This window comes from Streptomyces sp. NPDC026246 (genome assembly GCF_055567995.1).
In genome coordinates this window covers 13174-67431 of sequence record NZ_JBVHPJ010000015.1, presented here as the reverse complement: position 1 = coordinate 67431, position 54258 = coordinate 13174, and the positions used below count along the sequence as shown (strand labels likewise).

Sequence of the window (54258 nt, the reverse complement as noted above, 5' to 3'; positions counted from 1 at the left end):
GCCGTGTACCAGGCAGTGCCCCGGCCGAAGGTGTGCCGGGTGACGGCGGGGCCGCCGCGTGCCGGGCCGCCGTCGGCGGTGTCCGCGAACCGGAGCACCGCACGGCAGCCGCGGGGCTGGACCCGTTCGGTCCATTGCCGGACGGCCGTTCCGTCCTCGAGCAGGGCGGTGTCCCCGGTGCGCAGGGGCAGGTACTCGTCGACGACGAGACCGAGGACGTCGCGCAGCGCACCGGGATGGGCTCCCGGGCGCATCCGGTCGTGTTCGTCGACGACGCCGCTGAAGCAGCCGACGGCGAGGTGCCCTCCCTGGTCGACGTAGCGGGCGAGGTTGTCGGCGTCGTGGTCGGTGAGCAGGTAGAGGCCGGGCGCGAACACCGCGCGGTAGTCGCTGAGGTCGGCTCCGGGCTGGACGATGTCGCAGGTGACGTTCAGCGTCCACAGCGCCTCGTACCAGTCACGCACCGCGTCCAGGTAGCGCATCCGGTCGGAGGGGCGGGCCTGCAGTTCCAGCGCCCACCAGGAGTGCCAGTCGAAGAGGAGCGCCACCTCGCCGCGCACCCGGCTGCCGGTCACCTCGCTCAGCGCGGACAGTTCGGCGCCCAGCGCCTTGACCTCCCGGTGGATGCGGCTGTCGGCGCCCGCGTGCGGGAGCATCGCGGAGTGCCACTTCTCGGCACCGGCGCGGGACTGGCGCCACTGGAAGAACATCAGACCGTCCGCGCCGCGGGCCAGGTGCGTCAGACTGTTGCGGCGCAGCTCGCCGGGTTGTTTGGCCACGTTGAGGCCCTGCCAGTTGACGGCGGACGTCGAGTGCTCCATGAGCAGCCAGGGCCGGCCGTCCGCCATGCCGCGGGCGAGGTCGGCGTTGAGCGCCAGGTCGATGTGGCCGTCGGGGTCGGCGGCGGGCAGGTAGTGATCGACGGAGACGAGGTCGCATTCGGCGGCGAAGGCGAAGCCGTCGATCTTCTTCTCCAGGGTGCCCATCAGGTTGGTGGTGATGGGCGTGCCCGGTGCCGTCCGGCGCAGGATGGCGGTCTCGGCCATGTGCCGGGTCAGCAGCGCGTCGGAGGAGAAGCGGCGGTAGTCGAGTTCCTGCCCCGGGTTGCGGAAGGCCGTGGTGTCCCGGGGCGGGTCGATCTCGTCCCAGTCGCCGTAGCGCTGGCTCCAGAAGTCGGTGCCCCAGGCGTCGTTGAGCGCCTCGACCGTCTTGTACCGCTCCTTCAGCCAGGCACGGAAGGCGTGTGCGCTGGTCTCGCAGTGGCACAGCGCGTTGTGGTTGCCCCACTCGTTGTGGACGTGCCACATGACCACGGCGGGGTGGTCGCGGTAGCGGGTCGCCAGTTCGGTGGTGAGGGCGTCGGCTGCCTGCGCGTAGGCGGGGCTGCTGGGGCAGAAGACCTGCCGGCTGCCGTGCGCGAGGCGGTTGCCGGAGGCGGTGACCGGGCGGGAGTCGGGGTGCTGCCGGGTGAACCAGGGGGGCGGGGCGGCGGTGGCGGTGGCGAGGTCCACCGCGATGCCGCCGGTGTGCAGCAGGTCGAGCACCTCGTCGAGGAGGCCGAAGTCGTAGACGCCTGGGCGCGGTTGGAGGCGGGACCAGGAGAAGACGCCGACGGTGACGAGGTTGACGCCCGCCTCGCGCATGAGGCGCACGTCGTCCTGCCACACGTCCCGCGGCCACTGCTCCGGGTTGTAGTCGCCGCCGTAGGCGATCCCTCCCAGGGCGCGGGTCACGTCGGTGAGGGGGTGGTTCACGATTTCACGGCTCCAGCGGCGAGTCCGGCGCGCCAGTAGCGCTGCAGGAGAAGGAAGGTGAGCACGATGGGGACGACGGAGACCAGGGCTCCCACGATGGTCAGGGTCTGCAGCTCGGGCAGCCGGCTGGTCTGCGACTGCCAGGTGAACAGGCCGAGCGTCACCGGGTAGAGACGCTCGTCCTGCAGCATGATCAGGGGCAGCAGGAAGTTGTTCCAGATGACGACGAACTGGAACAGGAAGATCGTCACCAGGGCGGGAGCCATCAGGCGCAGCGCGATGGTCCGGAAGATGCGGAACTCGCTCGCTCCGTCCACGCGGGCGGCCTCCATCACCTCGTCCGGGACGCTGGCCGCGGCGAAGATGCGGGAGAGGTAGACGCCGAACGGGCTGACGATGCTCGGCAGGAACACCGACCAGAAGGTGTTGGTGGCGTCGAGTTCGGCGAACATCAGGAAGAGCGGCAGCGCGAGTGCGGTGGCGGGGACGAGGACGCCGCCGAGGACGACGGAGAAGACCGCCTCCCGTCCGCGGAAGGCGTACTTGGCCAGCGCGTAGCCGGCTGCCGCGGCCAGCAGGGTGGCGACGGCCGCTCCCGCTCCGGCGTACAGCAGGCTGTTGAGCAGCCAGCGGGCGTAGACGCCGTCCTGCTGGGCGAAGAGCGAGGACAGGTTGTCACCGAAGTGCCAGTCGGCGGGGAGGAAGCCGGGTGTGGTGACGAGGTCGCTCTGGCTCTTGGTCGACGAGACCAGCAGCCAGTAGACCGGCAGCAGCATGTAGCAGGCGACGGCGGCCAGGAACGTCACGGCGACGACCGTGGACATGCCGGCGCGGGGCCGTCGTGTCGCGCCGGCCCGGACGGCGTGGGCGCCTTCGGTGCGGGTGAGCAGGCTCATCCCTGCCTCCTGGAGGTGAAGCGCAGGAACGCGAAGGACAGGACGAAGGTCACCAGTGCGAGGACGACCGACAGGGCGGCTGCCTCGCTGTAGCTGTCGCCGGAGGCGAGCGAGTAGGCGGCGATGTTGGGTGTGTAGGTGCTGGTGACGCTGGTGGAGATGGACCGGAAGACCTGCGGCTCGGTGAAGAGCTGGAAGGTGCCGATGATGGAGAAGACACCGGTGAGGATCAGAGCCGGGCGGATGATGGGGACCTTGATGCGCCAGGCGATGGTCCAGCCGCTCGCCCCGTCCATGCGGGCCGCCTCACCGATGTCGGAGGGCACGGCCTGCAGGGCGGCGTAGATGATCAGCATGTTGTAGCCGGTGTAGGTCCAGGTGACGACATTGGCGATGGACCACAGGATGGCGTCCGGACCGAGCAGGTCGGCGTGCACGCCGGCCGACCTCAGCAGGTCCACGACGGGCGACAGCCGCGGGTCGTACAGGAACGCCCACATCAGGGCGGCGACGACACCGGGGATGCCGTACGGCACGAAGTACACGAGCCGGAAGAACCTCTTGGCGCGTGCGACGGCGGAGTCCAGCAGCAGGGCGAGGACCAGAGCCAGGAGCAGCATCACGGGTATCTGCACGAGGGCGAAGCCGAGGACCCGCAGCAGGCTCTCGGTGAAGTAGTCCTCTTTCAGGACCCGTCCGTACTGCTCGAAGCCGGCGAAGACCGTCCGGGTCCTGCCGAAGGTCCCGCCGGTGCGTTCGGTCCTGTGCAGGCTCTGCCAGAAGGCGTAGCCGACGGGGACGAGGGTGAACAGCACGAACGGGATGAGGAAGGGGGTGAGGAAGGCCAGGGGCGCGAGGGTCCGGCGCGGTCGGCGACGTGCCGGGGCTTGTGCGGTGGTGGATGTCACGGGCAGCCTTAACGGTGCTGACCCCGCCGCCGGCCGGCGGCAGGGAGGGCAGGGAGGGACCGATCACTCAGTCACGTCGAGCGACTGCTTGCGCAGGGAGTCGGCGCTCTGGGCACCGGTGTCCTTGAGCACGTCACCGAAGGTCGTCTTGCCCGCGACGGTGTTGGCCGTGCCGTCGCTGAGGAAGCGGTAGGTGTCCGTCATCGTCGGGCCCCAGGTGAAGTCGGTGTCGACCTCGGCGGAGGCCTGCGCGAAGACGTCGAAGATCTTCTGCTTGCCGTAGAAGTCCACCGGCTGCTTGAGCACGGGCAGGTCGAGTCCTGCCTTGGCCGCGGGGTACAGGCCGCCCTCGCGGTTGAGGATCTCCAGCGCCTCGGCGTCGGTGTTCAGCCACAGGGCGAACTTCGCGGCCTCTGCGGGGTGCTTGCTGCCGGCCATGACCGTGGTCGTGGAGCCGCCCCAGTTGCCCGCCTGCTGCTCGCCCTCCCGCCACTGCGGCATGGGGGCGACCGCCCACTTGCCCGCCGTGGACTTGGCGTTGTCGCGGATGGTGCTGTAGCCCCAGGCGGCGCTGACCCAGGTGACCACCTCTCCGCTGTTCCAGGCCTTGTACAGCGCGGGGGAAAAGCCCTGCAGGTCGGTCGCGACGAGCTTGTCGTCGATCAGCTTCTGCCAGTAGTCGGCCACCTGGCGGCTCTCGGGCCGGTCGACGGTGACCTTCCAGGCGTCCCCGTCGCGTTCGAACATGGTGGCCTTGTTCTGCCACAGCAGCCCGGTGAACCAGTTGGGGTCGGTCTGGGAGAAGTGAGTGATGTACTTGCCCTCCTTCTTCAGGGTGCGCGCCTGCCGTGCGTACTCGTCCCACGTGGTGGGCGCCTTGAGGCCGAGCTTGTCGTAGACGTCCTTGCGGTAGAACAGCGCCATGGGACCGGTGTCCTGCGGAACGGCCCACACCCCGTCCTTGCCGTCGGCGCCGAACTCCACCTGCGACCATGTCCAGTCGACGAACTTGTCGCCCGCCTCCTCGACTCCGGGGCAGGAGGAGATGTCGGTGAGTCCCTCCTTGAGGCGGAAGCTGGCCAGGGAGTCGTACTCGACCTGGCCCAGATCGGGGGCCTTGTCGGCCTTCAGAGCGTTGGAGAGGTTCTGGTAGGTGCCTGCGTTGCCCGACGGGGTCGTCTTGAGCTTGACCTGTATGTCGGGGTTCTCGGTGTTCCACAGGTCCACGGCCTTCTGCATGCCGGGCACCCAGGACCAGTAGTCGAGCGTGACCTTGCCCGAGGACGGTGTGCAGGCGGCTCCGGCTCCGCCGTCGGCGTTCGCGCCACCGTCGTCGCCCGCGCCGCAGGCGGTCAGAGCCGTGAGAGCCAGGACCGTTCCTCCGATCACACAGCGTCTGGCCAGGGATTTGCGATCACGCACTGCCATGGGTAGCTCCTTGTCCCGAGTCCGCTCCGGCGAAGCGGTGGGCACACGAGATAACAAGAACCCCCACAAGTCAACAGGTTCGAAGAGATTCGCTGTGCCCTCAGCGCTATCGTTACCGCACCGACATGTTGCAGAGAGCGACATAAGCGCCTCTGAACAGGGCTTTTAGCGACCTGCTGCAGCCCCGCCCGTCGATCACATCTCTTGCGGAATCGATTACGGATGACCCCGTATTCGTGGACGCTCGGGATCGCTGTCGGCCGGCTGGAGCTACGTTTTCCGGGGTTTGCGTGACCGACCCCAGCTGCCGTGTGGCCGGTCGCGCTCGGGAACCCGCCTCGCGGCGTCGAACTGAGTCCTGCTGGTCACTGCCCGCGGTACGGGAACGAGTGTCGTCGCCGTCGACTGCCACGGGACGGCCGAGGCCCAGCCGACGAGAGGCATGGTCTCGTCGTGGTGCGGGGCTAACTGCGCGACGTCGATCGAGGGCATCCGGTGGCGCCTTCCATGACGTCGAGGAGGACATGGCCTGCGTCCAGGTAGGCCACCAGGTCCTTCTCATCCGGCTCGCCGGCAGGCTGGACGGCATCACGGATCGATCCGTTCGGCCGGCCGGAGCAGTCGTCCAACTCGTCGTAGAAACCCGGCAGTCCGAGCACGGCGCCCCCTACGACGAGCCTCTCCATCCCCTCGACGGCAACGCGCCTGCCTACTGCCTTCTGGTGAGCTTCGGCTCTCCGGCGGGGAACTCTCCTGTGCCTCCCAGGAAGAGCAGAAGGCCGTCCGGCGTCTCGGCCACCACATCCGTGCACCCGTCGCCGTCGACATCCAGCAGCGGCACCGTGGCGCTGATCGATGTCCCACCGTAGGTCGTCGCGTCGAAGGCGGTGGCTCGGGACGGGTCGGGACCGGAGCCGTCGATCGCGCCGGGCAGCAGGGTGAAGCGGCCCGCCTTGTCCTCGCCCGGCGTGTTGATCACCAGGTCCGGATGGCCGTCGTCGTTCACGTCCCCGGTGCCGGAGACCGCGCCGAACATGTCCTTGCCCTGCGAATCGCCGGGGATGCCCGGGGTCTCTTGGCTCAACACCGTGTTGCGGCGCCCGGTGCCGAGGCCACCCGGCGCCCCGTGGACGAGGGTGAGCCGTCCCGGGTCGAGCCCTGCGGCCGGCGACGCAACGCCGCCCCCTCCGACGAGGAGGTCGGTGACGCCGTCGCCGTTCACGTCGCCGGCCAGGGGTGTCAGGACTCCGTCCTCGATGCCGTTGTCCAGGCCCTGGGGCGGGTCGGCCGGGACAGGCCCGTCAGGGCTGCCGCGGAAGTAGGCGGCTGCGGGGATCGGGTCCGAACCGGGCTCCTCGTCTTCCGCGTAGGGCGGGCTGCCGGTGAACAGCAGGTCGTCGAAGCCGTCGGCGTCGAAGTCACCGGAGGTGGCCCCGCCTCCAGCTGCCTCCCAGTCCTGCTCCACGAGCCGGGCCGGGGCGCCGTCTCGTTCGATCGGGCCGTACGCGATCCGCCCCGGAATGCGCTCCGGGTCCTTCTCCTGCGCACCTTTGCCCCGGTCGATCAGGTCGAGGGCCCCGTCACCGTCGACATCGGCGACGGCCACAGCGAGGAACTGGCGCGGGGCGGCCACCGCCACCGGCGTGCCGAGGCCGTTCATCCCACCGAAGATGACCACCGCCTGGTAGGAGGCGCCCGGCTCGGCCTTCCGGCCCGGTCGGGTGGGTGCGCGCGTGGCGACCAGGTCCGTGAATCCGTCGCCGTCGAGGTCGCCGCGGAGCAGCGGGGCGCTGTACACGTCGTCGTACCGCGTGGCCCTAGCTGCGTCCAGTCCGCTCTTCGAGCCCGGGATGACGACTAGCTGCCCCCCTGACTCACCGGACCGGGCGCGGTTCGCTGCGACGGCGGCGAAGTCGTCGTAACCGTCCTTGTCGAAGTCGCCGGTGCCCGACTCGCTGCGACCGTCGCGATCCCGAGGGGCCGGTCGGCTCTCCCCCGAACCACCGGCGTTTCCGTCCCGGCTCCCGCTGCTGCCGGTGCAACCCGTGAGCAGGAGGACTGCGCAGCCCAGCAGGGCGAACAGGAACCGAGGGGCACCCACATAGGCTCCTGACGCGCAGTGTTGCTCGAGTCGACGGCACAAACCTAGTGATCAGCATCGCTGGATGGCAATGCTCGGCTCCCCCGGGCAGAGGGACCCAGCCGTCCATCCATGACCATAAGCTGTGAATATAAAACTGTTATGCTTCGGCCATGAGCCGTCACGACACCGCTCCTGACGCGTCCGCCGCCATCGGAGCAGCCCTCTACGGCCTGGCCACCAGGACCGCGAGACGCCTGCCCCGGGACATGAGCCTGACGTCCGCCGCCACCCTGGCCACGTTGGACCGGACGGGCCCGCGGCGTATCACCGATCTGGCCGCGGTCGAGGGCGTCACCCAGCCGGCGATGACCGCCCTGGTCCGGGTGTTGGAGGAGTCCGGTCTGGTCGAGCGGCGAGGCGACGCGTCCGACAAGCGGGTCACGCTGGTGTGCCTGACCGAGGCGGGTGCCGGTTACGTCCGGAGTCGGCGCCGAGCGGGCGTCGAGGCGTTCGAGCGGTTGATCGGCAAACTCACCGGCGACGAGGTCGAGGCGCTGGTGGCGGCCCTTCCGGCGCTGAGGCACCTGGCGGAGCTCGAGAGCCAGGACCGCGAAGGGCCCAGGCAGTGACCGGGCAGCCGGTCGGCGGGGCCGCGGTGAAGGCGGTTCCAGGAGCGCGTTCCGAGGCGCGGCTGCTGGTCCCCGCCCTGATGTTCATCGCCCTGGTCGTGGCTGCGGTCGGCAGCCTCGGGGCTCCGCTCATCACCAGCGTGGCGACCTCGTTCCGCGTGTCGCTCGGCAGCGCGCAGTGGACGCTGACCGTCGCACTGCTCAGCGGCGCCGTCGCCACGCCGGTCCTGGGCCGGCTCGGAGCCGGTCCGCACCGCCGGGCCACGATCCTCGTCACCCTGGCGGTCGTCGTCACCGGCAGCGCGCTCACCGTGCTGCCGCTGCCCTTCGCGTGGCTGCTGGCCGGCCGGGCGGCCCAGGGCGTCGGGCTCGGGCTGACGGCGCTGATGATGGGCGTGGCCCGGGACCACCTCCCCGAGGAGCGAAGCGGTGGCGTGATCGCCCTGATCTCGGTGGTCTCGATCATCGGGGCCGGCGTCGGCTATCCGCTGGCCGCACTGCTCGCCGAGCTCGGCGGGGTACGAGCCGCCTACGGCCTCGGTCTGGCCGTCACCGCCGCCGCCCTCCTGACGGCGTGGCGCTCCATGCCCGAAGCCCCCGAAGGCCGCTCCGCACGCGTGGACCTGGCAGGCGCGGTCGTCCTGGCCGCGGCACTGCTCCTGGTGCTGTTCCTCGCCGGTGAACGGAGTCTGTGGAGCCGGCACCTCGTCGTGGCGGCGGGCCTCGCCGTCGTCGCGGTGGTGTTGCTCTGCCTCTGGGTCGTCATCGAGCTGCGCAGCACGACGCCTCTGGTCGATGTGCGGGCCGTGCGGCACCCGGCGGTCGCCGGGGCGAACCTCGCCATGTTCGTCGGCGGGATCGGCATGTACCTCCTGCTCACGCTCATCACCCGGTACGCGCAGACGCCGCACGGCGCCGGCTACGGCTTCGGGCTGACGACCTTCGTCGCCGGGCTGGTCCTCATCCCGTTCTCGGTGCTGGGTTTCGTCGCCGGCAAGCTGACGCCGCGGGTCCGGACGCGGGTCGCCGACCCCCTGCTCCTGGCCGGCAGCGCCGTCGTGGTCGGCGGCGGGTTCGCCCTGTTCGCCGCGGCCCGGTCGGACCTGGCCGAGCTGTTCGCGGCGATGGGCGTGCTCGGCTTGGGCGTCGGCGGATTCTCGGCCGCGATGCCCGGCGTCATCCTGGCCGTCACTCCCAAGAGCGAGACGTCGAGCGCCATGAGCGTCAACTACGTCGTCCGCAGTGTCGGGTACTCCCTGGGCAGTGCCCTCGGCGGCCTGATCCTCGCCGCGGGCACCGGTCCCGGCCGCCTCTTCCCCGACGACAGCGCCTACACCACCGCGGCGCTGGCCGGCATCGGTGCCATGGCGGTCACGACGCTGACGAGCCTCGCCCTCGCCCGCCGACGCTCGTCCCCGACCAACCCGTGAATCGGATGCACTCACCCCACACTGGAGGTTCCATGCCCAAGGGTTACTGGGTCAGCGTCTACCGCACCATCGCGGACCCGGAGAAGCTGGCTGCCTACAACAAGCTGGCCCGTCCGGCCGTGGAGGCCGGGGGCGGCCGGACCCTCGTCCGAGGCGGTCGGGTCGTGGCGCATGGCGCCGGAATCGCCGAGCGCACCGTCCTGGTCGAGTTCGACAGCTTCGAGCACGCCGTCGCGGCGTACGAGAGCGCGGCGTACCAGGAGGCGCTGGCCGCCCTCTCCGACGGCGTCGAGCGCGACTTCCGCATCGTCGAGGGCATCGACTGACGGACGTGGTCCGGTCGGACCTTCCTTGAAGCACGCCGCGGCGCAGCCCGAACCCTGCGACAGCTCTTTGCGGCGCAGCCAGAACCCTGCGACCTGGTCGGGCAGCGCGATCTCGGCAGCGTGGCCGGCGCAAGGACCCCGGGTGCCGGCGAAGGAGCCGGCACCCGGGCAGGAGCCCGCTCAGGGCGCGGCCGGTTCCGCGTAGCTCCGGCCGTCCCCGGTGGACGAGACGCCGGTCCCGCGAGGGCCGGGGATCCGGCCGGCGCGGCCGACCGGATCCCGCAGGGTCGGTCGATCAGCGGGCGATTCGCTGTCCGAACAGCGCCTCCTTCTGCGGCACGCCGAGCGAACCGGGGCTGAACGAGGTGATGTTGCTGGTCGTGGCGCCCGTTTTCGAGCCGCGCAGCACCCAGACCGCCCCGGAGTCCTTGTAGGTGCCGTCCTCCAGCGGGGCGGCCGCGACGAGGTCGGCCCGGTTGTTGGCGTTGACGTCGGCGAGCAGGACCGTACGGCCGAAGTTGTCGCTCGCCTCCGACACACCGGGAACACCGGACGTGGACTGGTGGAAGGCCTGGGCGCCCGAGCCGGTCAGGCCGGACGGGCCGCCCTTGAGCAGGACGACCGCGCCCGCCTCGCGGACCGAGCCGATGTCCTCACCGGGCACGCCGACCGCGATGTCCGGGTACCCGTCGCCGGTCACGTCGCCGGCGGCCAGCGCGTAGCCGAACTGGTCGCCGAAGTTGCGGTAGTCGTCGCCCGCCTCGTCCGTGCCGGGGACGCCCGCCGTGTTCTGCGTGATCTTGGCCGTGCGGGTGGAGGGCCCGTTCGCCGAGCCGTACACGACGCGGACCGCGCCCGCGTCGTAGTCCATCATCTCCGACACGTGGTCGACCTGGCGGGCCACGAAGTCCCCGTAGCCGTCCTTGTTCACATCGGCCACGACACCGCCGACGGTGTAGTAGCCGGTGCTCTTGAAGGTCGAACTGAGCCCCGTCGAGGTCCCCTTGTAGTAGCGGGAGTGGAACTGCATCTCCTCGAAGCCGTTCGTGGTGACGACGTCGTCCTTGCCGTCCCCGTTCATGTCCCCGACGGCCATGTCCTGGGGGCCGGACTCGTCGGCTATCTCCAGCGTGTCCGTCCGGGCGGGAGCCCCGGCCCGGGTGAAGGGGCCGAACCGGACCTCCAGGTTGCCGTTGCCGTTGGCGATGACGTCGGCGTGGCCGTCGCCGTCGATGTCGCCGGCGGCCACCCGGTAGGCGGCGTCGCCGAGCGGGGCGCCCTTGCCCAGACCCTGCGCGGAGCCCCAGAGCACCATCGGGGTGTAGTAGCTGCCGACGATCAGGTCGGTGTACCCGTCACCGTCCAGGTCGCGGGCAGCGGTGCTGGTGCCGAAGGTCCCGTACTCCATGACGTCGCCCGGTACGCCTTCGGTCGCCTGCGTGATCAACTGCGGGTGGGCGGTGTCGGTGCCGGCCGAGGAGCCGTACAGGACCGACACGTAGCCGGCCTGCTGGACGCCCGACACGGTGGCGAAGGGGGCGCTGACCGCGAGGTCGGCGAAGCCGTCGCCGTTGAAGTCCACCACGGGGGTCTTCGGCCCGGCGGCGGCGGCCGGACCGGCGGACAGAACGAACGGCGCGGTGAGCAGGGCGGCGAGCGCCGCGCACCGTGCGACGCTGCGACGGCTCTTGGGGTGAGGCACGGATGACTCCGAAAGTTGGGTCCGGATAGGTCTGTCGTTCATCTGGGACCCGCGAGGGACCGAAACGGTTGTGTTGCAGGTGACTGATTTTCGCCTGCTCCGATGTGTTCCGCTCGAGGACTCCGGTGCCGCCGGAGTGCAGCAGGACGTCCGCGGCCGAAGACACGGGACGCTGCTGGAGGGCGGCCCCCCGGCGACGCCGCGAGCCGGCGGGTCGGCGCGTGGGCGCGTGGGGCGCAGTCGAGGCGAGGGCCGGGAGACCGGTCAGCCCGCTCGAGCCTTCCCTACGGGACCGCTCCCGTGCGCCGCCCCTGCAGACTGCTCACGGGCGGCCGCGATTCGCTTCGCCGAGGCCGTCTCGGCAGGATGGGACCATGACCGAGATCCGCACCCCCCGCCTCGTCCTGCGTCGATGGTTCGACGACGACCTCGTCCCTCTGTCCGAGATCCACGCCGATCCGGTGGTGATGCGGAACATCGGCGACGGCGAGACGCGCTCCCTCGAACAGACGGCCCAGGACATCGAGACGTGGGAGGAGGAGTGGGACGAGGAAGGCTTCGGGATGTTCGCCGTCGAGCTGCTGGGCTCCGGTGAACTGGCCGGTGCCGTCGGTCTCTTCGTGGCGGAGACACCGGCCGAGATCGCAGATCAAGTGGCGATCGGCTGGCGACTGGGACGGGTGTTCTGGGGGCAGGGCTACGCCTCCGAAGCGGCTCAGGCGACCCTGGAGTTCGCCCTGCAGGACCGGGGTCTCGACCGCGTGGTCGCGGCCTGCCGGGTGGAGGACCGAAGCTCCGCGAACGTACTCGGGAAACTCGGTATGCAGACGGAAGGCACGGCACGGCACCCGGTCCACGGCCATGACCTGACGCTGTACGGCATCGACCTGACGCAGTATCAGCACTAGTGACAGTGCCGACTGCCTTTAGGGGTGTGTGTCGGTGAGGGCGATGACCTCGTCGAGGCGGTCCCGGACGGCCTGCAGTTCGTCGATCTTGGCTTGGATGCGCTCGCGCTCGACACGCAGCATGGCGCGCTGCTCGGCGTCGGTGTGCCCCGCGTCCCAGCACGGGAGGAGTTCGGTGATCCTGCGGCTGGTCAGGCCGGCGGCGAACATCTCCTGGAAGAACCGGACCCGCGCGATGGCGTCCTGCCGGTACAAACGCTGGCCGGACGGGCTGCGCTCCGCGGTGAGCAGCCCCTGCTGCTCGTAGTAGCGCACGGCGCGCACCGAGACCCCGGCACCACGTGCCACCTCGCCGATACGGATCAACCGCTCGGCCGCGTCCACCGCGCTGGTCATGGTGACCCCTCTCCCCCGGCTCCGGACGGTCGTCCGGCTCTGGAAATCAGCACTTGCCTCTGACGTTGGCGTCAGGTTTTAGCGTAACGGGCATGGACATCAACAACTCCGTCGCCCTTGTCACAGGGGCCAACCGCGGCCTGGGCCGCGCTTTCGCCCAGCGCCTGGTAGCGCGAGGCGCCCGCAAGGTCTACGCGACGGCCCGCCGGCCCGAGACCGTGGATCTGCCCGGGGTCGAGGTGCTGCCCCTCGACATCACCGATCCCGCATCCGTCAGGGCCGCCGCCGAGGCCGCCCCGGACGTCTCGCTGCTCGTCAACAACGCAGGAGTCAGTACGGGAACCGACCTGCTGACCGGTTCGCTGCAGACGGTGCGGCACGAACTGGAGACCAACATGTTCGGTCATCTGACAGTGATCCGGGAGTTCGCCCCGGCGCTCGCCAAGAGCGGCGGGGGCGCGATCGTCAACGTACTCTCCGCCATGTCCTGGTTCGGGGGCCGGGGCGCGAACGCCTACCACCTGTCCAAGGCCGCCGCCTGGGCCATGACCAACGGCGTCCGCCTGGAGCTCGCCGAGCAGGGCACGCTCGTGACGGCGGTGCACCTCGGCCTGGCCGACACCGACATGGCGGCAGGCTGGCCCGTGGCCAAGATCGCTCCGTCCGACCTGGCCGACGCGGCCCTCGACGGGGTGGAGTCGGGCTCCGCCGAAGTCCTGGCCGACCAGTGGAGCAGGGACGTGAAGTCCCGCCTGCCGTTGGCCCCGGAGGAGTTCAACGCCGCGATGGATCGCGCCCTGGCTGCGCTGTCCGCGGCCTGAGGCCCATCAGGCCGCGGGTCGGGCGACGAGGAGGTGGGGAGCGGCTCCCCCGTGGGTCGACGGCCCTCCGGCCCTCTGGCCGGTCCGGGGTCAGCCGCTCTTGCGCCTGAAGGACCGCTGCTGCGCAGCCGGTCCGTGTGCGCCTCGGACCTTTGCGGCGTGTGTGTTGCTTGCCACGTCAGCGGCGTCCGCCTGCATGCTCCGCTTGCGCGCCAGAGCTTCCCGGAATTTGCGCTTCAGGTCGTACTGGCCGTCAGCGTCGGGCGAGAGAGCAGGGCTTTCGGTGTCAGCCGATTCGACGTCGGCCGGCTCGGCATCGGCCGGTTCCGGACTTCGCGGCGTTGGAGATTCTGCAGCCAAGGTGACCTCCAGGGTGCGGGGGTGGAGATCACAGCTTGTCATGCCGGGCGTCGTGTTCGCCGCCGACGGCCGACAAAGTCCGTGGACGGGCTCGGACAACCCTCACCAGCGCAAGCGGACAGACGGCGGAGAGGTGCATATTGGAAGCAGCACTACTTCACACCGGAGGCCGTCATGCTCCTCCTCGGCATCATCTTGCTGGTCGTCGGTTTCATCACCGGTATCTCGGTCCTGTGGACGATCGGGATCATCCTCGCGGTCATCGGCGCAGCGCTGTGGATCATGGGCTCCATGGGGCACGCAGTCGGCGGCCGCCGGCACTACTGGTAGTCCGTGTACGGGCAGAGCGGCGTCGCCGGCGGCGCACAACGGCGGCTGTGATGGTTGCCGGTGTCTGCCCGGCGGCCTGGCGACCGCGTGTCCGCCGGATGGCTCCCGGCCGAGGGCAGCCGCGCCGGCTGGTGACCTCGGCCACCAGCCGGCGCGGGCACGGGTGCGGAACTCAGCACTTGGTGTCGACGCCGTCGATCTTCTTGCCGAATCCGGTGTCGTAGCGGGCGGCATAGTCACCCTTGCTGACCGGGCGGCACACCTTGACACCGCCGCTCCAGTCGATGAAGCCGCCGGCCCGGTTCGCGATGAACGAGTACGAGTGATCGCGCCAGGCCGGGGGAAGGTCCACGTAGCCTCCTGTCCAGTTGTACTGGACGCCGGTGTAGGCCACCCCCGTCCACAGGCAGATCGCGTTGGACGGGCAGGTGGCGTTCGCGCTGCTCGGAGAGGCATGTGCGGCCTGCGTGGGGACGAGTGCCGCCACCATCAAGGCACCGGCGACAAGGACGGAGCGCATGGGCGTGCTTGCCATCAACTCAGGACTCCTCACTGACGGACTGCGGACGCCCGGGGCTTCCCGGGCACCAGGCATGCTCCTGGCCCGCCGGCGCGGGCGGCCAGGGCCTGAAGCCACGGCTTAAAAGGCCCCGCGACCACACCTACCGGGGCTGTCGGTCCCCGTCCGCCAATTGCCGACCCAGGTCGGTGACCACGTGCAGGACGGAACCACCGCGCCGAGTGGTCGTGATCAGGCCTGCCTCCCGCAACACCCTGGTGTGCTGGCTGACGGCGGCGGCGGAGACACCGAGACGCGCGGCCAGGGCGGTGGTGCTGCAGCCGTCGGCGGTCATGCGCAGAGCGGCGGCCCGGGTGCGTCCGAGCAGGGAGGCCAGAGGATCGTCGGCCCCGGCATCCCGGGGCTGCCACAGCGCGGCGCCGGTGGCCGGGTCGGTCACCGCGGGGACGGTGAGCCGCGGCACCGAGGCGTCGTCGTACGGGTCGTACAGCAGGCTGCACTGGCGCCAGGAGAACAGGGTCGGCGCCAGGATCAGCCCCCTGCCGCCCAGGTGGACCTCGACCGGGCGGGGGTGGCGGATCTCCAGCACGGGCGGGTGCCAGCGCACCAGCGGTGGGCTCAGCGCAGTCAGCAGAGCGTCGATGCCCCCCTCCAGGAACGTGCGGGCGTACTGTGCCCGCACGACGTCCAGCCGGGACCGGCCCGCCGCCCAGTACGGTGCGACGGCCACCCGGTGACACGCCACGAGCCCGGCCGCCAGGAGGCGACGGGCCTCGGCGTGCCCGTCGGCGACGGCGCGTGCCCACCCTGTGTGGGCGGTGCCGACGGTGACCGGTTCCAGCTCGCGGCGCACTCGGAGGCGGGGGGCCCGCAGCAAAGCCTCCACGGCGTGGTCGATGTCCGGCGAGTCACCGGCCAGCGCCAGCAGGTCGAGGCCGGGGCCTGCGGCGGGGAGCAGTGCGGTGAGTGGCCTCGCGTCGTCGCTCAGCCTGTCGGTCACGGTGGCGCGCCACCGCCGGAAGGGCAGCGGGAGGGTGCGCGAGCACAGCATCTCGAGGCCGTAGTACGTCTCGGCGGCGGCTCCGATGGTGTCGGCCACCCGGGTGCGGGCGAGATCCTCGGCGGTGAAATGGATGCGCAGCAAGGGCGGGCTCCCGTCACGGGACGGGCACACGCGCGGTGCCGTCCCGTCCACCGCCGCCGTGGCGGCCACAGGCATTGTCGGACGGGACGAGCGGCACCGGCTACGTCATTTCGGGACCTCGGACACGTGGTCCCGGTCAGGCGTCGATGATCACCGGGATGATCAGCGGCCTGCGGCGGTGCGTGCGGAACGCCCAGTTGCCCACGGCGCGGGCGAGGAGCTGTTCGAGCTGGCGGGCATCGCCGACGCCTTCCTGAGCGGCGTTGGCCAGCGTCTTCTCGATGACGGGGATGACCGGCTCGAAGGTGGTCTCGTCGTGGACGAACCCGCGGGCCAGGAAGTCGGGCGGCTCGGTCAGTGCTCCGGTGTCGGCGTCGACGATGGCCACGACGGTGACGACGCCTTCCTCGGCCAGGGTGACGCGGTCCTTGAGCGAGGCTTCCGTCGCGCCGCCGACTTCCATGCCGTCCACGTAGACGTTGCCCGCGGCCACCTTGCCGGTGATGGAGGCGCGGCCGTCCACCAGGTCGACGACGACACCGTCCTCGGCGATGACGACCCGCTCGGGGTCGACGCCGGTGCGGATGGCGAGGTCGGCGTTGGCCCGCAGGTGGCGGAACTCGCCGTGCACGGGCATGACGTTGCGGGGGCGGACGATGTTGTAGCAGTAGACGAGTTCGCCGGCGCTGGCGTGGCCGGAGACGTGCACCTTGGCGTTGCCCTTGTGGACGACGTTGGCGCCCCACCGGGTCAGGCCGTTGATCACCCGGTAGATGGCGTTCTCGTTGCCGGGGATGAGGGAGCTGGCGAGCAGGACGGTGTCGCCCTTGCCGATGCGGATCTGGTGGTCGCGGTTGGCCATCCGGGACAGGGCGGCCATCGGTTCGCCCTGCGATCCGGTGCACACCAGGGTGATCTTGTGGTCGGGGAGTTTCTCCAGCTCCTTCGTGCTCACGACGAGGCCGGAGGGGACCTTCAGATAGCCCAGTTCCCGGGCGATGCCCATGTTGCGGACCATGGAGCGGCCCACGAAGGCCACCTTGCGGCCGTGCTGGTGTGCGGCGTCCAGGACTTGCTGGATGCGGTGCACGTGGCTGGCGAAGCTGGAGACGATGACCCGCCGCGGCGCGGTGCGCATCACCTGCTCGATCGCGGGGTTCAGTTCGCGTTCGGAGGTGGTGAAGCCGGGGACCTCGGCGTTGGTGGAGTCCGTGAGGAACAGGTCCACGCCCTCTTCACCGAGGCGGGCGAAGGCACGCAGGTCGGTGATCCGGTCGTCCAGCGGGAACTGGTCCATCTTGAAGTCGCCGGTGTGCAGCACCATCCCCGCCGGGGTGCGCAGGGCCACCGCGAGGCTGTCCGGGATGGAGTGGTTGACGGCCACGAACTCGCAGTCGAAGGGTCCGAAGCCGCGCCGGTCGCCCTCGCGGACGCGTACCGTGCGCGGCCTGATGCCGTGCTCCTTGAGCTTGGCCTCGATGAAGGCGAGAGTGAGCTTGGAGCCGACGAGGGGGATGTCCCTCCGCTCGCGCAGCAGGTAGGGCACGCCGCCGATGTGGTCTTCGTGGCCGTGGGTGAGGACGACGGCGACGATGTCGTCGAGCCGGTCCCGGATGGAGGTGAAGTCGGGCAGGATCACGTCGACGCCGGGCTGGTTCTCCTCCGGGAACAACACCCCGCAGTCCACGATCAGCAGCTTGCCCGCGTGCTCGAAGACGGTCATGTTCCGGCCGATCTCGCCCAGACCGCCCAGAGCGGTGACCCTCAGCCCTCCCTTGGGCAGTGGCGGAGCGGCTTTGAGTTCGGGGTGCGGATGGCTCATACCCTCACGCTACCGAAAAGTTCGCGCCGGGACGATCATCGGCATCGGAACGACCGGGGGGCTGGTCCGGGGTGCCAGGGTTGCGCCCGGGGTCACGCATGGGTTCGGCGGCTGTGCGACATCGCTCGACGCCCTTCGGCGGACGCACACCTGCCGGGTGCGGGCCGCGCCGCCGCTCGGCTGCGGAGGGCCGGCGATCGTCGCCCGGTGCGCGCCGCCGGCGATCCCGCCCCGATGCGTGCCGCCCGTCACCCCGGCCGTTCGGACGCCGCGTCCACCCCTGCCGCCGCCACCCTCCGGTACACGCTGGGGCTCATGCCCTTGTGGCGTTTGAACGCGGCGCTGAAGCCGAACGCGTCCGCGTAGCCGACGGACCTGGCGATCTGGGCGAGAGCGAGGTCGGTGTCGGTCAGGAGGGTCGCGGCCTCGTCCAGGCGGCACTCGGTGAGGTAGGCGAGGGGCGGGCGGCCCATCAGCCGGGTGAAGCGCTTGGCGAACAGTGCGCGGGAGACGCCGGAGCGGGCGGCCAGGGAGGCCACCGTCCACGCTTCGGCCGGCCGGTCGTGGAAGGACTGCAGGGCCGGGGCGAGGACCGGGTCGGCGAGGCCCCGGTACCAACTGGGCGCATCGGCACCCGCCGTGTCGAGCCAGCTGCGCAGCGTGCACACCAGGGCCCAGTCGAGGAGCCGGTCCATCAACGCCTGTGACCCGGCCGTGTGCCGGGCGGCGTCGGCGGCGGCCGTCTCCAGCCAGGCGCACACCTCGGCGTCCTCCTCGACCACCAGGACGGGCGGCAAGGCACGCAGGAGCCGCTCGTGGCGGTGGCCCGACGCCCGGTAGGCGCCCACGATCAGCGCCGTGGCCTCTGACGAGTCGGCGCCCCAGTGGATGCCGCCGAGTTCCTGGGCGGCGCAGTCGGTGTCCGTGGTGAAGCAGGCGATCTCATAGGCGGTGTGCGGGCGGTGCACGGTGGCGGGACGATCCGCCAGGTGGAACGGCTCGGGGCCCCGCACGACGGCGGTGTCACCCGGACCGACGACGCGTTCCGTTCCGTCGGGCAGCAGCAGCGTGCCGCCACCGCGCAGCACATTGATCATGGTGAGGGGTGCGGCGTCGGCGAAGCGGATGGTCCAGGGCCGACCCAGTACGGCGCGGGTGACGACCGAGCCCTCGGCCCGGATGCCGCTCAGGAGCGAACTCAGGGGATCCACGGATACACCGTAGACGCTCTCGTATGTTCCGGAGCGCTTCTCCCATGGATCATCCACGACACGGCGGATGTACTGGCCTCGTCGCACTGATCGAGACCAGCCGGGAGACACCGTGCCGCAGCAGGACACCCATGCCGGGACAGCCCTCGTCGTCGTCGCGCACCACCGCGCCGATTCCCTCACCGCGCACACGGCCCGCCGTGCCGTCGCGCGGCTCGAAGCCGCCGGCTACCGCGTCGACCTGCTCGACCTGCACGCCGAGGGGTTCGACCCCCGCATGAACGAGGCCGACCAGCCGGACTGGGGCGACAGGGACAAGAGGTACTCCGACGAGGCGCACCGTCACATGCGGCGCGTCCTGCACGCCGATGCCGTCGTCGCCGTCTTCCCGGTCTACTGGCAGAACGTGCCCGCCCTCCTGAAGGGCTGGATCGACCGCGTGTGGAACTACGGGTTCGCCTACGGCCGCAGCAGGCCCCGCCTCGCCGGCAAGCGCATCCTGTGGCTGGGCCTCGCCGGTGCCACCGGCGACGATCCGGTCGTGGAGGGGATGAGGAACGTGCTCGAGACCAACCTCAGCGAGGGCATCGCCTACTACTGCGGCTTCGCCCACTCCACCGTCGGCCTCCTCACCGATGCGGAGGAGCGCCCGCAGCGCGTCGACTCCGAGGGCACCCTCCTGATCGGTGAGGCGGTCGCCGGCGCCGAACGGGCGGCGCAGTACGCGGACTTCGACCGGCGTGCACAGGAGTTCGTGGAGAAGTTCCTCGCCGAGGGTCTCGTCACGACGTGACGACGTACGGCCGGTGTGAAGGCGCGGCGCCCCCCTGTCAGCCTGCCGGGTGCCCCGGCCCCGGTGTCGAGGTCGAGGATGCCGGGGCGCCGGCGGGCGCGACGAACAGCTCCCCGCGTACCCGCGCCGCGTCCGGGCCGTAGGCGATGCGGCGGGTGATGCGGGCTCCGGCCGCGGAGCCGCTCACCCAGGAGGCCGCCCGTGCCCGCAGCCGCGCGGTGAGCGGGCCGCTGTGTCCCAGCAGCGCCTTGGCCTGGATGCGCTGCATCCGGTGCACCGCCGCCGCCACCGGCCGACGCCGCAGCTCGTAGGGCAGCAGCCGTTCCCGGCTCGCATCACCCGCGCGTACCGCCTCCACCAGCACCGGGTGGGCGGCCGCCGCGTCCTGCAACGCGAGGTTGATGCCCTGGGCGCCGATCGGGCCGTGGGTGTGGGCGCTGTCGCCGACCAGCATCAGCCCTTCGCGCACCCACTCGCCGGCCTGCGCGGCGAACACGTCCAGCAGGTGCACGTCCCGCAGGGAACGCAGGTGATCGTGGATGAGGTCGGCGAAGGGAGGCAACGCGGTGGCGAGTTCACCCCGCACCTCCTCGATACCGCGGGCCGCCACCCGGCTCCAGGTGCGGTGCGGCAGCGTCAGGCCCACCCGCAGCCGGTCGGGGTGGGTGTCGTGGACGAGCACGGCCCCGGCCGGCGTGCGGTAGATGCGTACCGCGCCGATCGCGCGGCCCGGCGCGGGCAGCGAGAACCAGGCGATGTCCTGGTCGAAGGACTCCCGGCGGCCGGCGCCGATCCCGGCGAGCATCCGGATCTGCGAGTAGCGGCCGTCGGCACCGACCACGACCCGTGCCCGCACCGTGGCCGAGGCCGCACCCCGCCGATGTGCCACCACCCCCGCGACACGCCCGCCCTCACGGACCAGAGCCCCCGCCCGGTACCCCTGGAGCAGCGTGAAGCCGGGCAGCGCCCGGCAGGCGTCGAGAAGTTCACCCAGCAGATGCTGCTGAGGCAACGCCAGCAGATGGTCGTAAGGGGCCGGCAGGCGCCCGTAGTCGATGTCGAGGAGCACCCGCCGGTCCTGCACCACCTGGAAGGCGCCCAGCTGCCGCGCGCCGCGGGCACGAGCGGCCTGCAGCACACCCAGGTCGTCCAGGACCTGCTGGCCACCGGGCTGCAGGATCTCCCCGTGGAAGTCACGGCGCATCGCGGTGGAGCGCTCCACCAGGGCGACCTCGACACCCGAGCGCAACAGCATCAACGCGAGCGCCAGCCCGGCAGGGCCCGCGCCCACCACACACACGTCGGCACGCACGTCTTCAGCGCGGTTCATCGCGGGTACACGCAGCGACGTCATGACCGTCCACCGCCCCTCACGCCGCGCCGCGCACGGCCGGCGGACGGCTCGCACACCCGCACGCCGTGTCGTCGAGTCGCTCCAGATCCAACCGGTTCACGATGTGCCTCTTCTCCTGTTGACGCGGGCGAGTCGATGACAAGTGACGGGTGGTCGAGGGGAGTTCGGGTGGGGTGGTGCGAGCGTCTCACCCTGCGGTGGCCGCTCCGACGAGAGGCGCGCCCGCCGTGCGCCCCACGACCCGGCAGGCCCGGCCCAGCAACCCGGGCAGTGCGGGCTCCCGCAGGAAGAAGTGGTCACCGGTCACGGTGCGCCGTACCACCGGCCCCGCGCTGAAGCGTTCCCAGCCCGCCATCGTGCCGGGCGGTGCCAGCGGGTCGGCGTCGCCCGCGACGACCAGCAGCGGCACGGCGAACGGGCCGCCCGCCACCGGTGTACGGGCCTCCCGGCGCAGGCTGTCGGCGAGCGTCAGGTCATCGCGCAGCACGGGCAGCACCGCGCGGTGCCACAGCCCCCCGGGACGGGCCCCCTCGGGCACCACCTCCAGGCGGTCGAGCAGGTCGAGCAGGCCGTCGGGGGAGCGACGGCAGGCGTCGGCCAGCTCGGACGGCGCGTCCGGCGGGGGGCAGGCACCCACGGCGAGCAGGGCGGGTGTGGGCAGGCCCGCCTCGTGCAGCGCACGCGCCAGGGTGTAGGCGACCATCGCCCCAAGGCTGTGCCCGTAGAGCACAAAGGGTCCGCTCGGTGCCCGGAAGCCGTCGAGCAGGTCGGCCAGCAGCGCCCGTCGTGTGGTCACGCGGGGCTCGCGGCGCCGGCGGTCGCGCCCGGGCAGCAGGTGTGCCACCGGCACCGCGCCCGGGCCCAGCCGGGTCTGCCAGCCGTGGAACGCCGAGACCCCGGCCCCGGCGTGCGCGAAGCAGTGGAGTACCACCGGCGGTGCATCAGGCATGGCTCATCCCTTCGGACACATCTGCGGCGACCGGCGTCCCGCGGGGCGGCCGGGAGGCGGTTCACGCGTGCGGCACAGCCTTGCCGGGCCGGCTAGAGCGGCACTCGGGCCCTGCGTCCGGGTTCTGTAGCGGCGTGCGAGCGAGTCTCCGCACTCACGCCCGCCACCGGTGCCCGCGCTTCTGGAGAACGCTCGCACGACCACTCGAAGCCGGCTCGCACGCCGGGGCCCCACCCACCGGCGCCGGTTATGGTCCCCGGCAGGGACCGGCACCTCCTCCGCAACCGACGTCAACGCCCGGCCCGTGCCGGCATCAGGGAGCCCTCGTCATGGAACTGCGCTTGTTCGTGTTCCACCACGCCGGTGGTTCCCACCTGACCTACCGCGACTGGCCGGGCCGCTTCCCCGCCCACTGGCAGGTGCGCCTGCTCGACGCCCCCGGTCGCGGCATGCTCGCCGATCTCCCCGCCATCGCCGACGCACAGGATCTGGTCACCTGGTTCCACACCGAACTGAAGGGTCAACTCGACGCGCCCTTCGCCCTGTTCGGGCACAGCATGGGTGCCCTGATCGCCTACGAGCTCACCCGCCTGCTGCACGCCCAGGGCCGCCCGCCGCGCTGGCTGGGCCTGTCCGCCCGCAGCGCTCCCCACTCCGGACCCCGCCGGAGCGGCACCGATCGACACCTGCTGTCCGACAAGGCCCTGCGCGACGAACTCGCCGCGATGGGCGGCACACCCGCCGACGTCCTCGACGACCCCGAGCTGTGGGAGATCTTCTCCCCCGTCATCCGCGGCGACCTGCGCCTGGTCGACACCTGGCGCCCCGAGCCGCAACCCGCGCCGCTGCCCGTGCCCCTGTCGGTGTACGGCGGCACCCAGGACGCCCTCGCACCGCCGCAACACCTGCGGGAGTGGGCCACCTACAGCACACGCCACCTCGGGCTGCGCCTGTTCCACGGCGGCCACTTCTACTTCCGGCCGGACGCCACCGAACTGACCACGCACATCGCCACCGACATCCGCACCGCGCTCACCCTGCCCACCCCGGCCCCGCGGTCATGACCGCCCCGACCTCACCCGCGCCCCCGGCTCCGTCCCGGGCTGCGACCCCGGGCGAACGGGCGGCCGGGTCGGACGCGTACGAGTTCCGGCTGCTGGGACCGGTGGAGTTGCTCGACGGCGCCACCGGCGCCCCCATCGTCCCGCCCGGCGCCAAGCAGCGTGCCCTGCTGGCCGTGCTCGTCCTGCACGCCGGCCGGCTCCTGACCGTCGACCAGCTGGCCGAGGAGCTGTGGGACCGGCGACCACCGGCCAACCCCGCGAACGCCCTGCACGCCCACATCGCCCGCCTGCGGCGCCTCCTCCCCCAGGCCGGACAGCGGCCCCGGCCCGGGCAGGAACCGGGGCACGCGTGGATCCACACCCAGCCCACCGGCTACGTCCTCCACCTGGACGGCGCCACCACCGACGTGCAGCGCTTCGCCCGCCTGTCCGCCCAAGGCCGCGCCGCACTCACCGGCGACCCCGCGCACGCCGCCGAGCTGCTCCACCACGCGCTGTCCCTGTGGCGCGGCCCCGCCCTGGCCGACAGCCGCCACGGCCCCCTCACGACCGGCGAAGCCGACCGCCTCGAGGAGAACCGCCTCACCGCGCTGGAGTCCCTCTACGAGGCGCACCTGCACTGCGCGCGCCACCACGACATCACCGGCGAGCTGGAGAAGCTCACCGCCGACCATCCCCTGCACGAGCGCTTCTACGACCAGCTGATGACCGCCCTGTACCACAGCGGCCGCCAGGCGGAAGCCCTCGGCGTCTACGATCGCGCCCGCCACCACCTCACCACGACCCTCGGTGTGGAGCCCGGCCCCGCCCTGCGCGCCCGTGTCCAGGCCATCCTCCACCACACCCCCCGCCGCACCGCTCCACCACCGGCCGACACCCACGACCTGCAGCACGAGATCAGTCACCTCAAGCGGCGCGTCGACGAGCTGATGCGCAGCCATCAGCACCTGCAGCACCGCCTCGACACGCTCGCCACCCACCGATCCGCGCCCATCACCTAGCGCGGGGTCGACGGGAGCCGCCAGTCGACGACTTCGGGAAGCGGGGGCCGGTGTTCAGGACCCGCCGCCCACCCCGGACGGCACCGGTCCACCCACCAGCTCCGCGAGAGCGGCCCGCGACTTCACCCGCACCTTGCGGTACACGTTGGTCAAGTGCTGTTCCACCGTGCTGGGCGTCACGTGCAGCCGCGCCGCGATGGCCCGGTTGGTGCAGCCGGCCGCCGCCAGAACGGCCACGCGACGCTCCGAACGCGTCAGCCTCTGCAACGGACTTCCGCCGAGAGCGCCGCTCCCGGCCGCCGGAGCGGGCGCGTCGCCCAGTACCCGCAACGCCTGCGCCGTCGGCCCGCGCCAGTCGGCCACCTCCCCCACCAGCGGGCCCCAACGCGCCGTCAGGTCGCGGCAGGCTCGAAAGTCCGCCAGCGCGGCCCGCGCCCGCCCCACCGCCAGCCGGTGACGTCCACGGGCCAGCAGGTAGTGCACACCCACCCGCGAGTCGAACATCGCCTCCGGTGCCGGTACCCGCAGCAACCGCTCCGCCTCCTCGTGCGCACCCAGCGCCGTCGCCGCGCACACCCCGGCGGACAGCGGCATACCCACCGCCACTCCCCAGGCCGCCGGCGACAGCAACTCCAACGCCTGTCGCGCGCAGTCGGCGCCCCTGTCGTGGAAGCCGGTACGCGCATGCACCACGGCGGCCACCGCCAGCGCCACGGCCCGCCGAGCCGGCGTCCCCCTCATCCCCTCCACCCCGCGCGTCAGCGCACCCCACTGCGCGGCCCGCCGCGTCTCACCGGCGTACACCAGCGCCACCAGCAGCTCCGGGATCGCCGGCGCGGGCACGTACCCCCGCATCAAGGCGTCCAGGACCGCCTCGACGGCGTCCGCATCCGGTTCCACGACGGGTCCGCCCGCAACCGGCCACACGAAGCCCGACGCCTCCCGCACCTGCCGGGCCGCCTCGCCCCGCCCCCACTCCCCCGTAGCAGGCGCCGGTTGCTCACGCCGGCCGTGCCACAGCAGCAACCCCGCGGCCGCGGCCCGGTGTTCGGCGTCGGCCACGCCATCCGGTGGAGCGCCGGGCGAACCGGCGCCCCGGGCGCCATCCGGTGGGGCGCCGTGCACCTCACGCTCCAGCCACGGCAGGTGACGTGTCACCGACGCCGGGTCGCTCTCCCACTCCGCCACGGCCACCGCTGCGAGCATGCCACCCGCCAGCGGCCCACCTCCGTGGGCCCGGTGCGCGGCCTGCAGGAACCGCACCGCCTGGTGTGCCGCGCCCGCCCGCGGCACACTTCCGGCCGCCTCCACCAGCACGGCCGCCGCCCACGGGGGAAACCCGCCGCCGGGGCCACCCGCTGCCCCTTCTCCGGCAGCGGCGTCCTCGGCGCCCATCAGGTGGACGGCGATCCGGGACGGCTCCGCACCGTCGTCGTAGAGCACCCGGGCCGCCCGCGCGTGCAGCCGCCCCCTGTCCGCGGTGCCCAGGTGCTCGAGCACCGCGGCCGGCACCGCGCGGTGACGCAACCGGCCGCCGTCCAGCAGTCCGGCGGCGTCGAGTTGTTCCATACGCCGCGACGCGGTCAGCTCGGGCACGGCCAGCAGCCGCGCCAGCCGAGTCAGCGTGGCGTCCTCACCCAGGACCGCGAGAGCCTCGGCCGTGGCCGTCACCGCGGTCCCCGTGCCACGCAGGCATCCGGCGACCGCAGCCCGGAAGGCCGTCCCGGCCACCGGCCGGAGCGACCTCAACGGCCCGCAGTCCCGGAGATCGTCCAGCAGACCGCGCAGCAGGCGCGGGTTGCCGCCGGTGAAGCCGTGCCAGTGCGGAGCCAGCCGCCCGGCCGTCCCCGCGTCCATGCCGCCTCCGGCGGGCTCGCGCAGGAACTCGGCCACGTCGTCCTCGGTCAGTGGCTGCAGCGGCACCCGCACCCCTCGTGCCTGTCCCCACAGCTCCGCGAGCGGCGGCGGCGACGGCTCGGGCGGCTGCCCGGCCAGCACCACCAGCACGCCGGTGCCGGTCAGCCGCCCACAGAGGTACAACAGGGCACGCCCGGACTCCTCGTCGAGGTGGTGCACATCGTCCACCAGCACGGCGACCGGCCGACCGGACCGCATACCGCCCAACGCCTCGTGCAGCACCTGCGGCCGCCCGCCCGCCGGCCACACGTCCTGGTGCGCGGCCCCCGGCACGGGCAGTCCCAAAATGCCGGTGCCGGTGCCGGTGCCGCCGAGCAGCCGTCCCACCACGCCGAGGGGCAGACCCGTCTCCGCGGGAGAGCCGCCCGCGGCCAGCACCAGCGCACCCGCCTCGGCAGCCCGTGCGGCGAACGCCTCCAGCAGCGCGCTCTTCCCGCATCCCGAGCTGCCCGACACCACGGCGACGGCCCCCTCCGTCCGCCCCGCACGCGCGAGCAGCTCGTCCAGCACCCCCGACTCGCCAGACCGTCCCACCAACACGAGCCGCACCCCCCACCTCGTCACGGGCGGCATCCCACCCCGGCCAGTCTCCACAGGGGCGTGAAAGGCCCCCTCGAACCGGACCACAGCTGCACTCGAACCGCGCCCACCGGCCCGCACGGGCCCGGGCGCGGCCGTCCCGCTCCCGTTGCGAGCCCTGGCGCCTCGGCGGAGACTGACGAGTGACAACGGCACTGCAGAAAGCCTCGGCTATGGGCGACTACGTGGACCTTCCCGGCGTCAGGACCTGGTACGAGACCGACGGCGACGGTGATGCGCTGCTCCCACTGCACGGCGGCTTCTGCACGAACGAGACCTGGGGAGCGCAGCGGTCCGACCTCGCGGCGGGGTTCCGCCTCTTCCTCCCCGAGCGGCGCGGGCACGGGCACACACCCGACGTGGAGGGTCCGCTCACCTACCAGGACATGGCGGACGACACCGTGGCCTTCCTCGACACGGTCGTCGGCGGTCCGGCCCACCTCGTCGGCTGGAGCGACGGCGGCGTCGTCGCCCTGCTCGTCGCCCTCGCCCGTCCCGATCTCGTACGCAAGGTCGTGGTCATCGGAGCGAACTTCCGCCCCGCCGAGGAGTGCTGGGCGGCGCCCGCGATGCTGGACCGCATGACACCCGACAGCTCCGAGCTGGAGTTCTTCCGCGAGCTGTACGAACCGGTGGCGCCGGAAGGGCCGGGGCACTGGCCGGTCATCGCACGCAAGGTGGTCGGCATGTGGCGCACGGAGCCGGCGCTCACCACCGGCGACCTGGCGCGCATCGGTGCCCCGACCCTGGTCATGGTCGGCGACGACGACCTGGTGACGCTGGAGCACACGATCGCCCTCTACCGCGCTCTGCCGCACTCGGAGCTCGCCGTCGTGCCCGGAACCTCACACGTGGTGCCGCTGGAGAAGCCCGCCGAGGTCAACCGCCTCGTCGTCGGGCACCTCACCGCCGAACCGGTCGAGACGATGCTCCCCGTCCGCCGCGCCCCGGCGGCGTAGATGCCGTCGACGCCCCGGACCGAGGCGGCCGTTTGCCGAACCGGCAACGAATCTGGCGGACCCGCGAAGCGGTGGGCGACGGTGTGTCCGTGACCGACGACATCTCAGCACGAACCCCCGCCTCCGGCCTCCCCGCACGATCCGAGGGGTACTCCGGTGACCCCGCGGTGCGGGCGGAGTGGGACGACCGCTACGCCGACCGACAGCAACTGTGGAGCGGCCGGCCCAACGGCGCGCTCGTGGCGGAGGTCGCCGGACTGACCCCCGGACGCGTCCTCGACGTCGGCTGCGGCGAGGGCGCGGACGCCCTCTGGCTCGCGCGCGGCGGCTGGGACGTGACCGCGCTCGACGTGTCGGGCGTGGCCCTGGAACGGGCGGCCGGACACGCGCGGGAGGCCGGTCTCTCGGTTCACTGGGTACACGCGGAGCTCACCGGTGCCGCGCTCCCGCCCGGCTCCTTCGACCTGGTCTCCGCCCAGTACCCGGCCCTGTTGCGCACCCCGGAGGCGGCCGCGGAACGGGCCCTGCTCGCCGCCGTGGCGCCCGGCGGCGTGCTGCTGCTCGTGCACCACGCGGGGATGGACACCCGGGAGGCGCACGACAGCGGTTTCGACCCGGCCGACTACGTCTGGCCCTCGACGGTCGCCGCCCTGCTCGACGACGACTGGGTGGTGGAGGTGGACGAGCAGCGGCCACGCGTCGCTCCCCCCGGTGGCGCCGGCGCGCATCACACCGACGACCTGGTGCTGCGGGTGCGCCGGCTGCGCTGAGGAGCCGGCCGGGCGTACGCCGAAGGCTCCGGGGGACGCGCGCGTCCCGGAGCCCTGGGCGAGGAGAGAGCCGTGGAGGTCTTCGGGTCAGACGGCGGCGGCCGTCTCCGCGTGCTGCTTGGCGAGGTTCAGGGTCGCGGTGGAGTTGCGGCCGAGTGCCTGGCGGATGTAGCGGCGGGTGCCCTCGAGGGTGCTGTTCCGGCCGAGGACGCGGGCGATGGCTTCCTCGCGGATGACGACGTGGTGGTGGGAGGTGACGGTGACGCCGGTGGCGTCGGGGACCACGGTCCACTCGCCGGTGTGGGCGTCCATGAGCGCGGGCGTCGCGGTCTGCTTGTAGACGATGCGGCCGGCGTCGGGGAAGCAGATGCGGATGGACTCGGTGGTGTGCGTGGAGCCGTCGGCCGTCCGGGTGTCCATGGCCATGATCTGGACGCCGGGCGTGGGCTCCGTCAGGTCGAGCCGGGTGACGTGGGGGACCAGCTCGGGCCAGTCACCGACCCGGTGGAGGAAGTCGTAGACCCGCTCGGCCGGCCCCTCCACCCGCACCGAGTCCTGGAAGGACAGCACCAGTTCGTCCAGCCGGTCCCACCGCTCGGCGAGGGCCTTGACACGGCCGAGCTCGGCCCGGCTGTTGGTGTCCGTGGCCCGGTCGACCCACTCGGCGTCCTCGGGACGGTCGCCCGCCACCGTGAAGTCGTGCAGCAGGGTCAGCCGCGACGAGTCGGGACCCAGGTCCTCGACGGCCCACGTGCCGCCCATCCCGGTGAGGGGGGCCGCCGGGACCTCCTGGCGGAAGTCGATGCGGCGGGCGGCCGGGTCCAGTGTCCGGCGCGAGGTCCAGGACTTGACCGCGCCGTTGGCGGTCGCCCACATGTGCAGCCGCTCTCTGGTCCCGTCGAACTCCAGCCTCTCCACGTGCACGTTCGGGGGGAAGAACAGCGGCCACCGCTCCGTGTCCGCGATGAGCCCGTAGACGACGGCCGCCGGTGCGGCGATCTCCACGTCGTGCGATGTGCGGTGAACCTGTTCGGCAGACACCTTCACTACCTTCTCTCGTGGTCGGGACGCTCAGAAGTTGCCCAGTCCGCCACAGACGTTGAGGGCCTGCGCGGTGATGGAGGCGGCGGTCTCGGTGGCCAGGTAGCCGACGAGCCCGGCGACCTCCTCGGGGGTCGAGTAGCGGCCGAGCGGGATCTTCGCCTCGAACTGTTCCTGCACGGACTCCTGCGTGGTGTCCCAGGCGGCGGCGTAGCCCTGGCGCACTCGCTCGGCCATGGGCGTCTCGACGTAGCCGGGGCAGACGGCGTTGACCGTGATGCCGGAGGGGGCCAGTTCCTTGCCGAGGGCCTTGGTGAAGCCGACGACGCCGTGCTTGGAGGCGCTGTAGGGGGCGCCCAGCAGGACGCCCTGCTTGCCGGCGGTCGAGGCGATGTTGATGACGCGGCCGTAGGGCGCGTCGCTCATGCGGCCCTTCTTCAGCACCTCCCGGGTGAGCCGGAACACGCTGTTGAGGTTGGTGTCGATGACGTCGTCCCAGAGCTCGTCCGAGATGTCGGCCGTGGGACCGCCGCCGCTGCGCCCGGCGTTGTTCACCAGGATGCCGATCGGGCCGTACGTCCCGACGGCGGCGGCGACGAGCTCGGTCACCGACTCCTGGGAGCGGACGTCGGCCGCGATGCCGTCGGCGTCGATGCCCTCGGCACGCAGGTCCTCGACGGTCTGCTTGACCTGCTGCCCCGTCCGGGCGCACAGGAAGACCTGGTGGCCCCGTCGTCCCAGCTCGCGGGCCACGGCCAGGCCGATGCCACTCGTCGCGCCGGTGATCAGTGCGACGGGCCTCGTCGTTGTCGTCATCGGTTTCCTCCCATGAGCGCCTTGGTGACGTCGACCGTGTCCCGCGCCGCTCGAGGTCCGGCGGATGGGCGCTCGACCGGGGAAGGGCCGTGCCGCCGGCCCGGGGCTTGAGGGATCTTCCAATGGCATGCGACCGGGCCCACCCAGACTGACGGGCGTTCCGACCGACCAAGGAGACAGCATGACGCTCGCACCCGAGTCCACTCTCAGCTCCGCCTGGGCCGCCTCCCTGCACGTGGAGGTCCAGCAGTTCTACGCGCACCAGATGCAGCTGCTGGACCTCGGTGAGGCCGAGCAGTGGGCGGGGACGTTCACCGAGGACGCCACGTTCGCCGTGCCGACCCTGCCCGAGCCGGTGCGCGGTCGCGCCGGGCTGGTCGCGGCGACGAGCCGGGCCGCGGCCGAACTCGCCGCCGCAGGCCAGCGCCACCGCCACTTCATCGGCATGTTCGACGTCCGCCCCCGGACGGACGGCGCGGTGGACGTCCGCTCCTACGCGATCGTGTACGCCTCGGACATCGGCGGTGCGTCCCGGGTGCACCGCGTGTGCGTGTGCCAGGACGTCCTGGTGCGTCAGGACGGCGAACTGCGGGTCCTCGCCCGCACGGTGACCCGCGACGACCTTGCCTGAGCGGCGCTCCACCGGCACCCGGCCGCCTCTCCACCCCGGCCGGTCAGCCTCTGCCGAAAGAACCGACAGCCACCATGGGGGTTTCCCGACATGACGCAGACGACGATCGCCCGGCCGGAGGTCTCGGCCCTTCAGCAGGCCGTCCAGGGCGCCGCGGACCGGCTCGTCGAAGCCGGAGCCGGAGGCGTGCAGTTCCGGGTCGCCCGGGGGGAGGAGTCCTTCGTGGTGACGTCCGGCATCGCGGAGCTGGGCACCGACCGTCCCGTTCCCGCCGACGGCCGCTTCCGCATCTCCTGCATCACCAAGCCCTTCGTGGCCGTGGTGGTGCTCCAGCTCGTCGCCGAGGGCAAGATCGACCTCGACCGCACCGTCGAGAGCTACCTGCCGGGTCTGCTGCCGTACGGCGAGAAGATCACCGTCCGCAACCTGATGCAGCACACCAGCGGCCTGTACAACTACATGGACTCGTTCCAGAAGCCCGGTGACCGCTTCCTGCGCGACCGCTACAAGCACTACGAGCCCGAGGACCTGATCGCCATCGCGGCCGCCAAGCCGCTGGAGTTCGAGCCGGGCACCAAGTTCGCCTACTGCAACACCAACTACTTCATCGTCGGCCTGCTCATCAAGAAGGTGACCGGCCGCTCGTACCGCGACGAGATCCGCGAGCGGGTCCTCGAACCGCTCGCGCTGGACGAGACCGTCCTGCCCGGCGACGACCCGAACATCCCGGAGCCGCACGCGCGCGGCTACATGCAGATCGGCGGCGAGCCGGTGGACGTCACGCTGATGAACCCCTCGGAGGCGGGCTGCGCGGGCGAGATCATCTCCACCACCGCGGACCTGGACCGCTTCTTCTCCGCGCTGTTCGGCGGCGAGCTCCTGAACGAACCGGAGTTCACCGAGATGACCACCCCGCTGCCGCCCGAGATGATCGAGAACCTGCCGATGGGCATCGGTTACGGCCTGGGCATCATGAAGCTCGAGAACGACGACGACCTCGACCTGTGGGGCCACGGCGCCGGCATTCCCGGCTACGCCACGTTCGCGGCGACCACCCGCGACCTGAGCGCCCGCGTGCAGCTGTCGTTCACCATCGGCGACAAGGACTTCGGGCCGGACGCCGAGCAGGCCGTCATTCGTGGCGTCAACACCGCGCTGTGCTCGTGAGGTCGCGGTGACGCATTCCGTGGAGAAGGCCGTCGTCGTCACGGGCGGCGGCACGGGAATCGGAGCGGCGACGGCCCGCGCATTCGCGGAGAGCGGCGCCCATGTGCTCATTGTCGGCCGTAATGAAGCCACCCTCAAGGAGACCGCGGACGGCCAGGACCGCATTCGGGTGCTGGCGGCTGACGTCCATGACCACGAGGCGCCCGAACTCATCATCTCCACCGCGCTGCGCGAATTCGGGCGGCTCGACGTCCTGGTGAACAATGCGGCCGTCACGGGATTCGCCTCCCTCGGCGATCTGGACCGGGATTCCGTCCGCGCGCAGCTCGGCACCAATCTGATCGCTCCGGTGTTCCTGACCCAGCGGGCACTGGACGCACTGGAGGCGACCGGCGGCGTCGTCGTCAACGTCAGTTCGGCGGGTTCACTGGGCCGCCGGGCGTGGCCGGAGAACTCCGTCTACGGCATGGCCAAGGTCGCCCTGGACTTCCTCACCCGCACCTGGGCCGTGGAGCTCGCCCCGCGCGGCATCCGCTCGGTCGGCATCGCGCCGGGCGTCGTGGACACGGGGGTCGGGGTGCGGGCCGGGATGCCCCCGGAGGCGTACGAGGCGTTCCTCGAGGGGATGGCGACCAGGGTCCCCTCGGGCAGGGTCGGCCGTCCCGAGGACATCGCCTGGTGGATCGTCCAGCTGACCCGCCCGGAGGCCGCCTACGCCAACGGCACGGTCCTGGCGGTGGACGGCGCGCTGTCGGTCACCTGACGGGGCGGCGCCCATGGGGCCAGTAGTACCGCGGAACGCCCGGCTGGGTCGCCCAGCCGGGCGTTCCGCGTGGGCGGCGGCCGGGCGCGTACGGGGCCGGCCGGAGGCGCCTCCCAGCGTCTGCGAGTACGGCGTCGCGCCGACACGCGCAGGGCGGCACCACCGAGGTGACCGGTGGTGCCGCCCTGTGCGTGCCCGGGGTGACGTGTGCGCCGCGCCCCGTTCGTCGCGGCGCCGTGCGCGGGTCAGCGGGCGACCGCGGCCGTGACGTAGCGGACGGGGACGTCGATGTGGATCAGGCCGTCCTCGCCGCGCAGGGCGTCGAGGGCCGTGACGAGCCGGGCACGCAGGGCGGCCGCCTCGTCGGCCGGCAGGTGCTGCCACAGCAGGCGCATCCCCTGGGTGTGGGACCAGTCGACCCACGCCTCCCCGGAGCGGGCCGTCATGTCGACCGACTCGTCGACGATCCGGACGTCGTCGAAGCCCGCCGTGCGCAGCGCGGCCGTCAGGTCCGCCGGATCCTCCAGCCAGGAGTGCAGCTGCCGCCGCAGCTGCTCGGGGTGCCAGGCGGCCGGCAGGTGGTTCAGCAGCGACATCGGGATCAGGCCGGTGAACAGCGGCGGCAGGAACGGGAAGGTGTCCCGTGTGAACACGGGGCTGGTGAAGGCGATCCGGCCGCCGTCGCGCAGCAGTCCGGCATACCGGGCGAGTGCGGCACGGGCGTCCGGCAGGAAGATCACGCTGTAGCTGCCGAGCACCAGGTCGAAGGAGCGGGCGGGCAGTTCGGGGTGCTCGCCGTCCATCACCCGCAGCTCGACGTTGCCGATGCCCTGCCGTACCGCCTCCCGTCCGGCCTCCTCGACCATGGCCTCGGCGATGTCGATGCCGAGCGCGCTGCCGCCGGGGCCGACCAGTCGCGCCGCCGGGAGCAGGGTGGCGCCCAGGCCGCAGCCGACGTCCAGCAGCCGCTGGCCGGGATGCGGTCCGGCGAATTCCACCAGCCTCTTTCCCATCGGCGTGAAGAATTCCACTCCGAGCCGGTCATAGGTCGCCGCGGCCCCATTGAAGGCGGCCGTGACTTTCGTCTTGTAGGTGGCTGTGTCCGTGTCCATGTGCCACATGCTGGGGCCCTTCTCACGCGTGCAGCTGGAGAATTCTTGGAGGCCCGGTGGACGGCCGCCCCGTATATGCCTGGAGAACAAGGGGAGTCGACCATTCTTCCCTTGCCGGGCCGTCCATTTCCCGCACAGAATGTGGCCATTGACCGACGCCCTTGGCGCCAGCCGTGGAGGACATTCGATGAGCGACCAGATAACTGCGGTACGCCGCATGATCGAGGCGTACAACACCGGTGACACCGAGGACGTCGCGGAGTACATCCACCCGGAGTACCTCAACCCGGCGACGATGGAGCACATGGACCTGCGCGGTCCGGACTCCTTCGCGATGGCCGTCAAGTGGCTGCGGATGACCTTCTCCGAGGAGGCGCACCTGGAGGAGGTGCTGCTGGAGGAGCGCGGCGACTGGGTGCGTGCGAACCTCGTCCTGTACGGCCGGCACGTCGGGGAGCTGGTCGGCATGGCGCCGACGGGACGCCGCTTCTCCGGTGAGCAGATCCACCTCATCCGCCTCGTCGACGGCAAGATCCGCGACCACCGCGACTGGCCCGACTACCAGGGCACGTACCGTCAGCTCGGCTCGCCGTGGCCGGAGCCGCAGGGCTGGAGGGCCTGATCATGATTCTGGTCACCGGAGCTACGGGCAAGGTCGGCCGCGAGGCCGTCGAACAGCTCAGCGCGCAGGGCCGCCAGGTCAGGGCGCTCAGCAGGAAGCCCGAGGAGGCGGGCCTGCCCGAGGGCGTCGAGGTCGTGGCCGGCAGCCCGGCCGACCCCGCGTCGCTGACCGCCGCGTTCGCCGGCGTCACCGCGGCGCTGGTGGTGCTCTCCGGCGACGTGGCCGGGGAAGCACGCAACGTCGCCAAGGCCGCCGCGGCGGCGGACGTCGAGCACATCGTGTTCCTGTCCTCGGCGAGCGTGCTGCATCCGCTGCCGCACGGCATCGCCGAGGAGCACCGGGCCGCCGAGGAGGCGATCACGCAGTCCGGCGTCGCGACCACGTTCCTGCGTCCCGGCCCGTTCCACGCGAACACCGCGTGGTGGGTCCGGACCGTCCGCGAGAGCGGCTCGGTGCGCTGCTGGATCGGCAACAACCCCGGTGCGCCGATCGACGAGTACGACATCGCCTCCGCCGCCGTCGCCGCGCTCACCCGGGACGGCCACCGGGGCAGGGCGTACGTCCTGACCGGTGGCGAGGTCCTCACCTCCGAGGAGCAGGCCGGCATCCTCGGCGAGGTCCTGGGCCGCCGCCTGGACTTCTCCGTGGCGCCACAGGAGGAGGTCGTCGAGGTCTTCGCCGGCATCACCGGCGACCGCCCGGCGGCCGTGACCAACGTGGCCGCACTGCACAGCCCCGACGTGCCGTGGGCGAGGCCCACGACGGCCGTGAAGGACCTCACCGGCCGCGACCCCCGTCCGTACCGTGCCTGGGCGGCCGCCAACGCCGCGCCGCTGTTCGGCTGAGGAAAGGCCAACGACATGACGAAGACCGAGGCGAACGGCCCGGTCCTGGTGATCGGGGCCACCGGCCTCCAGGGCGGCGCCACCGCACGCGAGCTGGTGCGGCGCGGCCGGGACACGGCCGCGCTGGTGCGCGACCCCCGGTCCGACGGGGCCCGGGCGCTCGCCGCGTCCGGCGTGCGGCTGGTCACCGGCGACCTGGACGACGAGGCGTCGCTGCGTGCGGCCATGGCGGGCGTGCACGGGGTGTTCTCCGTGCAGAACTTCATGACGCCCAAGGGGCTGGGCGGTGAGGTCCGCCAGGGCCGGGCGGTGGCGCGGGCGGCCAGGGCCACCGGGGTCGCACACGTGGTGTACAGCTCGGTGGGCGGCGCCGAACGGCACAGCGGTGTGCCGCACTTCGACTCCAAGCGGCACATCGAGCGGTACCTGGAGGAGCTGGGCGTGCCGACGACGGTGCTGCGCCCGACGTTCTTCATGGACAACTTCGCCGCGCACGGACCGCAGAACATGGACGGCACGCTGGTGGTCCGGCTGGCGCTGAAGCCGGGCACCCGGGTGCAGTTCATCGCCGTGGACGACATCGGGTACTTCGCCGCCGAGGCCTTCGACCGGCCGCAGGAGTACCTGGGGCGGGCCGTGGAGCTGGCGGGCGACGAGCTGACGGCCACGGGGATCGCCGAGGCGTTCTCCGCCCGCAGCGGCCTGCCGGCCCGCTTCGAGGAGCTGCCCCTGGACGCGGTGGCCGCCAATCCCTACATCCCGAACGGCCCCGAGATCGCCCTGATGTTCGAGTGGTTCCAGGAGCACGGTTACCGCGCCGACATCCCCGCGCTGCGCGCCGCGCACCCGGCGCTCCAGACGTTCGCCACGTACCTGAAGGGCATCGACGTCTGACGCGTCCGCCGCACGTGAGACGCCGGTGGCCCTCCCCTGGGGGAGGGCCACCGGCGTTTCGCAGGCGCGGGGTCACGCGCGGCAGGTGGGCAGCCCGCCGTGGTACGCGGTCATCTCCCGGAACAGGGCCGGGACGTCCAGCGGATCGCCGGGCGCCGCGCCACGCTCCTCCGCGTAGGCGCGGTGCAGGTTGGGCACCAGCCGTTCGGCGTCCAGCAACCGGTCGAAGGGCCCGGGTCCGGCGGCGCGGGCCAGCTCCAGGGGAGTCGCCCCGTCGGCGAGCCCCTGCCGGGCGAGGTCGCGCAGCCAGTGGAAGTAGGCCTCGTTGGCGTCGAGCACCTCGGGGCCGCCGACCGGTCCGTGCCCGGGCACGACCACGAGCGGGTCCAGCCGGCGCATCCGCTCCAGGGCGTCCAGGGATCCGCTGACGGACCCCATCAGGCAGAACGGCGTCACTGCGGACATCACCAGATCACCCGTGAACAGCACGCGCTGCCCGGGCAGCCACACCGCGGTGTCGTTGGTGGTGTGCGCGGCCGGACCGAGGTGCAGCAGCTCCACCCTCACGCTCCCCGCGTGCAGGGTGAGGGCGTCGCGGAAGGTGACCTCGGGCAGGGCGAGTTCGATGTCGCCCCAGCACACGTCCGGCCACAGCGACGTCAGGTGGAGACCGGCGGCCGCCATGTCCGAGCGGGTCCGCTCGTGGGCGACGACCACGGCCTCCGGGAAGAGGTGGTTGCCGAAGGTGTGGTCGCCGTGGAAGTGGGTGTTGACCAGGGTGCGCGGCGGCGTGCCCGTCACGCGCAGCACCTCCTCGCGCAGCCGCCGCGCACGGGCCTCGGTCGCCGCGGTGTCGACGAGCACGGCGCGGCCGTCGTCACCGGCGACCAGGCCCGCGTTGTTCAGGCACCAGCCGCCGTCGGGCTGCACGAAGGCGTGCACCCCGTCGGCGACCTCGGTGAGCTCCCCCGCGAGGGCGACGGCGGTGCTCACAGCACGTCCGCGGGCACGAAGCCCAGCTCCTTGAGCATCGGCAGGTAGTTGAACACGTCGTAGTGCTCGATGATCCGGCCGGCGTCGTCGAAGCGCAGCTCCTCCAGCATGAACCAGGTGACCTTCTTGCCCGTCGGGGCCTTGCCCATGAACTCGCCCAGGTGGGTCGCGGTCACGGTGATCCGCAGGATCACCCGGTCACCCTCCGAGACGGCGCTCTTGACGTCCAGGTGCAGGTCGGGGAAGGCGGCGAGGCCACCCCGCATCGCCCCGATCATCTGCTCGGTGTCGACGGGACGGTCCTCGGAGAAGTGCCGGATGCCGGGCGCCCAGTGCTGGGTGATGCCGTCCAGTTCCCAGCGGTTCCAGGCGGCGGCGCAGTCGAGCGCGATCTGCTTGTTGCGCTCCTGGACGGACGGCTCGGTCAGTGTCGTGGACATCGGTGATCCTTCTCGGTCGTCGTGGGGTGCAGGGGGTGGGGCGTCAGGGGAGCAGGACGTGCTTGCCGACGGAGCGTCCGTCCAGCAGCTCCCGCAGCGCGGCGGCGGCCCCGTCGAGCGGGTGGCGGCCGGCGATCTCCGGCTTCAGCACACCCTCGGCCAGCAGTCCGTACAGGGCGTCCAGCGCGCTGTTGAAGTCCCGGCCCGGCTTGACGTAGTACATCGTCATCCGCCGGCCGCCCGTCAGGCCCAGCAGGCGCGCCAGGAAGCGCCGGCCCGTGCGCACCAGCGCCGGGACGTGCGGGCGGAACCACTGTCCCGGCCGGTATCCGGCGACGGAGGAGTCGAACGACACCAGCGTGCCGCCCCTCGCCAGCATCGCCCAGCCGGCGTCCAGGCCCCGGCCGCCGATGTGGTCGAAGACGGCGGCCACTCCGTGCGGCGCCAGCTCGCGCACCGCAGCCGTCAGGTCGGGGGTGCGGTAGTCGAGCGGCTCGGCACCCAGCGCGCGCACGGCGTCGTGCTTCGCGGGCGACGCGGTGCCCACGACCCGCAGGCCGCGGTGGACGGCGAGCCGGGTGAGCAGGGAGCCCACTCCGCCGCTCGCCCCGTGCACCAGCACGGTGTCGCCGGGGACCAGGCCGGTCAGCCGGTCCAGCATCTGGTACGCGGTCACCCCGTTGGTGACCAGTGCCACCGCCTCGGCCGCGTCCAGGTCCCCGGGCACCGGGGCCAGGTCCTTGGCGGCCGTCTCGACGTACTCCTGCCAGGCGCCGTAGCGGGGCATGGCGGCGACCCGGTCGCCGGTGCGCCACCCGGTGACGCCCTCCCCCACCTCAGTGATGCGCCCGACCAGGTCGTAGCCGGGCACGAAGGGGAACGTGGGCGGGAAGGGGTGCAGGTGCTGCAGCATCTGCACCTCGGCGAACGACACGCCCGCCGCCTCGACGCGCACCACGACCTTGCCGCGGCCCGCCGACGGGGCCGCCTCGCGGGCGGTGACGAGCCGTTCCTCGGGCTTGCCGCTGCCCGTCATGGTGACCTTCGCGCCGCTGAGCGCGGTCCCGATGCCGGCGTCGGCGGTCATGCGGCCACCTCCTCGGTCACGGGGGCGAAGTCGGCGGCGTGGTCGGCCGCCCACCGGGCGAAGGTCCGCGCCGGCACACCGGTGACCTGCTCGACGGTGTCCAGGACCGCGGGCGGGTCGGTCACGGCTGCGGCCAGGTAGCCCAGCACCATCTCCACGACCGGCGCGGGCATGACCCGGCCCATCTGCTCGCGGGCCTGGTCGGGCGTGATCTCCTCGAAGCGGACCTCGCGCCCCAGCGCGCCCGAGATGGCCCGCACCTGGTCGGCCTGGGTGATCGCCTCGGGCCCCGTGAGCACGTACGCCCGGCCGGCGTGCCCGTCCTCGAGCAGCGCGGTCACCGCGACGGCGGCCACGTCCGCCTCGTGGACGAGGACGCGCGGGGCGTTGCCGTACGGGGCCCGCACCACGCCCTCGGTACGGATGGAGTGGCCCCACTTCCACAGGACGTTGGTGGCGAACTCGTCGGGACGCACGAACGTCCAGTCGATGCCGGACTCCTCCACGGCCCGTTCCACGGTGCGGTGGTGCTCACCGCTGTGGTTGTCGCCCGACTCGTCCAGCACGGAGGACGAGGACAGCACGACGACACGGCGCACCCCGGCCTCCTTGGCGGCCGCGACGACCTCACGGCTCGTCTCCGGGACCGGGAAGAGGTAGAGGCGCTCCACCCCGTGCAGCGCCGCGCGCAGCGTGTCGGGGCGGGTGAGGTCGCCCTCGAAGACGTCCACGCCCTCCGGGAGTCCGGCGGTGGCCGGGTTCCTGGTCAGCGCGCGCACCGTGGCACCTGCGGCCAGAAGCCGCCCGACCACATGACGGCCGACCGATCCTGTTGCACCTGTCACCAGAATTGTCACGCCTGCTCCACGAGTTCGTTGGCCAGTAAGTGCTGCCCAGCGTCGGGAACGCCGCTGGAGGATGCCCGGAGAGGCGGTCGACCGCCTCGACCCCGCCTCGAGCGGAGGGGAGAACCATGGCAACGGCCACCACTTCCCACAGGACATGAAGGCGAGGCAGCGTTTTGTCCGCTCCCACGACCACGCCCGGCAGGACCGGGCAGCAGGACGCCCGGAAGAAGAAGAGATTCCAACTGAGCCGCCGGGGCCGCAAGCTGACCCTGGCCGTGCACGTCGTCACGTCCGTCGGCTGGGTCGGGCTGTCGCTGTCCATGGCCGTCCTGGCCCTCATGGGGTTCACCACGGACGACGCCGCGGTCGCCAAGGGCGTGTACTACGCCATGTACGTGTTCGACGACACCAGCGTCACGGTGTTCAGCGTGACCGCGTCGATCTCCGGCATCCTGCTGTCCTGCGGCACGGCCTGGGGTCTGCTGCTGCACTGGTGGATCATCGCCAAATGGGTCATCACCCTCTTCATGACGATCTTCGCGTGGTTCGTCATCCACCCGATCGTCATGAAGGCCACCGAGAACACGGCCGAGGCGGGCGGGGCGCCCCCCAACCCGGGCTGGCCCGCGGACTTCCTGGTGTGGAGCGTGCCCGCCCTGTTCGTGCTGCTCACGGCGGCGGCGGTCATCTCCGTCTACAAGCCCTGGGGCCGCACGGCCCGTGGCCGCCGCACCACGGCCCGCCCCCGCCGCACCTGACGCAGCGGCCCGTCCTCGGTCTCCGGCCCGCCCTCACCGGCGGGCCGGACGCGTCCGCCCGCGGTCGCGTCCGGACGCCGGGGGCCGTTCGCGTGCGGCGTCCAGGGCGGCGCACCAGTGCGCCGGGTGCGGGGCGCGCAGCAGACCCGTGCCGATGAGCAGGCCGCGGAACCCGGCGTCGAGCAGCCGGGCCGCGTCGGCGGGGTCGGTGATGCCGCTGGCGCTGACCGCGCAGCGGGTGCCGGTCGCCCGCACGGCCGGCAGCAGCGTGGCGCTGCGGTCGAGGTCACCGGGCAGGCGTTCACGGGTGGCGATGTCCTTGTTGTTGACGGCGACCACGCACCGGTCCGCCCGCGGCACCGCCGCCGCCTCCGCCGCGTCGGCGACCTCCACGAACGGGGTCAGCCCGAGGTCCAGGGCGTGGTCCACCAGCCGCGCCAGGACGCCGCCGGGCAGCAGCCGTACGGTCAGCAGCACGGCGGAGGCGCCCAGTTCACGGCTGCGTTCGAGCTGGCGCCGGCTGGTCAGGAAGTCCTTGCGGAGCACGGGCAGGCGCGTCGCGGCGGCGACCTCTTCCAGCAGCGCCTCGCTGCCGCCGAACCAGCGGCCGGTGACCACCGAGACGCACGGCGCCCCGGCCTCCTCGTAGGCGGCGACGACCTCGGTGACCGAGCGGGCGCCCAGCAGGTCGGTGCCGTCGGCGTCCTGCCGTTTGACCTCCATGATCACGGGACGTGGGGCCGCCAGCAGCGCGTCGGTGAACGTCACGGCGCCCTCCAGGCTCGGGTCACGGCGGCCGCGCTCCCCGCCGCGAGGAGGCCGTCCCCGCCGCGGGCGGCCGAGTCGACGTCGATGCCGAGGAACCGGGGGTGGGCCAGGGTCCCGGGGAAGCGGTCGCGGTTGTCCGCGCCCAGTCCGCCGGCGAGCAGGAAGGGGCGTTGCATGCGGTCGGCCAGCCCGGTCACCGTGCCGTCGTCCAGGCTCAGCGCGGTACTGCCCACCCGGCCGCCCGCGCCGACCGCGTCGAGCAGGAAGCAGTCGGTGCCGGCCCGTTCGTACGCGCCGATCAGCCGTGCCTCCACACAGGAACCCCCGTCGACGTGCAGCACTTTGACGATGCGTACGCCGTCGGGGACCCGTGCCCGCAGCGCGCGGACCAGGCCGGGCGGCTGGTAGCCGTGCAGCTGGATCCACGAGGGGCCGCCGGCGCCCGTGAGACGGGCCAGTGCCTCGGCGTCGGCGGCGAAGGTGACCAGCACCGCCTCCATGCGTCCGGTCGCCCGTGCCTCGGCGGTGAGTTCGGTCAGGCGTTGCGCGGTCAGGTCCGACCGGCCGCCGTGCACTCCGTGCCACAGCCCGATCAGGTCGGCCCCGGCGTCGGCCACGTCCCGCACCTCGGCGGCGCTCGTCGCACCGCAGATCTTGACGAGCACTACACCGCCTCGCCGACGAGTGAGCCCCGCGCGAGCCGGTCGCGCGAGCCGTCCGGCCCGTCCTGGAACAGTCCCGGGTGCGCGGCGCGCAGGTCGGCGATCAGCCACTCGTAGGGCAGGTCGTCGAACTCGCCGTGCACGCGCAGGAATTCCATCTGCCGGCGTCCCTTCAGGTCGAAGGGGTGGTGCAGGCTGTCGGCGGTGCCGTCGAAGTCCAGCGGCGCCATGCGGTACAGCCGGCACAGCGTCTTGTTGAACACCGGCGTCGCCTTCACCCAACGGCCCTCCAGCCGCACCGAGGTGAGCCCGTGCTGGTGGAACACGTCGCCTCCCAGCAGCCGCTTCAGCCGCTCGGAGGCGAGGTGGTTGCGGACGTCGGTCAGGACCAGGCGCGCCGGGATGCCGAGCGAACGCAGCCCGGCCGTGTACAGGACCGACTTGTGCAGGCACATGCCCGAGCCGGTGCGCACGACTTGGCCGGCGCGCAGACCCGCACGGGACAGGTCCGCGCCGTACACCTCGTAGTGGATGCCGTCCCGCACGGCGTAGTACAGGGCCACGGCCCGTTCGGTGGGGGTGCTGGCGCTCGCCGGAATCGCGTCCCGGACGAAGGCGCGCACCTCGGGGCTGTGGTGGTCGATGAACTCGGTCGCCGCCAGGGCGGAGTGGAGGGTCATGGTGGCGTGGTTCCGCTTCCGTTGGGTGTCGACGTGTGCTCAGAGGCCGAGCATCGAGGCGATACGGTTGCGCTGGATCTCGGACGTGCCGGAGTAGATCGTCCCGGCGACCGAGTTGCGCAGTTCCTGCTCGACGCCGTACTCGGCCATGTAGCCGTTGCCCCCGAAGATCTGGACGGCGGCGAGCGCGGAGGCGACGTTGGCCTCGCTGGTGACGAGTTTGGCGATGGCGATGTCCCGGGTGACGTTCTCCCCTGCCATCAGTTTGCGCGCGGTGGAGTACAGCCAGTGGCGGGCCGTCTCGGCTCCGACGTCCATGTCCACGATCTTGTGGGACACGGCCTGGTAGGAGCCGATCGGCCGGCCGAACTGGGTGCGGGTGCGGGCGTATTCGGTGCAGCGCTCCACCCGGTCGCGCATCTCCCCCGCGTTGATGACGAAGGAGCACAGGATCTCCCAGCGCATCACGTGGTCCAGGACGAGGAAGCCGCCGCCAGGGCGGCCCACGACCCGCGAGGCGGGGACGCGGCAGTCGTCGAGGAACAGCTCGCACAGCGGCGACGTGCGCAGTCCCATCTTGGCGACCGGCCGGCCGGCGGTCAGGCCGGGCGTGTCGCGGTCGACGAGGAAGGCGGTGATGCTGAGCGGGCCGGGGCGGTCGCTGGTGCGCGCGTACACGGTGACCACGTCGGCGACCGGCCCGTTGCTGACGAAGGCCTTGCTGCCGTTCAGCACGAAGTCGTCGCCGTCCCGTACGGCGCGGGTGCGCATCGCCAGCGCGTCCGACCCGCTGTCGGGCTCGCTGATGGCGTGGGCGCCGATCAGGTCGCCGGAGCACAGCCCCGGCAGGTAGCGGTCCTTCAGCTCCGGGGAGCCGAACCGGTGCAGGGGTACTCCGGTGCTGACCAGGTGGCTGCAGACGGAGAAGTTCAGCCCCGCGTCGCGGCAGCCCTGACCGAGGCCCTCCAGGACGTACATCGTGGTCAGCAGATCCTGGCCGAGCCCGCCCCACCGTGCGTCGAAGGGCAGGCCCAGGAGGCCGGAGGCGCGCAGCAGGTCCCACTGCTCGCGGGGGAAGGCGGCCTCGGCGTCACGCTCGACGTGCCCGGCGCCGAGCTTGTCCAGCAGCGGCGCCAGGCCGTCGCGCAGCCGCTGCTGTTCTTCCGTCCACGTGATCATCAGTACTGGGAGAACTCGGACGAGTCCAGGTTGTGGCGTTCGTCGCCGCGCAGCGCCGGGGTGAACATGCACACCAGGCGCAGGTCCTCGTGCGGGCCGGCGATCAGCCAGTGCGCGTCGTGCTGGTCGAGTGCGTAGAGGGTGCCGGGAGTGATGGGGTGGGAGGTGCCGGCCATGTCGACGACCTCGCCGCTGCCGCTGATGCAGTAGCAGGCCTCCAGGTGACGCCGGTACTCCAGCCGCGACTTGGTGCCGGCCCGCACGATCGTGTCGGTGACGGTGTACCCGAGCCCGTCGGACTCGGTGAGGAACCGGCGGCTGAGGCCGTTGCCCCAGTCGACGCAGTGGACGCTGTCGAGAGCGCGGACGATCATGAGTGGTTCCTTTCGGTCATGTGGTGGGGAGGGTGGGGTGGCGCAGCTGTGCGACGAAGGAGGCGAACGCCTCCACCGGGTCGCGCCCCGTGTCCAGGGCCCGTTCGATCGTGGCCACGCCCGCGCTGCCGACGACCGCGGCGTCGGCGCCGAGCCTCTCCAGGACGGCGATGTCGGCGCGGGTGCGGACGCCGAAGCCGACGGCGACCGGGACGCGGGTCGCGGCGCGCAGCGTGCCGAGGGCGGCGGCGAGCCGCTCGTGGTCGGGTGCGGCGGTGGTGCCGCTGCGGCCGTAGTGGGCGACGAGGTACAGGTAGGCGGAGGCGTGCCGGGCGGCCTCCGCGGCGGTCGCGGCGTCGGAGACCGCGTAGCAGGTGGTGACGAGGGGCAGCCCGGCGCGCTCGGCGGCCTCGTAGTGGGCGGTGCGCAGCCGGGGCGGCAGTCCGTGCAGCAGCAGTCCGTCACAGCCGGCGTCGGCGACGGACCGGGTGAAGTCGGCCAGGTCCCGGCCTTTGACGGTGTGGCTCCAGTCGGCGAGCAGCGCGATCCGCAGCCGGCGCAGCCGGGGCCGCAGGGCGGACACCGCGTCCAGGACCCGGCCGAGTGTGACGCCCGCGGCCAGCGCCCGGTCGGCGGACCGGCGGATCACGGGGCCGTCGGTCACCGAGTCCGGGAAGGGGACGGCCAGTTCGAGGCAGTCGACGTCGCCGTCGTCGAGCATCGCCGCCAGGTCGGGCAGCGCGTCGAGCGGCGGGTCACCCGCGTTGACGAACACGGCCAGCCCGGGCCGTCCGGGTCGCCGTCGCGTGAAGAACCCGGGCCCGGTTCCGCCGTCCCGCGCGGCGTCGTCAGCCGGGGGGTCCGCCCGCCCGGCGGTGTCCGGGGCGCCGGGCGGGCGGGGCAGGCCACGGGCGCGGCCCGGCACGCGTGCGGCGGGGAAACCGTCAGGCATGGGCGGCCTCCCTCGTCCGCAGCCGTTCGACCAGCCGCAGCGCCGAGCCGTTGTGCAGGGTGGCGCGCGCGGCGCCCAGCGCCTGGTGCCAGTCACCGGTCAGCCGGCTCGCGACCGCGAGCGCGGCCGCGTTGAGGCAGACGGTCTGCGTGGCCGCCGGGCCGCCGCGTCCGGCCAGCACGTCCTGGAACAGCGAGGCGGCGCCCCGCACACCGTCCTCCGCCGGAGCCAGGTCGGCCAGGTGGCCGGCCCCCAGGCCGAGCGCCTCGGGTACGAGCGTGAACTCGTCCTCGCCGCCGCTCTCGTAGGCCCGCACCCGGTTGGTGGTGAAGGCGAGGAACTCGTCGGCGCCGGGGTCGTTGTCGGCCAGCCACACCGTCCGGCCGGTGGCGCGGGAGGTGTGGCCGGCGGCGTGCCGCAGGGCGTCCAGCACCGCGGGCCGGGACACCCCGGTCACCTGGGCGGTCACCGGCACGTCGGCCAGGAAGGGGCCGAGGGTGTTGACGAAGGAGCCCAGCTGCCGCAGGTCGAGCGGTGCCACGGCTCGTGCCAGCAGGGCGATCTCACGCGGGTACACGAAGTGCCCGGCGAAGGCGATGCCGCAGCGCTGGAGGACTTCCCGGGTCTGCTCGTACGACGTCGTCGGTGTGATGCCGAGCTGCTCCAGCAGGTCCAGGGAACCGCAGCCGCTGGTGTAGGCCCGCGAACCTGTCTTGACGACCCGCACCCCCATCGCCGCCGCGACGAACGCGGCGGCCGTGGAGATGTTGAAGGTGCGCGGCCCGCCTCCGGTGCCGACGATGTTGACCGCCGGCCCGAATCCGTCCGCGGGGCGGGCGGGTCGGCGCTCGGCCAGCGAGTCGAGGAACGCGCCCAGGGTGACCCGGTCGGGCATCCGGGTGGACAGGGAGGCCAGCAGAGCCGTGGCCTCCCCCCGGCGCAGTCCTCCCGTGTGGAGCCGGTCCCAGAAGGACCGCCACACCGGCAGTTCCACCGGACGGTCCCGGCCGATGAGCGAGACGACCGCCTCGTGCATGGCTACGCGGCCCCCGCGTGCTCGCGCGGCGCGTCCGCGAGGAACGCGGCGATCGCCGCGACGGAGGTGAAGGACTCCGGGTCGAGGTCGACGGCGTCGGTGTCGACGCCGTAGCGGTCCTCCAGCCAGGCGATCACCTTGAGCAGCCCGAGGCTGTCGATGACGCCGTTGGCCATGAGGTCGTAGTCGTCGGCCAGTTCGTGGGCGGGCACGTCGGGCAGGAACTCCTCGACGACGAACGCCCGGACGGCCTGAACGTACTGCATGTCAGTTCTCCTTGGTGAAGTGGGCCGAAGCGACCCGGTCTCGGTCGACCTTGCCGGTGGAGGTACGGGACAGCGCGTCGTCGGTGATCCTCAGCACGGTCGGGACCGCCGCGCGGGGCAGCCGGCGGGCGAGGTGCCCGCGCAGCGTCAGGCTGTTGAGGCCCGAGCCCGGTGAACGGCGGACGACCGCGTGCAGCAGGCGGCCGGCGACGGGGTCGGGCAGGGCCAGGACGGCCGCCTCGGTCACCTCGTGGTGGCCGAGCAGGAGGTGCTCCACCTCCTGGGTGTTGACCCGCACGCCCCGCACCTTGACCTGGTGGTCGGTGCGGCCCTCCAGGGTCAGGGAGCCGTCCGCGTGTCTGCGCACCAGGTCGCCGCTGCGGAAGTAGCGCCGCCCGTCCTCGCGTTCGGGGTGCGGTACGAAGACGTGCCGGGCGGCGGCGGCACCGAGGTAGCCGCGCGTCTGGAACGGTGTGGAGACGAGCAGTTCGCCCGTGCCGGGACCCGCGAGTACCGCGCCTTCGGCCGAGACGACGAGCGCCTGGACTCCGGGCAGCGGGGCGCCGAGAGGGACGGGCGTCGTCACGGGGGCACCGGGGTCGACCTCGTGGAGGAAGCTGTCGTTGGTCTCGGTGCAGCCGTAGACGTTGTGCAGCCGGGCTCCGGGGAGCAGGCCGGGCAGCCGGCCGAGCAGCGGCCCGGGGATGGCGTCGCCGGTGAACATGGCGTGGCGCACGGCGGGCAGGGACGTCCCGGTGGCGTCCGCCGCGTCGGCCAGCAGCCGGAAGAGCATGGGCACGGCCTGCACGACGTGCACCTCGTGCCGCCGGAGCAGGCCGAGCAGCCGGGCGCCGTCCAGCGCGTGGTCGGGGTCGACGAGGACGACACGGCCGCCGTGGGCGAGGGTGGTCCACACGTCGAGCAGGCTGAGGTCGAAGTTGAGCGGCGCGTAGTTGAGGACGGTGGTGCCCGGTGCGATGCCGAAGGCGTCACCGGCCCAGTCGCTGAAGGCGTCGAGGGCGTCCGTGTGCAGCGGGACGATCTTCGGCAGGCCGGTGGAGCCGGAGGTGGTCAGCAGCAGGGCGGGCCGGCCGGTGAGCGGCGCGGGGTCCGCGGGCGGGTCGGCGCGCGGCCCGGGGGCGGCGGTGGCGCACGGCCGCAGAACCTCCTGGACACCGGCCTGCCGGTGCAGCCGGTCCAGGGCCTCGGGGCCGAGCGTCGCGGCGGGCAGCAGCACCGGCCGCCGCTGAAGCAGGCAGGCCAGGACCAGGGCGATCGTGGCGGGCGACTTCACGGCGGGTACCGCGATCGGTGCGTCGCCCGGCAGGTCCGCGATGCGGCTGCGCTCCCGCGCCGCGAGGTCCAGCAGCGTTCCGTAGCCGATCTCCTCGTCCCGCCACACCAGGGCGGGCGCCCGCGGCGTCCGGCGTGCCTGCCCGACGATGCCGTCGAGCAGCCCGTGACGGCCCTGTGTCCCACCCGCGCTCGCGCCCACGGCCCCTCCCCCGGTTCGCCTTGCACTCCTGCGGGTTCCGATGGTGGTTGCGCCGTCTGGAGGATGGATGGAGCCCCGCTGCACTTCGCCGCCCGCGGCCGGGTCCCGCCGTACGCCGGGGGGCCGCGTCACCGGGCAGGTGACGCGGCCCCCCGGGGCCGTGCGGCGCTCAGCCGCCGGTCAGTTCCACGAGCGCGTCCGCCGGGTCGCCGTGCGGCTCCCCGGCGGGCCACCAGGTGCCCGCCTCGTCGCGGTAGGGGTACCACCGTCCGTCGCGGCCCAGGCGCAACTGGACGCCCTGTCCGGCCAGGGTCCAGTGGTTGTCCCGGACCTCCAGCCCGGGCAGTTCGTCCGCCTCCCAGCCCGCCGAGAGCGCCGCCCGGGCCCGGGCGGTCTCCTGGCCGGACGGCGACCAGGTGTGCTCCAGCACCTCCAGCCCTGCCGCTCCGCCGGCGCGCCAGGCCTCGACCGCACGGTCCAGCTCACGGGCCGGCCGGCCGCAGGTCCCGCGCAACCGCTCCGGCACCCTCGGATCCGGGTGCGTGGCGGCGATCCGCACGGTGTCCTGCCATGCATCGAGGGGCGGCGGAGGTTGCGCGGTCAGCCCGAGCGCGTAGGCGAGCAGGCCCCGCGCGCGCACCGCCGCGTCGGCGACCAGTTGCTCCAGCGGGTCGGCCTCGATGCCGGTGACGGGCTCGCCGGTGCCGGCCGGGGCGGGGGGCAACGGGGGCGGAGCGGGCAGCGGCGAACCGCCCCGAGCCCACGCCGCGACGGGGTCGACACCGGGTGGCGGACCGGCCGCGGCCCCTTCCTCCGGCCCGTTCACCCCGGCGCCGCCCTCGTCGTCTCCGTCCTCGGGTTCCGGACCGTCGTCCTCCGTGCCCGCCATCGCCCGCAGCAGCAGTTCCGACTTCAGCTCCTCCAGGGCCGCGTCGAGGCCCCTGCCCCTGACGAGCGGCAGCAGCCACGGCTCCGCGTCCAGCAGCCACGCCATCTGGTAGCACAGCGCCGTGGCATGCGAGCACGGGTGCTCCAGCGCGTCGCAGTCGCAGTCCGCGTCCAGGTCGCCGTATCCGGGGAGCATCCGCACCCGGGCGTCCTCGACGGCCTCCAGGAAGTCCTCCGGCAGCTCTCCGGCCAGCAGTCCCTCCGCGACGCCGGTCCGGTCGGCGGCCTTCTCCCAGAGCAGCTCCCACTCCCCCGCGTCCAGCTCCGTGAGCGTGACCACGGTCGTGTACGCGGACTCACCCCCGTACACCTCCGCGGCGATGCGCCCCGGGCTGACGGTGACGGGACCGATCCGCCCTGTGCGCGCGAAGGCCCGTCCGCTCTTCAGCGACTCCTCCTCGGGCCAGGTGTCCTCCACGGCCTCGGTCCACGCCTTCCCCCAGAAGGACTGGCCGCGGGCGCGCCCGCCCTTGCGCGCCGCGAAGGCGGGAAAGCCCCGTGCACCGCTCCCCTGTGCCTCGCCCATCACTCGCTCCTCAGCTCGACCAGGTTGGCCAGCTCGTCGTTCGTCAGCTCCGTCAGTGCCTGCTCGCCCGTGCCCAGCACCGCGTCCGCCAGTTCCTTCTTGGACTCCAGCAGCGCGGCGATCCGGTCCTCGACGGTGCCTTCGGCGATCAGCCGGTGGACCTGGACCGGCTTGGTCTGGCCGATGCGGTACGCGCGGTCCGTCGCCTGGGCCTCCACCGCGGGGTTCCACCAGCGGTCGTAGTGCACGACGTGATCGGCGCGGGTGAGGTTCAGCCCGGTGCCCGCCGCCTTCAACGACAGCAGGAACACGGGCACTTCCCCGTCCTGGAAGCGCTGCACCAGCTCCTCGCGCTTGGGCACGGGCGTGCCGCCGTGCAGGAGCTGCACGGGCACACCCCGCTCCCGCAGGTGCCGCTCCAGCAACCGCGCCATGGCGACGTACTGCGTGAACACGAGCGCGGCGCCGTCCTCGGCGGTGATCGTGCCGAGGAGTTCGTCCAGCAGCTCCAGCTTCCCGGAGCGCCCGGTGAGCGCCGTGCCCTCCTCCTTGAGGAACTGGGCGGGGTGGTTGCAGATCTGCTTCAGGCCGGTGAGCAGCTTCAGGACGAGTCCGTTGCGGGCGATGCCCTCGCTGCCGCGGATCTGCGCCATCACTTCCCGCACCTGCGTGCGGTACAGGGAGGACTGCTCGGCGGTGAGCGCGACCGGCCGGTCGGTCTCGGTCTTGGGGGGCAGTTCCGGCGCGATGCCCGGATCGGACTTGCGGCGGCGCAGCAGGAAGGGGCGGACGAGACCGGCCAGGCGCGAGGCCGTGGCCCGCCGCCCCTCGGCGCGCTCCGCCTCGATCGGCGCCATCCAGCGCCGGCGGAACTCCCCGTAGCCGCCCAGCAGCCCGGGTGTCGTCCAGTCCAGGACCGCCCACAGCTCGGACAGGCTGTTCTCCACGGGTGTGCCGGTGAGCGCGACCTTCGCGTCGGCGGGGATGAGGCGCAGCGCCTTCGCGGTCCCCGAGTGCGGGTTCTTGACGTGCTGGGCCTCGTCGGCGACGACCATGTCCCAGGCGTGCTGGGCCAGTTGACCGGCGTCCAGCCGCATGGTGCCGTACGTCGTCAGCACGAACCCGTCGTCGGCTCCGTCCAGGGTGCGCCCGGCGCCGTGGTAGCGGCGCACGGCGGTGCCGGGGGCGAACCTGCCCACTTCCCGCTGCCAGTTGCCCAGCAGGGAGGCCGGGCAGACGACCAGCGTGGGGCCGCGGCCGCCCGCCTCCCGACGCAGCAGGTGCAGCGCGATGAGCTGGAGGGTCTTGCCCAGGCCCATGTCGTCGGCGAGGCAGCCGCCGAGGCCCAGTGAGGTCATCCGGTCCAGCCACCGCAGGCCGCGCAGCTGGTAGTCGCGCAGCGTGGCGGTGAGTGCGGCCGGCTGCCGGACGGGTTCGTCGCCGCCGTCCGGGTCGGACAGCCGGGCGCGCAGCGCCTGGAGCCAGGCGGTGGGGGCGACGGGTACCTGCTCGGTGCCGATCCGCGTGTGTCCGCTGAGGGCGACGGCGAGGGCCTCGATCGCGGTGAGGGAGCCCACCTGCCGGTCGCGTGCCTTGCGGGCGAGGCCGGCGCCGACGAGGATCCACCGGCCCCGCAGCCGTACCAGGGGCCGGCCCGCGGCGATCGCCGCCGTCTCCTCCTCGGTCAGCGGATCACCGTCGAGGTCGAACTGCCAGCGAAGGTCGACCGTGCCGTCGCCGCCGAAGAAGGAACGCAGGTCGGTGGGCGGCGGAAGATCGGCGCCGACGACGGCGCGGGCGGTCGGCGGGCGGTGGGCGTCCTCGGGCCACAGAACGTCGATGCCGTGGGCCCGCAGTCGGCCGGCCCCCTCACCCAGCAGGTCGGTGACGTCCCGGTCGGACAGGTCCAGGGCGCGCGGCACGGGCAGCAGCCGCTCCAGCGGTGGCCACACGCCCGCGGCGCGGCGGACGGCGAGCACGGTGTCGGCCTGGGCGCGCGGGCCCAGCGCGTGGTCGGCGCTCGCGAACAGTTCACCCGCGTCGAGCGCGAGGGTCGGGTCGGCGAGGCTGTGGGCGCGCGGCACGAGCCGCAGGGCGGGCGGTTCCCCTCCGGGACCGTCACCGCCTGCGGTGCCCTCGGTGAGCTCGACCCGCAGCGAGACCCGTACCCCGGAGTCGAGTCCCGCGGAGATCTCCTCGGCCCAGGCCCGCAGCTGCGGCACGTGCTGGGGTTCGACGGCGGCGAAGGCCGCCCGGCCGGTCGCCGCGTGCGCGGCGGGGGTGCGCGGCAGCGCGTCGGCGACGGCGTCGAGGAACGCCCGTACCAGGCCTTCCGGTTCCGGCATCCGGACACCCGCACCGGCCGTGCCCGGCAGCGCGGTGGCATACGCCTCGGGCGGCGCGGCGGCCGCCAGGTCGCGTACGCGTCCCACGTCGTCCAGGTCCAGGGGCCCGGTGCGCCAGGCGTCGTACCCGGCCCCGCTGACGCCCGGCAGCAGTCGCTCGCGGGCCGCCAGGTGCAGGGCGATCGCGGCCGCCCGTCCCCAGAAGGCGGCGGCCGGGTGCACCTCCTCGGCTCCCGGCCGGGCCGCGCGGGCCAGGACGGGCAGGGCGTCGGCGACCGGCAGGCGCACGACCGGGACGGTGCGGGTGACGGGCACCCCGTCCTCGACGCCGACAACGTCGGCCTCGCCGGCGTCTCCCCGTGGGTCCGCGCCGGCCGGTGGTAAGCCGCCCTGCGCGTCCCAGAACACCACTGTGCCGGCGCGGGGCGGGTCGGCCGCCTCGAACAGCACGGCGCACCGCGTGAGGTCGCCGGTGCGCGCACCTGTCGTCACTGCCATGTTCCTTGTGAGTCCTTTCGTCTGCCCGGCGTGACCGGTTTCAGCGGCCGAGCCGCTGGTAGCGTCGCACGGACAGCGGGAAGAAGACCGCGATAATGATCAGCGGCCAGATCACGGCCATGAGCATGGCCTGATCCGACGCCCAGGTGCCGGTGTCCCAGCCGGGGTTGCCGAACAGCCGCCGGGTCGCCGTCACCGTCGCCGACAGCGGATTCCACTCGGAGACCGCGGCGAGCCAGCCCGGCATGGTGTCCGGCGAGACGAACGCGTTGGACAGGAAGCCCAGCGGCCACACCAGGGTCTGCACGGCGGTCACGGCGGCCGTGTCGGTGAAGACGAGTCCGAGGTAGATGCCCACCCACAGCAGTGCGAAGCGCAGCAGCAGGAGCAGTCCGACGGCCGCGAGGGCCCGGCCCGTCCCGTTGTCCGCCCGCCAGCCGACAGCCAGGCCGCACAGGATCATCACGGTCAGTCCGAGGACCGAGTTGAGCATGTCGGCGATGCTGCGGCCGGTGACCACCGCGCCGGAGGACGTGGGCATGGCACGGAAGCGGTCGGTGACGCCCTTGGCCGCGTCGCTGATCACGGCGAGCATCGTCACCTCGATGCCGAAGACCATCGTCATGGCGAACATGCCCGGCACCAGGAACTCCCGGTAGCTGCCGCCTCCGGGCACCTGCATGGCGCCGCCGAACAGGTACCCGAACATCAGCACCATCATGATCGGGAAGAGCAGCCCGATGACGACCGGCGCGGGGTTGCGGGCCCAGTGGGCCAGGGAACGGCCGGTCAGGACCCAGGAGTCGGACAGGGCCCAGCGGACCCCGCCCGTCCCGGTCGTGGGCTGCGGGGCTGCGGTGGTCACACCGTCACCTCTTCCTTGTTCTCGTCACGGTCGGTGCGGACCGCTCGGGTCCCCGGGTCGTCGCCTGTGTCCGGCCGCCCGCCCGTGAGGTGCAGGAACACCTCGTCGAGGGTGGGGCGGCGCAGCGCGATGTCCTCGGCCACCACGCCCGCGTCACCCAGCGCGCGCACGGTCTCGGTCAGCGCGACGACCCGGTCCTGGACCGGCACGCCCACGCGGCGGCTCTCCGCGTCGGTGTCGGTGTCCCGGCCGGTGATCCGCGCCAGCACCTCGGCCGCGGTGCCCAGGTCGGCCGCGTTGCGGACCGTGACGTCGATCCGGTCGCCGCCGATGGCCGACTTCAGCTCGTCGGGCGTACCCTCGGCGATCACCCGCCCGCCGGCGCCGCCCGGCGACGCGATGACCGAGATCCGGTCGGCGAGCTGGTCGGCCTCGTCCAGGTACTGCGTGGTGAGCAGCACCGTCGTGCCGTCGTCGACCAGTGAACGCACCGCCGCCCACACCTCGTTGCGACTGCGCGGGTCCAGCCCCGTCGTCGGCTCGTCGAGGAACAGCACCCGGGGGGCGAGGATCAGGCTGGCCGCCAGGTCGAGGCGCCGACGCATACCGCCCGAGTAGTCCTTCACCTGCTTGGCGCCCGTGCCGGCGAGCCCGAACTGCTCCAGCAGCGCGTCCGCCCGCTCCCCCGCCGCCCGCTTGCCGAGGTGGTGGAGCCGGCCGAACATCACCAGGTTCTGCCGGCCGCTGAGCACCTCGTCGACCGCAGCGTACTGTCCGAGCAACCCGATCCTGGCCCGCACCTGCGCGCTGCTGCGGACCACGTCGAACCCGGCGACCTCGGCGCGGCCCTCGTCCAGCCGCGCCAGCGTGGACAGGATGCGCACCGCGGTGGTCTTGCCCGCGCCGTTGGGCCCGAGCAGCCCGTGGACGGTCCCCTCCCGCACCCGCAGATGAAACCCGTTCAGGGCCGGCGCCTCGCCGTACCGCTTGCACAGGTTCTCGGCGAGGATCGCGTGTTCGGATCCCATGGATGTCCTTCCGCAGAGATGGATGACGTGCTGTGCAGTGTGGGGGCGGCCGCTCGGCCCGCCTTCGAGTCCCGCTCGAGCGGCAGGCGGAAGCGTCGGGACGTCAGCGCACGCCCACCGGCACGGAGGAGCACGTGGTCACCTTCATCAACCGCTTCACGGTCACCGGCCCGGCCGAGGAGTTCGAGCGGCTCTTCGACGACACCTCGGCCTTCTTCCGGGAGCGTCCCGGATTCCTCAGCCACCGGCTGCTGCGCCACAGCGAGCAGCCGGGCAGCTACGTCAACATCGCCGAGTGGGCGGACACCGAGTCCTTCCGGGCGGCCGTCACGCACCCGGACTTCGTCCCGCACGCCGCCGCCCTGCGCACGCTGAGCACCAGCGAGCCGAACCTGTACGCGCCGGTGATGGAACGCACCGCGGCCACCACCCCGATGAGTTGAGCGCCCCGCGCACAGGCGAGCGGGCGGCCCCCCGGTGCGGGGGGCGCCCCCGCGCCGGTGGGCCGCGGCCGCAGCGCGCCGCCCACCCCCACAGCGGGGGGGGGGATAAGGTACACGGGTCC

55 protein-coding genes (1 of these 55 only partly in view) are annotated in these 54258 nt (G+C 72.6%); 19 read left to right on the top strand and 36 right to left on the bottom strand.

All coding sequences use genetic code 11. The features are described from left to right. The 6 genes from ACZ4M5_RS29990 to ACZ4M5_RS29965 form a co-directional block, all read right to left on the bottom strand. Nucleotides 1-1754: the 5' portion of a beta-galactosidase gene (locus ACZ4M5_RS29990; RefSeq protein WP_467741399.1), read on the bottom strand. 280 nt of this gene lie to the left of the window's left edge; the window shows 1754 of its 2034 coding nt (coding positions 1-1754); its start codon is at nucleotides 1752-1754; its stop codon lies off the left edge, out of view. Then, the gene (locus ACZ4M5_RS29985; RefSeq protein ID WP_467741397.1) at nucleotides 1751-2650 is read right to left on the bottom strand and encodes a carbohydrate ABC transporter permease; all 900 of its coding nucleotides are present in this window, start codon (nucleotides 2648-2650) and stop codon (nucleotides 1751-1753) included. The genes ACZ4M5_RS29990 and ACZ4M5_RS29985 overlap by 4 nt, the downstream gene beginning before the upstream one ends. Next, on the bottom strand, nucleotides 2647-3558 hold the full coding sequence (locus tag ACZ4M5_RS29980; RefSeq protein WP_467741395.1) for a carbohydrate ABC transporter permease: 912 nt from the start codon (nucleotides 3556-3558) through the stop codon (nucleotides 2647-2649). The genes ACZ4M5_RS29985 and ACZ4M5_RS29980 overlap by 4 nt, the downstream gene beginning before the upstream one ends. Before the next feature lie 63 nt (nucleotides 3559-3621). Further along, on the bottom strand, nucleotides 3622-4986 hold the full coding sequence (locus ACZ4M5_RS29975; RefSeq protein WP_467741392.1) for an ABC transporter substrate-binding protein: 1365 nt from the start codon (nucleotides 4984-4986) through the stop codon (nucleotides 3622-3624). 464 nt (nucleotides 4987-5450) lie between these two features. Then, a complete protein-coding gene (locus ACZ4M5_RS29970; RefSeq protein WP_467741390.1) occupies nucleotides 5451-5672 on the bottom strand; it encodes a hypothetical protein in 222 nt (73 codons plus the stop codon). Between the two features lie 23 nt (nucleotides 5673-5695). Beyond that, nucleotides 5696-7087: an FG-GAP repeat domain-containing protein gene (locus ACZ4M5_RS29965; RefSeq protein ID WP_467741388.1), complete on the bottom strand. Its 1392-nt coding sequence runs from the start codon at nucleotides 7085-7087 to the stop codon at nucleotides 5696-5698. Between the two features lie 152 nt (nucleotides 7088-7239). Here ACZ4M5_RS29965 and ACZ4M5_RS29960 point away from each other — a divergent pair, with 152 nt between their 5' ends. The 3 genes from ACZ4M5_RS29960 to ACZ4M5_RS29950 are packed head-to-tail and all read left to right on the top strand — an operon-like array spanning nucleotide 7240 to nucleotide 9454. Then, on the top strand, nucleotides 7240-7698 hold the full coding sequence (locus ACZ4M5_RS29960) for a MarR family winged helix-turn-helix transcriptional regulator (protein WP_467741386.1): 459 nt from the start codon (nucleotides 7240-7242) through the stop codon (nucleotides 7696-7698). Further along, nucleotides 7695-9128 (top strand): MFS transporter, encoded by a 1434-nt coding sequence (locus ACZ4M5_RS29955; protein WP_467741384.1) that lies wholly within the window; start codon nucleotides 7695-7697, stop codon nucleotides 9126-9128. Before ACZ4M5_RS29960 ends, ACZ4M5_RS29955 begins: the two co-directional genes overlap by 4 nt. Before the next feature lie 32 nt (nucleotides 9129-9160). Then, on the top strand, nucleotides 9161-9454 hold the full coding sequence (locus ACZ4M5_RS29950; RefSeq protein ID WP_467741382.1) for a DUF1330 domain-containing protein: 294 nt from the start codon (nucleotides 9161-9163) through the stop codon (nucleotides 9452-9454). A 295-nt stretch (nucleotides 9455-9749) separates the two neighbouring features. On the opposite strand, the gene ACZ4M5_RS29945 is transcribed toward ACZ4M5_RS29950, so the two are convergent. Then, nucleotides 9750-11156, bottom strand: a complete 1407-nt coding sequence (locus tag ACZ4M5_RS29945; RefSeq protein WP_467741380.1) for an FG-GAP-like repeat-containing protein — start codon at nucleotides 11154-11156, stop codon at nucleotides 9750-9752. Between the two features lie 374 nt (nucleotides 11157-11530). Between ACZ4M5_RS29945 and ACZ4M5_RS29940 the strand changes: the two genes are divergently transcribed. Next, a complete protein-coding gene (locus ACZ4M5_RS29940; protein WP_467741378.1) occupies nucleotides 11531-12064 on the top strand; it encodes a GNAT family N-acetyltransferase in 534 nt (177 codons plus the stop codon). An 18-nt stretch (nucleotides 12065-12082) separates the two neighbouring features. Here the strand turns inward: ACZ4M5_RS29940 and ACZ4M5_RS29935 are convergent, their stop codons facing one another. Further along, the gene (locus ACZ4M5_RS29935; protein WP_467741376.1) at nucleotides 12083-12460 is read right to left on the bottom strand and encodes a MerR family transcriptional regulator; all 378 of its coding nucleotides are present in this window, start codon (nucleotides 12458-12460) and stop codon (nucleotides 12083-12085) included. A 92-nt stretch (nucleotides 12461-12552) separates the two neighbouring features. On the opposite strand from ACZ4M5_RS29935, the gene ACZ4M5_RS29930 reads away from it, so the two are divergent. After that, nucleotides 12553-13281: an SDR family oxidoreductase gene (locus tag ACZ4M5_RS29930; protein ID WP_467741374.1), complete on the top strand. Its 729-nt coding sequence runs from the start codon at nucleotides 12553-12555 to the stop codon at nucleotides 13279-13281. Nucleotides 13282-13371: 90 nt separating this feature from the next. On the opposite strand, the gene ACZ4M5_RS29925 is transcribed toward ACZ4M5_RS29930, so the two are convergent. Beyond that, on the bottom strand, nucleotides 13372-13641 hold the full coding sequence (locus tag ACZ4M5_RS29925) for a DUF5302 domain-containing protein (protein WP_467741512.1): 270 nt from the start codon (nucleotides 13639-13641) through the stop codon (nucleotides 13372-13374). Between the two features lie 174 nt (nucleotides 13642-13815). Between ACZ4M5_RS29925 and ACZ4M5_RS29920 the strand changes: the two genes are divergently transcribed. Then, nucleotides 13816-13971 (top strand): DUF6131 family protein, encoded by a 156-nt coding sequence (locus ACZ4M5_RS29920; RefSeq protein WP_398111833.1) that lies wholly within the window; start codon nucleotides 13816-13818, stop codon nucleotides 13969-13971. Nucleotides 13972-14143: 172 nt separating this feature from the next. Here ACZ4M5_RS29920 and ACZ4M5_RS29915 read toward each other — a convergent pair whose 3' ends face one another. From ACZ4M5_RS29915 to ACZ4M5_RS29900, 4 genes are all read right to left on the bottom strand, one after another. Then, nucleotides 14144-14506, bottom strand: coding sequence for a peptidase inhibitor family I36 protein (locus ACZ4M5_RS29915; protein ID WP_467741372.1), 363 nt, complete (start codon nucleotides 14504-14506; stop codon nucleotides 14144-14146). 127 nt (nucleotides 14507-14633) lie between these two features. Beyond that, entirely contained in the window at nucleotides 14634-15635 is a 1002-nt protein-coding gene (locus ACZ4M5_RS29910) for an ArsR/SmtB family transcription factor (RefSeq protein WP_467741369.1), read from the bottom strand. A gap of 136 nt (nucleotides 15636-15771) precedes the next feature. Continuing rightward, nucleotides 15772-17457 (bottom strand): ribonuclease J, encoded by a 1686-nt coding sequence (locus tag ACZ4M5_RS29905; protein ID WP_467741367.1) that lies wholly within the window; start codon nucleotides 17455-17457, stop codon nucleotides 15772-15774. A 248-nt stretch (nucleotides 17458-17705) separates the two neighbouring features. Continuing rightward, nucleotides 17706-18668, bottom strand: a complete 963-nt coding sequence (locus tag ACZ4M5_RS29900; RefSeq protein ID WP_467741365.1) for an AraC family transcriptional regulator — start codon at nucleotides 18666-18668, stop codon at nucleotides 17706-17708. A gap of 67 nt (nucleotides 18669-18735) precedes the next feature. On the opposite strand from ACZ4M5_RS29900, the gene ACZ4M5_RS29895 reads away from it, so the two are divergent. Beyond that, nucleotides 18736-19461: an NAD(P)H oxidoreductase gene (locus ACZ4M5_RS29895; RefSeq protein WP_467741363.1), complete on the top strand. Its 726-nt coding sequence runs from the start codon at nucleotides 18736-18738 to the stop codon at nucleotides 19459-19461. Nucleotides 19462-19498: 37 nt separating this feature from the next. Here ACZ4M5_RS29895 and ACZ4M5_RS29890 read toward each other — a convergent pair whose 3' ends face one another. Beyond that, nucleotides 19499-20815 (bottom strand): FAD-dependent monooxygenase, encoded by a 1317-nt coding sequence (locus ACZ4M5_RS29890; RefSeq protein WP_467741361.1) that lies wholly within the window; start codon nucleotides 20813-20815, stop codon nucleotides 19499-19501. Between the two features lie 187 nt (nucleotides 20816-21002). Beyond that, nucleotides 21003-21764: a thioesterase II family protein gene (locus ACZ4M5_RS29885; protein ID WP_467741359.1), complete on the bottom strand. Its 762-nt coding sequence runs from the start codon at nucleotides 21762-21764 to the stop codon at nucleotides 21003-21005. A gap of 329 nt (nucleotides 21765-22093) precedes the next feature. Here ACZ4M5_RS29885 and ACZ4M5_RS29880 point away from each other — a divergent pair, with 329 nt between their 5' ends. Both ACZ4M5_RS29880 and ACZ4M5_RS29875 read left to right on the top strand, forming a co-directional pair. Beyond that, on the top strand, nucleotides 22094-22828 hold the full coding sequence (locus ACZ4M5_RS29880) for a thioesterase II family protein (RefSeq protein ID WP_467741357.1): 735 nt from the start codon (nucleotides 22094-22096) through the stop codon (nucleotides 22826-22828). After that, on the top strand, nucleotides 22825-23829 hold the full coding sequence (locus ACZ4M5_RS29875) for an AfsR/SARP family transcriptional regulator (protein ID WP_467741355.1): 1005 nt from the start codon (nucleotides 22825-22827) through the stop codon (nucleotides 23827-23829). Before ACZ4M5_RS29880 ends, ACZ4M5_RS29875 begins: the two co-directional genes overlap by 4 nt. Before the next feature lie 54 nt (nucleotides 23830-23883). Here the strand turns inward: ACZ4M5_RS29875 and ACZ4M5_RS29870 are convergent, their stop codons facing one another. Next, on the bottom strand, nucleotides 23884-26319 hold the full coding sequence (locus tag ACZ4M5_RS29870; protein WP_467741353.1) for a BREX system ATP-binding domain-containing protein: 2436 nt from the start codon (nucleotides 26317-26319) through the stop codon (nucleotides 23884-23886). A 179-nt stretch (nucleotides 26320-26498) separates the two neighbouring features. Here ACZ4M5_RS29870 and ACZ4M5_RS29865 point away from each other — a divergent pair, with 179 nt between their 5' ends. After that, nucleotides 26499-27284, top strand: a complete 786-nt coding sequence (locus ACZ4M5_RS29865; protein ID WP_467741351.1) for an alpha/beta fold hydrolase — start codon at nucleotides 26499-26501, stop codon at nucleotides 27282-27284. An 89-nt stretch (nucleotides 27285-27373) separates the two neighbouring features. Next, complete coding sequence (locus tag ACZ4M5_RS29860) at nucleotides 27374-28054, top strand: class I SAM-dependent methyltransferase (protein WP_467741349.1); 681 nt, start codon at nucleotides 27374-27376, stop codon at nucleotides 28052-28054. An 87-nt stretch (nucleotides 28055-28141) separates the two neighbouring features. Here ACZ4M5_RS29860 and ACZ4M5_RS29855 read toward each other — a convergent pair whose 3' ends face one another. After that, the gene (locus ACZ4M5_RS29855; protein WP_467741347.1) at nucleotides 28142-29095 is read right to left on the bottom strand and encodes an aromatase/cyclase; all 954 of its coding nucleotides are present in this window, start codon (nucleotides 29093-29095) and stop codon (nucleotides 28142-28144) included. A 30-nt stretch (nucleotides 29096-29125) separates the two neighbouring features. Then, the gene (fabG, locus tag ACZ4M5_RS29850; protein WP_467741344.1) at nucleotides 29126-29911 is read right to left on the bottom strand and encodes a 3-oxoacyl-ACP reductase FabG; all 786 of its coding nucleotides are present in this window, start codon (nucleotides 29909-29911) and stop codon (nucleotides 29126-29128) included. Between the two features lie 181 nt (nucleotides 29912-30092). On the opposite strand from fabG, the gene ACZ4M5_RS29845 reads away from it, so the two are divergent. From ACZ4M5_RS29845 to ACZ4M5_RS29835, 3 genes are all read left to right on the top strand, one after another. Further along, nucleotides 30093-30542 (top strand): nuclear transport factor 2 family protein, encoded by a 450-nt coding sequence (locus ACZ4M5_RS29845; RefSeq protein WP_467741340.1) that lies wholly within the window; start codon nucleotides 30093-30095, stop codon nucleotides 30540-30542. Nucleotides 30543-30632: 90 nt separating this feature from the next. Further along, nucleotides 30633-31709, top strand: coding sequence for a serine hydrolase domain-containing protein (locus ACZ4M5_RS29840; protein WP_467741338.1), 1077 nt, complete (start codon nucleotides 30633-30635; stop codon nucleotides 31707-31709). Nucleotides 31710-31716: 7 nt separating this feature from the next. Beyond that, the gene (locus ACZ4M5_RS29835) at nucleotides 31717-32472 is read left to right on the top strand and encodes an SDR family NAD(P)-dependent oxidoreductase (RefSeq protein ID WP_467741336.1); all 756 of its coding nucleotides are present in this window, start codon (nucleotides 31717-31719) and stop codon (nucleotides 32470-32472) included. Between the two features lie 245 nt (nucleotides 32473-32717). On the opposite strand, the gene ACZ4M5_RS29830 is transcribed toward ACZ4M5_RS29835, so the two are convergent. Then, a complete protein-coding gene (locus ACZ4M5_RS29830) occupies nucleotides 32718-33584 on the bottom strand; it encodes a class I SAM-dependent methyltransferase (RefSeq protein ID WP_467741334.1) in 867 nt (288 codons plus the stop codon). Between the two features lie 187 nt (nucleotides 33585-33771). On the opposite strand from ACZ4M5_RS29830, the gene ACZ4M5_RS29825 reads away from it, so the two are divergent. The 3 genes from ACZ4M5_RS29825 to ACZ4M5_RS29815 are packed head-to-tail and all read left to right on the top strand — an operon-like array spanning nucleotide 33772 to nucleotide 35945. After that, complete coding sequence (locus tag ACZ4M5_RS29825; protein ID WP_467741332.1) at nucleotides 33772-34206, top strand: SnoaL/DnrD family polyketide biosynthesis methyl ester cyclase; 435 nt, start codon at nucleotides 33772-33774, stop codon at nucleotides 34204-34206. Then, nucleotides 34176-35051 carry an SDR family oxidoreductase gene (locus ACZ4M5_RS29820; RefSeq protein WP_467741330.1) on the top strand — a complete coding sequence of 292 codons (876 nt, stop codon included), beginning with the start codon at nucleotides 34176-34178 and terminating at the stop codon, nucleotides 35049-35051. Before ACZ4M5_RS29825 ends, ACZ4M5_RS29820 begins: the two co-directional genes overlap by 31 nt. A gap of 15 nt (nucleotides 35052-35066) precedes the next feature. Next, on the top strand, nucleotides 35067-35945 hold the full coding sequence (locus ACZ4M5_RS29815) for an NmrA/HSCARG family protein (protein ID WP_467741328.1): 879 nt from the start codon (nucleotides 35067-35069) through the stop codon (nucleotides 35943-35945). 72 nt (nucleotides 35946-36017) lie between these two features. Here the strand turns inward: ACZ4M5_RS29815 and ACZ4M5_RS29810 are convergent, their stop codons facing one another. The 4 genes from ACZ4M5_RS29810 to ACZ4M5_RS29795 are packed head-to-tail and all read right to left on the bottom strand — an operon-like array spanning nucleotide 36018 to nucleotide 39310. Next, nucleotides 36018-36938 (bottom strand): MBL fold metallo-hydrolase, encoded by a 921-nt coding sequence (locus tag ACZ4M5_RS29810; protein WP_467741326.1) that lies wholly within the window; start codon nucleotides 36936-36938, stop codon nucleotides 36018-36020. After that, entirely contained in the window at nucleotides 36935-37378 is a 444-nt protein-coding gene (locus ACZ4M5_RS29805; RefSeq protein WP_467741324.1) for an ester cyclase, read from the bottom strand. Before ACZ4M5_RS29805 ends, ACZ4M5_RS29810 begins: the two co-directional genes overlap by 4 nt. Before the next feature lie 43 nt (nucleotides 37379-37421). Next, a complete protein-coding gene (locus ACZ4M5_RS29800; protein ID WP_467741322.1) occupies nucleotides 37422-38465 on the bottom strand; it encodes a zinc-binding dehydrogenase in 1044 nt (347 codons plus the stop codon). After that, the gene (locus ACZ4M5_RS29795) at nucleotides 38462-39310 is read right to left on the bottom strand and encodes an NAD(P)H-binding protein (protein ID WP_467741320.1); all 849 of its coding nucleotides are present in this window, start codon (nucleotides 39308-39310) and stop codon (nucleotides 38462-38464) included. Before ACZ4M5_RS29795 ends, ACZ4M5_RS29800 begins: the two co-directional genes overlap by 4 nt. A 176-nt stretch (nucleotides 39311-39486) precedes the next feature. Between ACZ4M5_RS29795 and ACZ4M5_RS29790 the strand changes: the two genes are divergently transcribed. Continuing rightward, entirely contained in the window at nucleotides 39487-40071 is a 585-nt protein-coding gene (locus ACZ4M5_RS29790) for a DUF2269 domain-containing protein (protein WP_467741318.1), read from the top strand. Between the two features lie 33 nt (nucleotides 40072-40104). Here the strand turns inward: ACZ4M5_RS29790 and ACZ4M5_RS29785 are convergent, their stop codons facing one another. From ACZ4M5_RS29785 to ACZ4M5_RS29725, 13 genes are all read right to left on the bottom strand, one after another. Then, a complete protein-coding gene (locus tag ACZ4M5_RS29785) occupies nucleotides 40105-40839 on the bottom strand; it encodes a beta/alpha barrel domain-containing protein (RefSeq protein ID WP_467741316.1) in 735 nt (244 codons plus the stop codon). Then, nucleotides 40836-41504 (bottom strand): phosphoribosylanthranilate isomerase, encoded by a 669-nt coding sequence (locus ACZ4M5_RS29780; RefSeq protein WP_467741314.1) that lies wholly within the window; start codon nucleotides 41502-41504, stop codon nucleotides 40836-40838. The genes ACZ4M5_RS29785 and ACZ4M5_RS29780 overlap by 4 nt, the downstream gene beginning before the upstream one ends. Continuing rightward, nucleotides 41504-42181, bottom strand: a complete 678-nt coding sequence (locus ACZ4M5_RS29775; RefSeq protein WP_467741312.1) for a transglutaminase-like domain-containing protein — start codon at nucleotides 42179-42181, stop codon at nucleotides 41504-41506. Before ACZ4M5_RS29775 ends, ACZ4M5_RS29780 begins: the two co-directional genes overlap by 1 nt. Before the next feature lie 39 nt (nucleotides 42182-42220). Then, nucleotides 42221-43360, bottom strand: a complete 1140-nt coding sequence (locus tag ACZ4M5_RS29770; RefSeq protein WP_467741310.1) for an acyl-CoA dehydrogenase family protein — start codon at nucleotides 43358-43360, stop codon at nucleotides 42221-42223. After that, nucleotides 43360-43734, bottom strand: a complete 375-nt coding sequence (locus ACZ4M5_RS29765; protein ID WP_369193212.1) for an ectoine synthase — start codon at nucleotides 43732-43734, stop codon at nucleotides 43360-43362. Before ACZ4M5_RS29765 ends, ACZ4M5_RS29770 begins: the two co-directional genes overlap by 1 nt. Nucleotides 43735-43750: 16 nt before the next feature. Further along, nucleotides 43751-44686 carry a tryptophan synthase subunit alpha gene (trpA, locus tag ACZ4M5_RS29760; RefSeq protein WP_467741308.1) on the bottom strand — a complete coding sequence of 312 codons (936 nt, stop codon included), beginning with the start codon at nucleotides 44684-44686 and terminating at the stop codon, nucleotides 43751-43753. Beyond that, a complete protein-coding gene (locus ACZ4M5_RS29755; protein ID WP_467741306.1) occupies nucleotides 44679-45722 on the bottom strand; it encodes an anthranilate phosphoribosyltransferase in 1044 nt (347 codons plus the stop codon). The genes trpA and ACZ4M5_RS29755 overlap by 8 nt, the downstream gene beginning before the upstream one ends. Nucleotides 45723-45724: 2 nt before the next feature. Beyond that, nucleotides 45725-45988 carry an acyl carrier protein gene (locus ACZ4M5_RS29750; protein ID WP_467741304.1) on the bottom strand — a complete coding sequence of 88 codons (264 nt, stop codon included), beginning with the start codon at nucleotides 45986-45988 and terminating at the stop codon, nucleotides 45725-45727. Between the two features lies 1 nt (nucleotide 45989). Beyond that, complete coding sequence (locus ACZ4M5_RS29745) at nucleotides 45990-47483, bottom strand: AMP-binding protein (protein WP_467741302.1); 1494 nt, start codon at nucleotides 47481-47483, stop codon at nucleotides 45990-45992. 169 nt (nucleotides 47484-47652) lie between these two features. Further along, nucleotides 47653-48957 carry an SWIM zinc finger family protein gene (locus ACZ4M5_RS29740; RefSeq protein ID WP_467741300.1) on the bottom strand — a complete coding sequence of 435 codons (1305 nt, stop codon included), beginning with the start codon at nucleotides 48955-48957 and terminating at the stop codon, nucleotides 47653-47655. Then, on the bottom strand, nucleotides 48957-51800 hold the full coding sequence (locus ACZ4M5_RS29735) for a DEAD/DEAH box helicase (RefSeq protein WP_467741298.1): 2844 nt from the start codon (nucleotides 51798-51800) through the stop codon (nucleotides 48957-48959). The genes ACZ4M5_RS29740 and ACZ4M5_RS29735 overlap by 1 nt, the downstream gene beginning before the upstream one ends. 40 nt (nucleotides 51801-51840) lie before the next feature. After that, nucleotides 51841-52665 carry an ABC transporter permease gene (locus ACZ4M5_RS29730; protein WP_467741296.1) on the bottom strand — a complete coding sequence of 275 codons (825 nt, stop codon included), beginning with the start codon at nucleotides 52663-52665 and terminating at the stop codon, nucleotides 51841-51843. Next, nucleotides 52662-53693, bottom strand: a complete 1032-nt coding sequence (locus ACZ4M5_RS29725; protein WP_467741294.1) for an ATP-binding cassette domain-containing protein — start codon at nucleotides 53691-53693, stop codon at nucleotides 52662-52664. The genes ACZ4M5_RS29730 and ACZ4M5_RS29725 overlap by 4 nt, the downstream gene beginning before the upstream one ends. 134 nt (nucleotides 53694-53827) lie before the next feature. On the opposite strand from ACZ4M5_RS29725, the gene ACZ4M5_RS29720 reads away from it, so the two are divergent. Next, nucleotides 53828-54136 carry an antibiotic biosynthesis monooxygenase family protein gene (locus ACZ4M5_RS29720; RefSeq protein WP_467741292.1) on the top strand — a complete coding sequence of 103 codons (309 nt, stop codon included), beginning with the start codon at nucleotides 53828-53830 and terminating at the stop codon, nucleotides 54134-54136. Nucleotides 54137-54258 lie beyond the last annotated feature (122 nt).

What these genes read in the sequence shown, in the direction of transcription:
- ACZ4M5_RS29890 (WP_467741361.1), bottom strand. Translation starts at nt 20,815, where the DNA reads ATGACGTCGCTGCGTGTACCCGCGATGAACCGCGCTGAAGACGTGCGT.
- ACZ4M5_RS29740 (WP_467741300.1), bottom strand. Translation starts at nt 48,957, where the DNA reads ATGGGCGAGGCACAGGGGAGCGGTGCACGGGGCTTTCCCGCCTTCGCG.
- ACZ4M5_RS29970 (WP_467741390.1), bottom strand. Translation starts at nt 5,672, where the DNA reads ATGGAGAGGCTCGTCGTAGGGGGCGCCGTGCTCGGACTGCCGGGTTTC.
- trpA (WP_467741308.1), bottom strand. Translation starts at nt 44,686, where the DNA reads ATGCCTGACGGTTTCCCCGCCGCACGCGTGCCGGGCCGCGCCCGTGGC.
- ACZ4M5_RS29830 (WP_467741334.1), bottom strand. Translation starts at nt 33,584, where the DNA reads ATGGACACGGACACAGCCACCTACAAGACGAAAGTCACGGCCGCCTTC.
- ACZ4M5_RS29825 (WP_467741332.1), top strand. Translation starts at nt 33,772, where the DNA reads ATGAGCGACCAGATAACTGCGGTACGCCGCATGATCGAGGCGTACAAC.
- ACZ4M5_RS29870 (WP_467741353.1), bottom strand. Translation starts at nt 26,319, where the DNA reads ATGCCGCCCGTGACGAGGTGGGGGGTGCGGCTCGTGTTGGTGGGACGG.
- ACZ4M5_RS29915 (WP_467741372.1), bottom strand. Translation starts at nt 14,506, where the DNA reads ATGGCAAGCACGCCCATGCGCTCCGTCCTTGTCGCCGGTGCCTTGATG.
- ACZ4M5_RS29805 (WP_467741324.1), bottom strand. Translation starts at nt 37,378, where the DNA reads ATGTCCACGACACTGACCGAGCCGTCCGTCCAGGAGCGCAACAAGCAG.
- ACZ4M5_RS29875 (WP_467741355.1), top strand. Translation starts at nt 22,825, where the DNA reads ATGACCGCCCCGACCTCACCCGCGCCCCCGGCTCCGTCCCGGGCTGCG.
- ACZ4M5_RS29960 (WP_467741386.1), top strand. Translation starts at nt 7,240, where the DNA reads ATGAGCCGTCACGACACCGCTCCTGACGCGTCCGCCGCCATCGGAGCA.
- ACZ4M5_RS29895 (WP_467741363.1), top strand. Translation starts at nt 18,736, where the DNA reads ATGTACTGGCCTCGTCGCACTGATCGAGACCAGCCGGGAGACACCGTG.
- ACZ4M5_RS29755 (WP_467741306.1), bottom strand. Translation starts at nt 45,722, where the DNA reads ATGCACGAGGCGGTCGTCTCGCTCATCGGCCGGGACCGTCCGGTGGAA.
- fabG (WP_467741344.1), bottom strand. Translation starts at nt 29,911, where the DNA reads ATGACGACAACGACGAGGCCCGTCGCACTGATCACCGGCGCGACGAGT.
- ACZ4M5_RS29905 (WP_467741367.1), bottom strand. Translation starts at nt 17,457, where the DNA reads ATGAGCCATCCGCACCCCGAACTCAAAGCCGCTCCGCCACTGCCCAAG.
- ACZ4M5_RS29800 (WP_467741322.1), bottom strand. Translation starts at nt 38,465, where the DNA reads ATGACCGCCGACGCCGGCATCGGGACCGCGCTCAGCGGCGCGAAGGTC.
- ACZ4M5_RS29950 (WP_467741382.1), top strand. Translation starts at nt 9,161, where the DNA reads ATGCCCAAGGGTTACTGGGTCAGCGTCTACCGCACCATCGCGGACCCG.
- ACZ4M5_RS29840 (WP_467741338.1), top strand. Translation starts at nt 30,633, where the DNA reads ATGACGCAGACGACGATCGCCCGGCCGGAGGTCTCGGCCCTTCAGCAG.
- ACZ4M5_RS29725 (WP_467741294.1), bottom strand. Translation starts at nt 53,693, where the DNA reads ATGGGATCCGAACACGCGATCCTCGCCGAGAACCTGTGCAAGCGGTAC.
- ACZ4M5_RS29930 (WP_467741374.1), top strand. Translation starts at nt 12,553, where the DNA reads ATGGACATCAACAACTCCGTCGCCCTTGTCACAGGGGCCAACCGCGGC.
- ACZ4M5_RS29985 (WP_467741397.1), bottom strand. Translation starts at nt 2,650, where the DNA reads ATGAGCCTGCTCACCCGCACCGAAGGCGCCCACGCCGTCCGGGCCGGC.
- ACZ4M5_RS29885 (WP_467741359.1), bottom strand. Translation starts at nt 21,764, where the DNA reads ATGCCTGATGCACCGCCGGTGGTACTCCACTGCTTCGCGCACGCCGGG.
- ACZ4M5_RS29935 (WP_467741376.1), bottom strand. Translation starts at nt 12,460, where the DNA reads ATGACCAGCGCGGTGGACGCGGCCGAGCGGTTGATCCGTATCGGCGAG.
- ACZ4M5_RS29770 (WP_467741310.1), bottom strand. Translation starts at nt 43,360, where the DNA reads ATGATCACGTGGACGGAAGAACAGCAGCGGCTGCGCGACGGCCTGGCG.
- ACZ4M5_RS29865 (WP_467741351.1), top strand. Translation starts at nt 26,499, where the DNA reads ATGGGCGACTACGTGGACCTTCCCGGCGTCAGGACCTGGTACGAGACC.
- ACZ4M5_RS29735 (WP_467741298.1), bottom strand. Translation starts at nt 51,800, where the DNA reads ATGGCAGTGACGACAGGTGCGCGCACCGGCGACCTCACGCGGTGCGCC.
- ACZ4M5_RS29775 (WP_467741312.1), bottom strand. Translation starts at nt 42,181, where the DNA reads ATGACCCTCCACTCCGCCCTGGCGGCGACCGAGTTCATCGACCACCAC.
- ACZ4M5_RS29940 (WP_467741378.1), top strand. Translation starts at nt 11,531, where the DNA reads ATGACCGAGATCCGCACCCCCCGCCTCGTCCTGCGTCGATGGTTCGAC.
- ACZ4M5_RS29975 (WP_467741392.1), bottom strand. Translation starts at nt 4,986, where the DNA reads ATGGCAGTGCGTGATCGCAAATCCCTGGCCAGACGCTGTGTGATCGGA.
- ACZ4M5_RS29920 (WP_398111833.1), top strand. Translation starts at nt 13,816, where the DNA reads ATGCTCCTCCTCGGCATCATCTTGCTGGTCGTCGGTTTCATCACCGGT.
- ACZ4M5_RS29880 (WP_467741357.1), top strand. Translation starts at nt 22,094, where the DNA reads ATGGAACTGCGCTTGTTCGTGTTCCACCACGCCGGTGGTTCCCACCTG.
- ACZ4M5_RS29815 (WP_467741328.1), top strand. Translation starts at nt 35,067, where the DNA reads ATGACGAAGACCGAGGCGAACGGCCCGGTCCTGGTGATCGGGGCCACC.
- ACZ4M5_RS29765 (WP_369193212.1), bottom strand. Translation starts at nt 43,734, where the DNA reads ATGATCGTCCGCGCTCTCGACAGCGTCCACTGCGTCGACTGGGGCAAC.
- ACZ4M5_RS29750 (WP_467741304.1), bottom strand. Translation starts at nt 45,988, where the DNA reads ATGCAGTACGTTCAGGCCGTCCGGGCGTTCGTCGTCGAGGAGTTCCTG.
- ACZ4M5_RS29845 (WP_467741340.1), top strand. Translation starts at nt 30,093, where the DNA reads ATGACGCTCGCACCCGAGTCCACTCTCAGCTCCGCCTGGGCCGCCTCC.